Raw genomic sequence first — 53552 nt, 5'->3', positions numbered from 1 at the left:
GCGCTGTTGCTGGCGTTCGCGCAGCGTGCCGGAGAGATCGACGATGCGGTAACTGCGCGGCAGACGGTCCTGCGCCATCAGCGTGTCCAGCACCGCTTCGGCCAGAGCCCCGCTGCCGGCACCGAACTCCCACAACACGTCGGTGCGGGTCAATTCCAGCGCCTGCAGCAGCTGGCAGGCCAGCGCCTGGCCGAACAGCGGGCTGAGTTCCGGCGCGGTGACGAAATCGCTGCCGCCCTGCGGCCCCAGGCCGAAGGTGGGCCGGCCGCTGCTGTAGTAGCCCAGGCCGGGGGCGTAGAGGGCCTCGGCCATGAAGGCGTCGAAGGGCAGCCAGCCACCCGCCTGCTCAATGCGGGCGCGGATGCGGGCTTCCAGTTCGCCCATCAGCCGCCCTCGCGTTGCCGGCACCAGGCTTCGAACTGGGTGACCGAGAGCGGCGGCGCCACCAGCTCGCCCTGCAACTCGTCGCAGCCCCAATCCTGCAGCAGGCTCCACTGCTCGCGCCGGCGCACGCCCTCGGCGCCCACGCGCAGGCCCAGGCCCTGGGCCATCTGCACGATGGCACGGGTCACGGCGCGCGCGCCGTTCTCTTGCGGCAGGCCAGCGATGAAGCTCTGGTCGATCTTGAGCTTGTCCAGCGGCAGCTGGGTGAGGTGTGCGAGTGCCGTGTGGCCGGTGCCGAAGTCGTCCACGGCGATCGTCAGGCCCAGCGCGCGCAGCTGCTGCAGGGTCTCCACCGCGCCGGCCACGTCGTCCATCAGCATGCGCTCGGTCAGTTCCAGCTGCAGCCATTCGCCCGGCACGCCCACCTCGCTCAGCACCGCACGCACGGTGTCGGCAAAGCCCTCCAGGCGGAACTGCACCTGGCTGAGGTTGACGGCGATGCGCGCCTGCGCCACGCCGCGGCGGTGCCAGTCTTGCGCCTGCAGCGCGGCACGGCGCAGCACCCATTGCGAGAGCGGCACCATCAGCGGGTGGCGCTCGGCCACGGCGATGAAGCTCTCGGGCGTCAGCAGGCCGCGCACCGGGTGGCGCCAGCGCAGCAGGGCCTCGGCGCTGACCAGGCGCCCGTGGCGCGGTTCGATCTGCGGCTGGTAGTACAGCTCGAACTCGTCGCGCGCGAGTGCCTCGCGCAGCTGGGTCTCCACCACCAGATCGTTGTAGGCGGTCAGCTCCATCGAGGGTTCGAAGAACTGGTACTGCTTGTCGCCGCGCGCCTTGGCGCCGTACATCGCGGTGTCGGCGTGCTGGATCAGCAGCTCGGGCGTGTCGCCATGCTCGGGGTGCAGGGCGATGCCGATCGAGGGCGTGACGGAGAGCGCGCGGCCCATGGTCTCCACCGGCACCTCGACCACATTGAGCAGGGCCTGCAGCACCTGGTGCACGTCCTCGGGGCCGCGGATGTCTTCGAGCAGCACGACGAACTCGTCGCCGCCGAAGCGGGCCACCTGATCGGTGCTGCGCAGGCAGGTGCGCACGCGCTCGGCCACGGTGACGAGCACGCGGTCGCCCTCCAGATGCCCGAGCGAGTCATTGACGCGCTTGAAGTTGTTCAGGTCGATGAACAGCAGGGCCAGGTGGCCGGCCTTCTGGCGGGCGCGCTGCAGGGCCTGCTGCAGGCGTTCCATGAAGGCGGCACGGTTGAGCATGCCGGTCAGTGCGTCATGGTGCGCCAGGTGATGGATGCGCGCCTGGGCGGCGAGGCGGTCGCGGATGTCGCGCACGATGTTCATGCGCAGGGTCTCGCCGCCGTACTCCATGGTGCGTGCGATCAGCTCCACCGGGATGCGCTCGCCATTGCGGTGCACGATGGCGCTCTCGTAGGCCAGTTCCTGCCGCTCCAGCATCACGCGCGTCACGCGCTCCTGCTCGTCGGGCGCCACGAAGTCCATCACATAGCGGCCCACCAGCTCCTCGCGGCGGTAGCCGATCAGCTCGCACAGCGGCGGGTTGGCGTCGGAGATGGTGCCGCCGCGGTGGAACACGATGCCCTCGACCGTGGCGTGCAGGAACTTGTCGAGCCGGGTCTCGCTCTCGCGCAGCAGGGCCTCGGCGCGGCGGTGCTTGGTGATGTCGTGGATCAGCACGAAGGCGCCGACGACCTGGCCGGCGGTGTCCATGTGCGGCAGCAGGGTGACGTCGATCCACTGCGTCTCGCCGTCGGCGCCGCGCAGCGTGCGCTCGTAGTTGGCCGCCTTGCGCCGCTGCAGCACCTGCACGACGGCGGGCTGGATGGCCTCGTGGGCCGCCGTGCCGATGATGTCGGCCACATGCAGGCCGATGATGCTTTCGGTGGTGAAACCGAAGGTCTCGGCATAGGGCCGGTTGGCGTACAGGCAGCGGTTGGAGCCGGCCTCGTACAGGGCAATCAGCACCGGCACGTTGTCCGCCACCAGGCGCAGGCGCGCCGCTTCCTCGATGGCCGCCTGGGCCTGGGCTTCGAGCTCGCGGCCGTTCAAGGCGCGGCCTCCAGCGTGTCGGCCGCCAGGCACAGGTCTTCCCAGGCGCGCGCCTTCTCCAGCGGGTTGCGCAGCAGGTAGGCCGGGTGGTAGCTCACCACCACCGGCAGATCCAGCGGCCCGCGGTGCACCTGGCCACGCAGCTTGCCCAGCGGCGCCTCGCTGCCCAGCAGCGACTGCACGGCGATGCGCCCCAGTGCCAGGATGACGCGCGGGCGGATCAGCTCGATCTGCCGCAGCAAGTAGGGCCGGCAGGCGGCGATCTCGTCGGGCTCTGGGTTGCGGTTGCCGGGCGGGCGGCACTTCACGGCGTTGGCGATGTAGACCTGTCCGGCCGGCGCGCCGGGCTGGCGGCTGAGCCGTAACGCAGCCAGCATGGCATCCAGCAGCTGGCCCGATGGGCCGACGAAGGGCTCGCCCTGCAAATCCTCCTGCTCGCCCGGGCCTTCGCCCACGATCAACCAATCCGCCGTCTGCAGGCCCACGCCCGGCACGGCCTGGCGGCGCTTCTGGCACAGCCCACAGGCCTGGCAGCTGCGGATGCGCTCTTCCAGCGCCGGCCAGTCGAGACCCGCCACGTCGGAAACGGCGGGCGCCTGCAGCGGCGCCGGTTCACGCAGCGTGTGCAGCAGCTCGGCCACGGGCACGGCGCGGGCGGGTACGGGCGCCACCACGGGCGCGGGTGGCGCGCTGACCGGTGCGATGGCCGGCGCCGCCACGGCAGGCACCGGTGTGGGAGCCGGCGCGGCCCGGCCCGGCTTGCCCGCCGCGCCCGGCCACCAGTTCAGGCCCAGCGCACCCAGCATGGCGCGCTGGCGTTCGTCCCAGCGCGGCGTCATGGCAGGGGCTCCAGGTCCAGGCGCATCACGCGCGCATCCTCGCGTTCGCCTTGCAGGGCCGGGTAGTAGCCCTTGCGCCGGCCCACCTCGCGGTAGCCCAGGTGTTCGTACAGCAGCTGCGCACGCGCGTTGCTCACGCGCACCTCCAGCCACATCTGGCGCGCGCCGCTGCGGCGCTGGTGCTCGTGCAGAGCGCGCAGCAGCTCGCTGGCCAGGCCACGGCCCCAATGGGCGCGTGCCACGGTGATGTTGAGCAGATGCGCCTCGTCCAGCACGCGCTGCAGCACGCAATAGGCCAGCAGCTCGCCGCTCAGCGGTTCGCGCAGACCCCAGAGCAGATGGCCGGCGCTGATGGAGTCGATGAAGTTGCCGCGGCTCCAGGGGTGCGAGTAGGCGGCCTGCTCGATGCCCATGAGCTCGTCCAGATCCTCGACACCGATGTCGATGCGCTCCAGGTGATGACGCAAAACCGCACCCATGGCCGCTCCGGGGCTCAGCGCGCCACGGCGGCCGCAGCCGCCTCGCGCTCGGCGGTGGTCTGGGCCACCTTGTCGCGCACATAGAGCGGCAGGGCCTCGGCGGCGTCCTTCCAGGCCGGTGCGGCCCAGGACTGGCGCGCCAGGGCGGCCAGCGCCGCCGCGCGGCTGCCGCCGGCCTGCCAGCTGGCGGCCGCTTCCGGCGCCAGCAGGGGCTGGGCGCTGCCGGTCCAGGGCGGGGTGGGCGGCCCCCAGGCCTGCTGCAGGTCCTGCGGGTTCCACAGGCCTGGCGCCTGCTCGGCCTGCCAGGCGCTGCCATTCCAGCGGTAGGGAGCGGCGTAGCACTCGCCCATGCGGGCGTCCATCGCCACCCATCCGGCCGTGAAGCCGGAGTTCTGCTGACGCGCGGCCTCGGCCACCAGGGCCAGGCTGTCCAGCTCCAGCACCGGGCGCTCCCAGCCCAGGGCCAGGCCCTGCACCACGGCGCAGACGGCACGCAGGCCGGTGAACGCCCCCGGGCCACGGCCGTAGGCGATGCCGGCCAGCTCGCGGCCTTGCACACCGGCCTCCAGCAGCAGGGCCTGCAGCAGCGGGATCAAGGTGGCCGAGGCCTGGGCGCCGCCGGGCGCGTCGCGCGTCCACGTCTGCCCGTCCGCACGCACCAAGGCCAGGGCGAGCTGGTCGGTGGCGCCATCCAGGGCCAGCAGGGCCTGGGCGGGGGCGGTTTCGGGGGACTGCGGCATAGGGGCGCCAGTGTAGGTTCCCTACTATGGGCGGCATGCGTTGCCTTGCCCCCCTGTTCGCACTGACATTCGCGCTGGCCCTCCCCCCCACCCAGGCGGCCAGCCCACCCCACCTGCCGCCCGCGGTGCAGCAGGCCTTGAAGGCCGCCCAGCTGCCGCCCGAGGCCCTGGCCCTGTGGGTGGCACCGGTGGATTCCACCCGTCCGCGCTGGCGCTGGCGCGAGGCGGCGCCACAGAACCCGGCCTCGCTCACCAAGCTGGCCACCAGCTTCGCCGCGCTGGAGCAGCTGGGCCCGGCCTGGCGCTGGAAGACGCCGGTCTGGCTGGACGGCACGCTGGAGCCCGAGCGCGGCCTCTTGAAGGGCGATCTGGTGATCCAGGGCCGGGGCGACCCCAGCCTGGTGCTGGAGCGCGTGTGGCTGCTGCTGCGCCGCGTGCAGCAGCTGGGCGTGCGCGAAATCCAGGGCGACATCCTGCTCGACAACCGCGCCTTCGCCCCCGACACGCAAGCGGCGGCCGACTTCGATGGCGAACCCTGGCGCGCCGGCAATGTCCGGCCCGACGCCCTGTTGTTCAACTACAAGGCCCACACCCTGCTCGTGCGCCCCGACCCGGCGCGCAGCCAGGCCTGGCTGCAGCTGGACACCGGCCTGCCCCTGGCGCAGGAGCGCGTGCCGCTCAAGCCCGGCCCCTGCCTGGACGGCCGCGGCCAGCTGCGCGCCAGCTGGGTGGAGGAAGCCGGCCGCACCAGCGGCCCGCTGCGCCTGGCCGGCAGCTGGCCCGCCAGCTGTGGCGAAGCCGCCTGGCCGCTGGCCGACCCCGAACCGGCCAGCTACAACGCCCGGCTGATCGAGGCGATGTGGCGCGCCCTGGGCGGCAAGCTCACCGGCTGGGTACGCGCCGGGGCAGCCCCAGCCGAGCGCGCGCCCAGCTTCGAGCTGACTTCGCCACCGCTCGCCGACGTGGTGCAGGACCTCAACAAGCACAGCAACAACCTGATGGCCGAACAGCTCTGGCTGACGCTGGCCCTGCAGGCCGGTCACGAGCCCGCCACGGCCGAGGCCGCCCGCCAGGGCCTGCGCCAGTGGCTGCAGCAGCGCCTGGGCTGGCCCGAGCAGGGCTGGCAACTGGAGAACGGTTCCGGCCTTGCACGCGGCTCGCGCCTCAGCGCCGCGCAGCTGGGCCAATTGCTGCAAGCCGCCTGGGCCAGCCCGGTGATGCCGGAGTTCATGGCTTCGCTGCCCCTCGTGGGCGAGGACGGCACCCTGCGCCGCGAGCCCGAACGCTTCGGCCCGGCTCGCGGCCGCGCCCACTTGAAGACCGGCAGCCTGCGCGATGTGCAGGCCGTAGCCGGCTACCTGCTCACCACGCGCGGCGAGCGCCTGGTCGTCGTGGCCATGATTCAGCACGAGCGCGCCGGCGCTGGCCGACCGGTGCTGGACGCCCTGCTGCGCACCCTCGCCCAGTCCCCCTGAAAGGAAGCCCGATGAACCGCTGGCAGATCCACCCCGAGGTGGCGCGCGCCGAAACCCTGGACAAAGCTTTCTACCTCGACCCCGCCCTGCAGCCCCTGCAGCACGAACGCCTGTTCGCGCGCAGCTGGCAATGGCTGGGTGACCTGGCTGATGTGGCCGAACCGGGCAGTCTGGCGCCGCGCCAGCTGCTGCCCGGTAGCCTGGACGAACCCCTGCTGCTGGCACGCGACGCCGCAGGCACCCTGCGTGCCTTGAGCAACGTCTGCACCCACCGCGGCAACCTGCTGGTGCAGGAACCCTGCCGGGCCGCGAAGCAGATCCGCTGCGGCTACCACTCGCGCCGCTTCGAACTGGACGGCCGCATGGTCTTCATGCCCGCCTTTGAAGAGGCGCTGGACTTCCCCCGCCCCTGCGACGACCTGCCGCGCCTGGACCTGCAAACCTGGGGCGGCCACGGCTATGTGGCGCTGGAAGCACCGCTGGCAGGCTTCGACGCCTTCTTCGGCCCGCTGCAGGAGCGCCTGCACTGGCTGCCGCTGCAGGACTTCCAGAGCGACCCCGCCGCCAGCCGCGACTACGAGTTCGACGCCCACTGGGCGCTCTACGTCGAGAACTACCTGGAAGGCCTGCACATCCCCTTCGTGCACCCGGGCCTGACGCAGACCCTGGACCTGGCCAACTACCGCTACGAGCTGCAGGACTGGGGCAATCTGCAACTGGCCACCGCCCGCGCGGGCGAAACCGCCTTCGAGCTGCCCGCCAGCAGCCCCGAGCACGGCCAGCGCATCGCCGCCTACTACTACTGGGTGTTCCCCAACCTGATGCTGAACTTCTACCCCTGGGGCCTGTCGCTGAACCTGGTGCAACCTGTCGGCCCGGCAAGGACGAGGGTCAGCTTCCGCTCCTATGTGTGGAAGCCCGAACTGCGCGGCCAAGGTGCGGGCGGCGCGCTGGATGAAGTGGAGCTGGAGGACGAAGCCGTCGTCATGACCGTGCAGCGCGGCCTGCGCTCGCGCTTCTACAAGCATGGCCGCTACTCGCCCACGCGCGAGCAGGGCGTGCACCAGTTCCATCGCTTGATTGCCAGGGCAATGGGCGGAGGCTGAACGGCGTCGTCAATTCCGTCGAACCGCGGCGGCGCGCTTCGGGCTCAGACTGGGCCCATGACCACCCGACTCCCGACGTATTTCATTTCCCACGGTGGCGGCCCCTGGCCCTACATGGACGGCCCCTTCCGCCGCCGCTTCGACGTGCTGGAGCGCACCCTGGCCGGCATCCCCGCCGAGCTGCCCGCGCCGCCGCGCGCCGTGCTCGTCGTCACCGCCCATTGGGAGGCGCCGCAATTCCTGCTCAGCGCCCACCCGCAGCCGCCCATGCTGTACGACTACGGCGGCTTCCCACCCCACACCTACGAGGTGCGCTACCCCGCCCCCGGCGACCCCGCCCTGGCCGCCCAGGTGGCCGGCCTGCTGCGCGCCGGCGGACTGCACGCCGCTCTGGATGCCGAACGCGGCTTCGACCACGGCAGCTTCACCACCCTTCAGCCGATCTACCCGCAAGCGAACGTGCCGGTGGTGCAGATGTCCCTGCAGCAAGAGCTGGACCCCGCCCTGCATCTGCACGCCGGCCGGCTGTTGGCGCCGCTGCGTGACGAGGGCGTGCTCATCCTGGCCAGCGGCCTGAGCTTCCACAACCTGCGCAGCTTCGACGCCCGCGGCGCCGCCGCCTCACAGGCCTTCGACAACTGGTTGCGCGAGGCCGTGCTGCAGCCCGACCCTTCAGAGCGCGCCGCGCGGCTGATGCGCTGGGCCGAAGCCCCTGCCGCCCGGCAGGCCCACCCGCGCGAGGACCATCTGCTGCCGCTGATGGTGGCGGCCGGCGCGGCTGGGGCGGATGGGGCGGTGCTGCACTATCACGAGGATGAGTTCTTTGGGGGGTTGGCGGTGTCGGGGTTTCGGTTTGGGGGTGGGTGAGCGCAGTGCTTTGATCGCGGCTCCGAAGTCGTGACCAGCTCGCACTGGCTGGAGGCCAACTACGACCGGCAGGCCGATGCTCTGGCGAGCGACCGCGCTGCAACGATCGCTGCTCGGCAGAAGGCATGCTTGAAGGCCCGCTTTTGTGCCCTGGGCCACTGACTGCGTGTTCAAGTCACGTGCTGAAATGAGAGCGAGGATCGCCAGCGATCGGTAAGCATCGTGTTGAGCCGCGAAATGACTGACCTTGAATGGCGAACCTTTTTCCTCTGCGCGGAGCGAGTCCTCGGTGAAGGCGAATTCCTGCCAGTTCGTAGCCGGTCCTGGTGCTCGTGGACGACCTTTGCACGACTCGGTACCGACGCCGGGTACTGGACCGGTGGCCTGCCTGCGGCCGAGGACGTCTTGGAGACTCACATCGCTGACGCCGGCGTTTGGGGGCAACCGTTCGCGTACTCTGACCTTGCGCACGTAATCGTCCCAAAGCAGTTTTTCTGGGAAACCGAGCCCGGGGCGAACTACCGATGCGGAACCAAGCTTCAGAACATTGGGGCGCTCTCCACCATGCTCTCGGAGATGGCAGTCCCTCATCGGATGGGAAGCCTCGTACTTGAGGTGAAGTGCTACTGACGGTGGGCCCGCGCCGCAAACGCTTCGGAAAGTCTTGCACGCAATGAGGGCGGCGATGGCGAACTGGTCGGTACGCCGGCCAAGGGCGCATTGCGACGACGGCCAGTCGCACGAACAAGCCGATCGGCGCGAATCGGCCTTTGAGCGCGACCGTTCTGCTGCAAGTCTTTTGCGATCTATGACTGGTCGGAGCCATGCGGTAGACCCCGCCGGGGCTTTCGTCCCGGCAGCCGACCTACTTTCTTGCTCGTGCAAGAAAGTAGGCAAAGAACACGCGCCCGCTCCGCTGCCCCCGGCCTGTGGCCGGGGGTTCCCTGCGCTGCTCGGCAGCTACGAAGGGCGAGCAGCCAACAGCCGGACAGCCAACAGCCGGGAAACGGCACCGTGTTTGAAGTCCGGGCTGTTCGGCATTCGACTGTTGGCTGTTGGCTGCTGCCCCTATGCAGGTGCCGAGCAGCACAGAAATGCTGGGCGGCGTGCGGCACGCACGCCCACCCAACTGACTCGGCCCAACTGTCTGAGCGGAGTGCGCGAAGCGAACGCAGCGAGTTTTGGGCCGGCCCAGCATTTCGCGCAGCGCAGGGGACCCGGCCGCAGGCCGGGCGCCGGAATCGGGGCCGTGTTCTTTGCCTACTTTCTTGCACGAGCAAGAAAGTAGGTCGGCTGCCGGGACGACACCCCGGCGGGCTCTCACCCAAAGCGGGCAACACCCTTCGAAGCTCAGACGAAAAATAAGGTTTCTGTCTTGACAGAAATTTCAGATTACCTAGCATCCACCCCATGCAACTCACCGACATCGCCCGCCGCTTCATCGTCCACTGGGGCGAGATGGGCAGCAGCTGGGGCGTGAACCGCAGCGTCGCGCAGATCCATGCCCTGCTCTTCTTCCATGGCCAGCCCTTGCATGCCGAAGAACTGGCCGACACCCTGGGCATCGCGCGCAGCAACGTCAGCACCAGCCTGAAGGAATTGCTGAACTGGAACCTGATCCGCGTCACCCAGGTGCTGGGCGACCGGCGCGATTACTACGAGACCAGCAGCGACGTCTGGGAGCTGTTCCGCACCATCGTGCGCGAGCGCAAGGAGCGCGAATTCGACCCCACGGTGCGCCTGCTGGGCGAACTGGCGCGCGACCCCGCACTGGCCGCCGAGAGCCCCGCCACGCAGGACCGGCTGCGCAGCACCCAGGAGTTCATGCAGACCCTGGGTGCCTGGAGCGAGGAGATGCTGCGGCTCTCGCCCGCCACGCTGGAAAAGATCCTCAAGCTCGGCGCCCAGGTGCAACGCTTCGTGCGCCAGGGCGAGGCCGATGCAAGCAGCCAACCCGTCACCCCCATGCCGCCCCAGCTGCCGCCGTTCTGAACCCAAGCCGGGCGCTCTGCGCCCTTTCTTTGGCCTCTTTATTTCTGTTTTTACTGAAATTTCAGCCATGAACGCCACGCACCCCGAACTCACCGTCTATTACGACGGCAGCTGCCAGCTCTGCCGCGCCGAGATGCACAACCTGATGCTGCGCAACACCGAGGGCCGGATTGCGTTCATCGATGCCGCCGCGCCCGGCTTTGATGCCGCCGCGCTGGGCGTGACGCAGGACGCCCTGATGAACGCCCTGCATGTGCGCCGCCACGCCGATGGGCAGTGGCTGATCGCCGTGCCGGCCTTCGAGGCCCTGTACCGCACGGTGGGCCTGGGCGGGGTGGCCGCCGCCCTGCGCCAGCCCCTGCTGGCCCGCTTGGCCGCGCGCGTCTACCCCTGGGTGGTGCGCAACCGCCACCGCCTGCCGCAGGCCCCGGTGCGCTGGCTGTTCGAGCGTGCGGCCCGCCGCGCGGCGGAGCGTGCCGCCACCCGCCGCTGCAGCTCGAACGGCTGCACCCTCTGAATCCCCCCGAAAGGAAAAGCCATGCAAGTCCTCCATTTCGCAATGACCCTGTTGCTGGCCGTGCTGGGGCCCGTCCTCGCCCTGGGCTACCTCAAACCCATCCTGCTGCGCGTGCTGCGCAGCCAATGCGGCGGCGCGGGCGATGGCGCCGACTTCTGGATCCGCAGCGCCTACGTGCTGGCAATCTGCGGCACCTTGCTGCTCGCGCTGAGCTTCGGCCAGTACCGCCAGGCCGAGACCCTGGACGCGCTGGAACGCGCGCTCTGGCTGGTGGCGGCCGGCACCTTCGGCACCGTGGCCTTCATTGCGCGCCAGGTCTGGCGCCCGGTGCGCGAGACCTTGGCCCGCCGCAGCCTCCCGCCCGCCGCTGCGAAGGAAGCAGCGTGAGAGTCCTGCTGGTGGGCGCCGGTGGCTTCATCGGCCGCCCCACCCAGGCGGCGCTGCAACAGGCCGGCCATGCGGTGCAAACCCTGCAGGGCCGGCTGGACTGGCGGGCCGCCCACCAGCCCGAAGCCTGGCAGCCGCTGCTGGCGGGCGTGGACGCGGTGATCTACCTGCCCGGCACCGTGCGCGACCGACAAGATGGCCAAGAGGGCTGGCTGGAGCGCCTGCACCACCGGGCCCCGGCCGCCTTGGGCCAGGCCTGCGTGGCGTGCGGTGTGCGCCGCTTCGTGCTGGTCTCGGCCCTGTGTGCGGGCGATGCGGCCTACGCCCGCAGCAAGCGCGCGGGCGAGCAGGCCCTGCAAGCACTTGGGGCCGCGCTGGAGCTGCAAATCCTGCAGCCCAGCCTGGTGCTCGGCGCGGGCGGCATCAGCAGCCGGCAGTTTGAATGGCTGAGCCGGCTGCCCTGGCTGCCGCTGCCGCCGCAGCTGCTGCGCTGTCAGGTGCAGCCCCTGCGCGTGGAAGACCTGGCCGAGGCCCTGGTACACGCGCTGCACGCGCCCGCCGCGGCCCGCCCCTGGCAGGCCGTGGGCCCGCGCGCGGCCACCCTGGCGGCGTGGATTGCGCAACGCCGCGCCGCACGCGGCCAGGCGCCAGCCCGCATCCTGCGGCTGCCGCAAGGCCTGGTGCGCGCCAGCGCCCGGCTGGGCGATGCCCTGCCCTTCAGCAGCTGGAGCCGCGAGGCGCTGGCCCTGCTGGAGCAGGACAGCGTGGCCAGCTCGCCGGCAGAAGCCGCGCGCTTTGCCGCGCTGCTGGGCCACGAACCGCGCGAACCGCTGCAAGGAGCCTGGGCATGAGACCGCTGCGCCGCGACGGCCCGCGCCTGGCGCTCGTGCTGGTGTGGCTGGGCACGGCCGCCGCCAGCCTGTGGGATGGCGGCCGCGCCGGCCAGCAGCTGCTGCTCGCCAGCGGCGTGGCCGCGCTGCCGGCGCTGGGCCTGGTGTGGGCCGGCGCACTGTGGGACGCCGCCATCGGCCTGGCCCTGGCACTGCACCCGCGCAAACGGGTCTACGCCCTGGCCCTGGCCGGCATGCTGCTGATGACCCTGCTGGCCACGGCCCTGCAGCCCGCGCTGTGGCTGGACCCGCTGGGCCCGCTGCTGAAGAACCTTGCCATTGCCGCCCTGCTGCTGCAGGGCCTGCACAAGCCATGAACACCTACCTGACGCTCAAGTGGCTGCACATCGTCTCCAGCGTGCTGCTGGTGGGCACGGGCTTCGGCTCGGCGTTCTATTTGTTCTTCGCCAACCGCCAGCCCAGCCTGCAGGCCCGCGCCGTGGTGGCGCGTCTGGTGGTGCGGGCGGACACCTGGTTCACCACGCCCGCGGTCATCGTGCAGCCGCTCAGCGGCGCGGCCCTGGCGCACCTGGCCGGCTGGCCGCTGGACACGCCCTGGCTGCTGCTCTCGCTGGGCCTGTACTTCTTTGCCGGCGCCTGCTGGTTGCCGGTGCTGGGGCTGCAGCTGCGCATGGCGCGCACGCTGGAGCGCTGCGTACAGCAAGGCAGCGCCCTGCCCGCCCAATACGCCCGCGACCAGCGTGCCTGGGAATGGCTCGGCTACCCGGCCTTCACGGCCATGCTGGCGGTGTTCTGGTTGATGGTGAACAAGCCCGTGCTGGGCTGAACTCAGGCGCAGAGCGCCTGCCAGCCGGCGTAATCCGGACGGGGCTGCCAACCTTCGGGCGGCTGGCCCAGCGCGCACCAGCCGCGCAACTGCTCGGCCAGGGCCGAGTAGGCGCCCAGGAAGCTCGCCGGGCCCAGGCTCAGGCGGTGCACGCCGGCGGCGGGCAGGGCCTGGCGCGGGGGCAGGCCGGGCAGCCACATCAGGTTCAGTGCGGCCGGAACCGCTTGCGCCAGCCGGCCGGCCGTGGCCAGGTCGGCGAGCCCCGGCAGGAACACACCGTCGGCTCCGGCGGCGGCGTAGGCCTGCGCACGCGCCAGCGCCAGGCCCTCGCGCGCGCTGGGCTCGCCCACGGCGAGCAGAAAGCTGTCGCAGCGGGCATTGAGGAACAGCGGCCGCTTGCCCAGGCGCTGGCGGATGGCGCGCAGCTTGGCCGCCAGCTGCTCGGCCGGGGCCAGACCGTCCTCGATGTTGATGCCGGCCACGCCCAGCTCGGCCAGTTCCCGCACGCGTGCCGCCACGGCCTCGGGCTCGCTGCCGTAGCCGGCTTCGATGTCCACGCTCAGGGGCACCCGCGCCACGCGCAGCAGGCGCACTACCGCCGCCTTCAGTTCGGCCCAGGGCAGCTGCTGGCCATCGGGCCAGCCGAGCGACCAGGCCAGGCTGGCGCTGGACGTACCCAAAGCCTGTGCACCGGCCTGCTGGGCCAGCAGGGCGCTGGCGCCGTCCCAGACGTTGACGAGCACAAAGGCCTCAGAGCCTTGGTGGAGAAAGCGGAAGCGGTCGACGGGGTGCATGGCGCGACAGGGGTTCGAGAAGCGGCGCACTCTAGGCCTCGCCCGCGCCGCTTTCGGACCTGTTCCTGCTAGCCGTGCCGCACGGCGTAGATGGGGGGCAAATGCGTGGACACGGTCTGCCAGGAGTCGCCGCCATCACCGCTGGCCCACAGGCTGCCGGTGGTGGAGCCCATCAGCAGGCTCTGGCCGTCCGCGCCCACGTCCAGGCCATGGCGGTAGATCAGGTCGTAGCAATGCTGCTGGGGCAACCCGCTGCGCAGGGTCTCGAAGCTCTGGCCGCCATCGCGCGTGCGGGTGACGCACAGGGCGGCATCCACCGGGATGCGGCGCTCGTCCTTCACGGCCGGGGCGAACCAGGCGGTCTGCGGGTCGCTCGGGTGCGCCGCCACCGCGAAGCCGAAGCTGGAGGGCGCGGGTTTGAGCTCCTGCCAGAGCGCGCCGTGGTCCGCGCTGCGCCAGATGCCGCAGTGGTGCTGGGTCCACAGCACATCGGGTGCGGCGGCGCAGCGCTGCACGCGGTGTGGGTCTTGGATGTTGGGATCCTCCGCGCGTTCGGGTGGCATGAAGTCGGCGCGCATGCCCTGGGTGTGCACGCGCCAGCTGGCACCGCCATCGCGCGTGCGCCACACGCCGCCGCAGCTGATGCCGATGAGCAGGTCGTTCGCATCCTGCGGGTGCGGGCAGATGGAGTGGATGCCGGGCTCGGGGTAGCCGCCGCCGAACCACTCCAGCCGCTGCGGCAGGTTCCAAAGCGACTCCACCAACTGCCAGCTCTGGCCCCGGTCGCGCGAGACGAACAGGCCGCCGGGCAGGGTGCCGCACCACAGGCTGCCGTCGACGGCGCGCTCCAGGCACCAGATCAGGTTGAGCTTCCAGGGGAAGGGCTGCTCGGGCTCCGCCGGCTGCTCGGGGTAGGTCGGGCAGGCCACCTCGCGCCAGCTGGCGCCGGCGTCGTCACTGGCATGCAGCTTGACGCCGAAATGCCCGAGGTTCAGCGCCGCCAGCATGAAGCCGCTGGCATCGGGCGGCAGCACCATGCTGACGGGCTCGGCCACGAAGCTCAGGCGCGCGATGCGCCAGGCGCCGCCGGCCTCGCGCTGCAGTTCGAAGAGGCCCTTGCGGGTGGCCACCCAGGCGCGCGAATCGCTCATGCTCAACCTCCGGAAAGTGCCTGCAGCACATGGACCTGGCTGTCGGGCCGCAGGGTTTGGTAGATGTCCTGGCTGCGCCGTCCGTCAACGAACACCGCCACATTGGGGCGCAGCGCGCCCTGATCGTCGAGCACATAGCCGCGCAGGCGCGGGTTCAGTGCAAAGGCGGCGTCCAAGGCTTCGGCCAGCGTGGCTGCGGCGCAGTCCAGCACCGGGGTGTCGGTGAAGCGGCGCAGCTGCGGCGTGAACTGGATGCGGGCCATGAGGGGCACGATGCTGCAGGGTCGGCGCCGCTGCCACAAGTGACCCCGGACAATCCCGCCCATGCCCGACACCGACGCCCGATTGACCGAGCTGGAAATCAAGGCCAGCTTCACCGACGACTTGCTGGAGCAGCTGAACGACGTGATCGCGCGCCAGCAGCAGCAGATCGACGCGCTGCAGCGCGAACTGCTGGCACTGCGCCAGCAGGTGCGCGAAATGCCCAGCGCGCCCGGCAGCGTGCGCGATGAGCGCCCGCCGCATTACTGAAGGGATCAGGGCCGATAGAGGAAGCGCTTGTCCTCGCGGTAGTCCGCCCCCAGCAAGGGGTTGTGCAGCTCGATGACGCGGCGCTGCGCCAGGCGCGCGCGCCGCAGTTCGTCGCCGTGCAGCGCGGTCAGCAGCGCCGTCAGCTCGCCGCGCGCGTGCAGGCGCAACAGGCCCGCCTCCAGCGCCTGCGCCAGGGCGGCGTTGCCGGGCGCCACGAAGAACAGCATCGGCGCGGGGTAGCGCAGCGCCAGCAGGGGCTCGACCTCGAAGCGCGCGGCCTGCTGCCGGGCCTCGCTCCAGATCTCCAGTGCGGAGCGCGGGAACGCATCCACCGAGCCCTGGGCCAGGCGGGCGAACAGGCCCTCGAAGCTGGGCACGGCATCCACCTGCAGGCCATTGGCCTCCAGCACCTGGCGGTCCGGCCAATCGCTGCCCTGCACGAAGCGCAGGCGGCGCAGATCGTCCAGCGTGCGCAGGCCGGCGAAGCGGGCTGCCTCGCCCTTGCGGATGAGCAGCAGGCGCCAGCCGTAGAGCCCGCCGTAGATCGGCACGGGCACGGCGCGCAGGCGCTGCTCGCGCGCCTGGCTGGCCATGCTCCAGACCAGGTCGATGACGCCGCTGTCGCTCTCCAGTTCACGCAGCGCGCGTGCCTGGATGATGGGCTGCGCCGTCAGCTCGATCTGGTGTGGCCGGCCCGAGGCGGCCAGCACCGCCCGCAGCAGGCGCAGGGGGTAGAAGCGCTCCAGATCCACATCGCGTGGCGGGCGTGGAATGCGGGCGCGCAGCACCTGCGCCCGCGCCCGCCCCGGCCAGAGCGCCGCGCCGGCACCGGCGCAGGCCCACAGCAGGCCGCTGCGCCGCGTCGTCAGGGCCGCCACCACAGGCGCTCGTCCGCCAGCGGCGTGGCGCTGGGCAGCAATGGGTTGTGCAAGGCAATGCGCCGCCGCTCCCCCAGATGCAGGGCCTTCAGCGCCGCGCCATGGTGGCGCTGCAGCAGGCGATCCAAGTCGCCCTGCTCCACCATGCGCAGCAGGCCCTGTTCCAGGGCTTCGGCCAGATCGGGCCGCTGCGTGCTGACGAAGAAGTACTCCGCCGCGGGGTAGTGCAGCAGCAGGTGCGGCTCCAGCGCCACGGTCTGACTCTCGCGCGCGAGCTCGTACTCGACCTCGGTCACCCCGCGCGGAAAGGCGTCGGCGCGGCCGCGCGCCAGCATGGCGAAGAGCTGGTCGTAGCGGGCCGTGGTCAGCACCCGCAGGCCGTTCGCGCGCAGGATCTCAGTGTCCGGCCAGTCATGCCCCTGCAGCAGGGTCAGCGCACGCAGGCCCTCCAGGTCCTGCACGGCGCGCAGGGCATCGCGCCGGCTCTGCGGCACCAGCAGCACGCGCCAGCCGAACAGGCCGCGGTAGATGGGAATGCGGATGGGCCGCAGCGCCTGCTCGCGTGCCGCGCTGGTGACGGACCAAGCCACATCCACCGCACCGTCGGGCTCCTGCAGTTCGCGCAGGGCGCGGCTTTGCACCATCACCTGTTCGCTGGGCTGCAGCTCGACCTCCCAGCCGCTGCGCTGCAGCGCCTGCTCCAGCAAGGCCAGCGGGTACCAGCGGCGCAGCTCGAATTGGCGCTGCGGGCGCGGAAAGCGCACGCGCGGCCGCGCCGCACCCGCTCCGGCCCCGGCGGCCGTGGCCGACTGCAGGGACGCCGCGCACAGGCTCAGGCAGTCACGGCGCCGCATCACCGGCTGCTCAGAAGTGGATGCCGCGCATCATCTGCTGCATGGCGATGGCCTCGGGCGAGAGCTGCGGCTTGCCCAGCTTGCCCACTGCATCGCCCTTGGCCGCCTCGCTGTCCGGGAACATGCGGAAGCTGGTGTTCATGACGATCTGCGCCACGCGCGGCGCAAAGGCGTGCAGCAGCTCGCCCGTCTTGCCCAGGCGCGTGGCGATGCGCACCGGCTTGGCGATGCAGGCCTGCGCCACCATGTCGGCCGCTTCCTCGGGGCTGAGCGTGGGCACGTTGTTGTAGATCTTGGTGGGCGCAATCATGGGCGTGCGCACCAGCGGCATGTTGATGGTGGTGAAGGTCACGCCCTGGTCGGCGTACTCGCTCGCGGCGCAGCGCGTCCAGGCATCCAGCGCGGCCTTGCTGGCCACATAGGCCGAGAAGCGCGGCGCGTTGGTGAGCACGCCGATGGAGCTGATGTTGACCACATGGCCCTTGCGCTTCTTCACCATGCCCGGCAGCAAGCCCAGGGTGACGCGCAGGCAGCCGAAGTAGTTCAGCTGCATGGTGCGCTCGAAGTCGTGGAAGCGGTCGTAGCTGTTCTCGATGGCGCGGCGGATCGAGCGGCCGGCGTTGTTGATGAGGAAGTCCACGCCGCCGAACTCGCTCTCCAGCCAGGCCACCAACTCGGCACAGCTCTCCATGTCGGCGATGTCGGCGCTGCGCGCGAACACCTGGGCGTCTGCGCCGGCATGCTCCTTGATCTCGGCCACGGCTTCGTCGAGCTTGACCGGGTCGCGCGCGCAAATCACCGTGATGGCGCCAGCCTCGGCGAACTTCTTGGCCGCCGCCAGGCCAATCCCTGAGCTGCCACCCGTCACCAGCACGACCTTGCCGCCACAGGCGCCGCGCAGGCTGCGGTCGATGTGCAGATCGGGGTCGAGGTGGCGCTCCCAGTAATCCCAGATGCGCCAGGCGTAGTCGTGCAGGTTCGGGCATTCGATGCCGCTGCCCTTCAGCGCGGCCAGGGTCTCGCGACAGTCGAAGCGCGTGGGGTAATTGATGAACTGCAGCATGTCCTCGGGCACGCCAAGGTCCTTCATCACCGCGTTCTTGACACGCCGCACCGGCGCCAACGCCATCATTCCCTTCTTCACGCTCTTGGGAATGAAGCCGAACAGCGCGGCATTGATGAACAGGTTCATCTTGGGCGCATGGGCGGCGCGGCTGAAGATGTCGAGCACATCGCCGACGCGGTACCCCTTGGGGTCCACCAGGTGGTAGCAGCCGCCACCCTCCTCGACCTGGTGGCTGATGTGGTCGAGTGCGTTGACGACAAAGTCCACCGGCACGATGTTGACGCGGCCGCCCTCCAAGCCGACGGCGGGGAACCAGGGCGGCAGGATCTGGCGCAGGCGCTGGATCGGCTTGAAGAAGTAGTAGGGGCCGTCGATCTTGTCCATCTCGCCGGTCTGCGAGTCCCCCACCACCATCGCGGGCCGGTACACGGTCCACGGCTTCTTGCAGGACTTGCGCACGATCTTCTCGGACTCATGCTTGGTCAAGAAGTAAGGATGGTCCAGGCCTTCGGCCTCGTCGAACATGTCCTCGCGGAACACGCCCTCGTAGAGGCCGGCGGCGGCGATCGAGGAGACGTGGTGCACATGGCCGGCATCGATGGCCTGGCAGAGCTCGACGAAGTGGCGCGTGCCGTCGATGTTGACCTTGACCTGCGACTCCTCGTCGGCCTCCATGTCGTAGATGGCGGCCAGGTGGTAGGCGTGATCGATCTGGCCCTTGAGCGCCTTGATCTGATCGGCAGCCACGCCCAGCTTCTTGCTCGTCAAGTCGCCCCACACCGGCACCACGCGCGCCTTGCTCGCGCCCCAGAACTCCTGCAGCTTGGGCAACTTGTCGCGGCTGGCTTCACGCATCAGGACGTAGACCGTGCTGCCCTTGCGCGCCAGCAGCTTCTTGACGAGCCGTTTGCCGATGAAGCCGGTGGCGCCGGTGACGAAATACTGCATGCGGTTCTCCTGACGGGGGCGGTGCTGCGCTGGGGTTCTCGGGATGGGCTTGGTCGATTCTTCTGCAGCCCCACCGGCCCGCAGAGCCGCACTAACCCGAGCCCAAGCGCGGCAAGAGCGCCGCGCGCAAGGGCTCCAAACCCCGCCTTCTCATAGAGGGCACACACTAGGAAAGCTGCTCGCCGCGCAGAGGGGTGCCACCTATAGTGACTCCACCGTCGCAGGGTGCCTGCGGCGTTCTACCCACACCCTGCCAGGAGATACACATGGTCAAGAAACTGCAGAAGATGGCCGGCAAGAAGGCCGCGCCCGCGGCCAATGGCTTCAACCCCGCCCACCTGCTCGACGGTCAGATCGCCCAGAACGTGCGCGACTCCGCCCAGCAGATTTGGGCCGCCGGCCTGGCTGCCTTCAGCAAGACGCAAGGCGAAGGCGGCAAGGTGTTCGATGCCCTGGTGAAGGAAGGCATGAACCTGCAAAAGAAAACCCAGAACCTGGCCGAGCAGAAGTTCGGTGCCGTGGCCAGCAAGATGACCGGCATGGCCAATGAAGTCGGCTCCAAGGCCGGCCAGCAGTGGGACAAGCTGGAGTCGATCTTCGAAGAGCGCGTCGCCCGCGCCCTGAAGAGCCTGGGCGTGCCCAGCGGCAAGGACATCGGCTCGCTGATCGCCCGCATCGACGCGCTGTCGGCCGCCGTCGGCTTTGCCCCGAGCAAGAAGGCCAGCAAGCCGGCCAAGAAGGCCGAGCCGAAGGCAGCCGCCAAGCCGGTGGCCAAGAAAGCCGCTGCCAAGCCGGCCGCCAAGCCGGTGGCCAAGAAGGCCGCTGCCAAGCCGGCCGCCAAGCCTGTGGCCAAGAAGGCTGCTGAGCCCAAGGCCCCGGCCAAGCGCGCCGCCGCGCCCCGCAAGGCTGCCGCCAAGCCCGCCGCGCCCGTGGCCGCTCCGGCCGCTGAAGCCGCTCAGGCCTGATCCCAGCGCGGCGTGATGCCGCGCCTGGACGCCTCAGACGCCGTGAACTCCGTCGCTGCACGCCCGGGTTCACGGCGTTGTCTTTCCGGCCTCGCCCCCCATCTGCCGGGGTAAGCCCGAGCCCGCAGCCCCGCTGCCGCTGCCTACAGTCCGCCCCCGCATGAACGCCAAGCGTCCTACGACCGCCCACAAGCCCCGCATCGGCCTGGCCCTGGCCGGCGGCGGGCCGCTGGGCGCGATCTACGAGGTCGGCGCCCTGTGTGCGCTCGAGGAGTCGATCGAAGGCCTGGACTTCAGCGACTGCACCGGCTTCATCGGCGTCAGCGCCGGCGGCATCATTGCCGCCTGCCTGGCCAATGGCCTGACGCCGCGCGAGTTGTGCGCCGGCTTCATCGAGAACAGCTCGGCCCCACCCGACCATTTCGACCCCGCGGTGCTGCTGCACCCGCACTGGAACGAGTACGCCGAGCGCATCAAGCGCTTGCCGCAGCTGGTGGGCGAAGCCTTCTGGCGCGTGCTGGTGGAGCGCCGCTCGCTGCTGGGCGCGCTGGAGCTGCTGGGCCGCGCCCTGCCCACCGGCTTGCTGAACAGCGACGCGCTGGCCGCCCAGCTCAAAGCCATGTTCAGCCTGCCCGGCCGCAGCGACGACTTCCGCGGGCTGAAGAAGCGCCTGCTGCTGGTGGCCACCGACCTGGACTCGGGCGAGACCATCGCCTTCGGCCGCCCGGGCTGGGACCACGTGCCCATCAGCCGCGCGGTGCAGGCCAGCGCCGCGCTGCCCGGCCTGTACCCGCCGGTGGAGATCGACGGCCGCCACCTGGTGGACGGTGCGCTCAAGAAGACCATGCACGGCAGCCTGCTGCTGGATCAGGGCATCGACCTGATGTTCATGCTCAACCCGCTGGTGCCTTACGAGGTGAGTGCCGACGACCGCCACCTGCGCGCCAAGCCGCGCATCCCCAAGCTGGTGGACGGCGGCATGCCGGTGGTGCTGAGCCAGATGCTGCGCTCGCTCATCCACTCGCGCCTTGAGCTGGGCATGAAGGCCTACTCCAAGAGCCACCCGAACACCGACATCGTGTTCTTCGAGCCCGACCACCGCGACGCCGAGCTCTTCCTGGCCAACACCTTCAGCTACCGCCACCGCCGCGAGTTGGCCGAGCACGCGTACCAGGCCACCCGCGCCGATCTGCTGCGCCGCGCGCCCAAGCTCAAGCCCGTGCTGGCACGCCACCACCTGAGCCTGCGCGAGGACCGCCTGCTCGACCCGACGCGGGTGCTGGTGGACGTCTGGGACACCCCCAGCCACACCCCGACCGAGCGGGCGCTGCTGCACCTGGACGAGATCCTCAGCCTGCTGGAGAGCCGGGTCGATCACTCGGGCTCGCTGAGCGGCACGGCCTGACAGGCACGCGTGCGAGGGAAGGCAATACCTCACGCCGGGCCACTCGGCATGCCACGCGCTACGGGTTTCCCTGCGCCCGCCCGCACTGAAACAAGCTGTGAGCAACCGCTACATTCGCCGCGCAATGGCCCCTTGGTGGGCCCTGGAGATCGATCGCATGCAACGCCTTCCCCATCTGGTCGTCCTTGCCATGCTGGCCGCCGCGAGCCTGGGAGCCCAGGCACAGACTCTCGGCCGCATCGAGCGCAGCAGCACCTTGACGGTGGCCTACCGTGACGGTGCGATGCCCTTCTCCTACGTGCTGCCGGGCCAGAAGGAACCGGTCGGCCTGGCCATCGACCTGTGCAAGGAAATCGCCCAGGGCCTGAAGCGCGACCTGAACCTGCACGACCTGCGCATCCGCTACGTGGCCGTGCCAGCCGCCGAGGCCATCCACGCGATCCAGCAGGGCAAGGCCGACATCGAGTGCAGCAGCACCACCGACACGCGGCAGCGCCGCGAAGAGGTGAGCTTCAGCCACCACCACTTCTATGCCGGCGTGCAACTGATGACGCGCGTGAATGCCGGTGTGAAGGACTGGAAGGACATCGCCAAGCGCAGCGTCACCGTCACCGCCGGCACCAGCGCGCGCGACGTGCTGGCCCGCCACAAGCTCACCAAGGACCTGAAGTTCAACGTCATCGAGGGCGCGGACTTCGCCGAATCCTTCCGCCATCTGAACAACGGCAAGGCCGATGCCTGGGCGCTGGAAAACGTGCTGCTGGTGGGCATGCGCGCCTCCGACCGCAACCCGCGCGCCTGGGAGATCGTGGGCGAGCAGCTCAGCGTCGAGCCTTATGCGCTGATGTTCAAGAAGGGCGACGCCGACTTCCAGCGCGCCGTGAACAAGGAGCTGGAGCGCATCTTCCAGTCGGGCGAGTACCAGAAGATGTACGAGCGCTGGTTCATGCAGCCGATTCCGCCGCGCAACGTGAACCTGAAGCTGGAGCCCGGCGCACTGCTGCGCGCGCAGATGCGACGCCCGAAGTCGGTGATTCCCGACTGGAACTGATCCCGGAAGAAACAAGGGGCGCCGCGGCGCCCCTTGCTCATTCAGCCCAGATACCGTGAGCGCAGATGCGCCTGGAAGTGCGCCGGGTTCAGCACCTCACCGCTGGCGCGCTGCACCAGTTCCGGCGTTTCCCAGCGCGAACCCTGGCTCCAGATCTTGGCCTGCAGCCAGTCGAACACGGGCGTGAGCTCGCCGCGCGCAATGCCGGCATCCAGGCCCGGGATCTCCTTGCGCATGGTGGCGAACCACTGCGCGGCGTACATGGCGCCCAGGGTGTAGCAGGGGAAGTAGCCGATCAGGCCCTCGGGCCAGTGCACGTCCTGCATGCAGCCGTTGGTGTAGTTGCCTTCGGTGGAGAGGCCCAGCAGCTCCTGCATCTTGGCGTTCCACAGCGCGGGGATGTCCTCGCACTCGATCTCGCCCTCCACCAAGGGGCGCTCGATCTCGTAACGCAGGATCACATGGCAGGGGTAGGTCACCTCGTCGGCATCCACGCGGATGAAGCCCGGCTTCACGCGCGTCAGCAGCTTGTGCAGGTTCTCCGGCTCCCACGCGGGCTGCGCGCCCAGGTGCTTCATCAAGAGCGGCGAGAGCTGCTGCGCGAAGCCCGGGTGCGAGCCCAGCTGCATCTCGAAACTGAGCGACTGGCTCTCGTGCAGCCCCATGGAGCGCGCGTTGGCGATCGGCAGGCCCAGCCACTCGCGCGGCAGGTTCTGCTCGTAGCGACCATGGCCGGTCTCGTGGATCACGCCCATCAGCGCGGGCAGCGCGTCGTCTTCCTTGTAGCGCGTGGTCATGCGCACGTCCTCGGGCACGCCGCCGCAGAACGGGTGGGCCGATTCGTCCAGGCGCCCGGCCTCGAAGTCGAAGCCCATCAGCTTCATCGCCGCCAGGCCCAGTTCGCGCTGCGCGGCCTTGTCGAAGGGGCCGGTCGGCTGGATCACGGTCTCACTGGCCTGGCGCGCCTGCACGTCACGGATCAGGCCGGGCAGCCACTGGCGCAGGTCGCCGAACACGCGGTCGATGTCTCTGCTTCGCATGCCGGGCTCGTACTGGTCGAGCAGGGCGTCGTACTTGCTCAGACCGGTGGCCTGGCTGAGGTGGCCGGCAGCCTCGCGCGTCAGCTTCACCACTTCCTTGAGGTTGGGCAGATGGCCCTTCCAGTCGTTGGCCTTGCGCTGTTCGCGCCAAGCGTGGCCGCTGCGCGAGGCGGCCAGGCTCATGGCCTCCACCAGGGCCTGCGGCAGCGCGTTGCTGGCGCGCCAGCTGCGCTTCATCTCGCGCAGCGAGGCGCGCTCGAAGTCCCCCAGGCCCTCGCCCTCGGCCTGTTCCAGCAGGGTCTTCAGCTCGGGCGCGGTGGCCAGCTCGTGCAGCAGGCCACCCATCTCGGCCAGCGCCGCGGCGCGCGCCTCGTTGCCCTTGGGCGGCATGAAGGACTGCTGATCCCAGGAGGCGATGGACTGCAGATGCCCCAGGCGGTGCATGCGATGGTGGCGGCGGACGAGGTCGGCGTAGGCGTTCATGTTTGGATCCAATCTACGGAAGCGTCCATTCTGCGGGCCAGACCCACAGCAGCGCGGAAGTCATCAGGAGGTAGCGCAAAAACTTGCCGATGCCCATGTACAGCAGGCAGGGCCAGAAGGGCAGGCGCAGCCAGCCGGCCACGGCGCACAGCGGGTCGCCCACCACCGGCAGCCAGGAAAGCAGGCAGGCCTTGGGGCCGAAGCGCTGCAGCAGCTGCAGCAGGCGTGGGTGGCGTGGCTGGTGCTGGCGCCAGCGCTCGTAGCCGCGCTCGGCGCCATAGCCCATGCCCCAGCTGATGCCGCCGCCCAGCGTGTTGCCCAGCGTGGCGACCCCGATGGCCGGCCAGAACAGCGCCGGGTCGGCCTGGATGAGCGCGAACACCACCGGCTCCGAACCCATGGGCAGCAACGTGGCCGAGACCAGCGCCACCAGGAACACCGCCGGCAGCCCCACGGCGGGCAGCGCCAGCCAGGCCAGCAGGGCGGCAATGTGGGTGGACAACCAAGCTTCCATGGGGCGCGGATTCTGACCGGGGTCGAAAAACCGCACCCAGTTACACTTCTGCCCCTTTTTTAGGCAGTTCCCCTTGGTCTCCACCCCCCTGCGCATCGGCAATCACGAGCTGCCGAACCGGCTGTTCGTTGCGCCCATGGCGGGGGTGACGGACCGGCCGTTCCGCAAGCTGTGCAAGCGCCTGGGCGCGGGCCATGCGGTAAGCGAGATGGTGACCAGCCAGAAGGCGCTTTGGCACAGCCTGAAGACCAGCCGGCGTGCCGACCACCAGGGTGAGACCGCGCCCATCGCCGTGCAGATCGCCGGCGTGGACCCGGCCGAGATGGCCGAGGCGGCGCGCTACAACATCGAGCGCGGCGCCCAGATCATCGACATCAACATGGGCTGCCCGGCCAAGAAGGTCTGCACCAAATGGGCCGGCTCGGCGCTGATGCAGGACGAGCCGCTGGCGCTGGCGATCGTCGAGGCCGTGGTGCAGGCCGCGGGTGCGGTGCCGGTGACGCTGAAGATGCGCACCGGCTGGTGCCAGTCGCACAAGAACGCGCTCGCCATCGCCCAGGGCGCCGAGGCGCGCGGCATCCAGCTGCTCACCATCCACGGCCGCACGCGCGAGCAGGGCTACGGCGGCGAGGCGGAGTATGAAACCATCGCCGCCGTCAAGCGCGCACTGAAGATCCCGGTGGTGGCCAACGGCGACATCGATTCGCCCGAGAAGGCCGCCGCCGTGCTGGCCGCCACGGGTGCGGACGCGCTGATGATCGGCCGCGCCGCCCAGGGCCGGCCCTGGATCTTTGGCGACATCCTGCACTTCTTCGCTCATGGCACGCACCGCCCCGCGCCGCGCGTGGCCGAGGTGCTGGACTGGCTGCTGGAGCACCTGGACGAGCACTACGGCCTGTACGGTGAATTCACTGGCACTCGCAGCGCGCGCAAGCACATCGGCTGGACGCTCAAGACCCTTCCCGATGGCGAGGCCCTGCGCCAGCAGATGAACCAGCTGGACAGCAGCGCGGCCCAGCAGGCCTGGCTGCGCGACACCTTCACGCGCCTGGGCCAGCAGTTCGAGCGCCTGCCCGCCGCCAACGACAGCCAGGCCCTGTGCGCCTGAACCCGAAGAACGACAAGCAATGGACCTCAAGCCCATCGACGTCTGCGTGCGCGAGAACCTGGAAGCCTACTTCCGCGACCTCGACGGCGAGACCCCGCATTCCCTGCACGACATGGTGATCAAGCTGTGTGAGAAGCCCCTGCTCGAAGTGGTGATGGCACGTTGCGAAGGCAACCAGAGCCGCGCCGCCGAGTGGCTGGGCATCAACCGCAACACCCTGCGTCGCAAGCTGAACGATCACAACCTCCTCTAAGGACAGCCCATGGCCCTCACCGCCCTGCTCTCGGTCTCCGACAAGACCGGCATCCTCGAATTCGCCCAGGGCCTGCACGCCCTCGGCTGCAAGCTGCTCAGCACCGGCGGCACCGCCAAGCTGCTGGCCGACAACGGCCTGCCCGTGACCGAGGTGGCCGAGCACACCGGCTTTCCCGAAATGATGGACGGCCGCGTCAAGACCCTGCACCCGAAGATCCACGGCGGCCTGCTGGCGCGCGGCGACCTGCCCGAGCATGTGGCCGCTCTTGCAGAGCACGGCATCACCCGCATCGACATCCTGGCCGTCAACCTCTATCCGTTTGAAGCCACCGTGGCCAAGCCGGGCTGCACGCTGGAAGACGCGATCGAGAACATCGACATCGGCGGCCCGGCGATGGTGCGCAGCGCGGCCAAGAACTGGAAGGACGTGTCGGTGCTGACCGACGCCGCCCAATACGCCGAGGTGCTGGCCGAGCTCAAGGCCGGCGGCAAGACCAGCGACGCCACCCGCTTCAAGCTCAGCGTGGCCGCCTTCAACCGCATCGCCCAGTACGACGCCGCCATCAGCAACTACCTCAGCAGCGTGCAGGCCGACGGCAGCCGCAGCGAGTACCCGGGCCAGATGAACAGCTGCTTCGTCAAGGTGCAGGACCTGCGCTATGGCGAGAACAGCCACCAGAGCGCCGCGCTCTACCGCGACCTGTTCCCCGCGCCGGGCTCGCTGGTGACGGGCAAGCAGTTGCAGGGCAAGGAGCTGAGCTACAACAACATCGCCGACGCCGACGCCGCCTGGGAATGCGTGAAGAGCTTCAGCGCCCCGGCCTGCGTGATCGTGAAGCACGCCAACCCCTGCGGCGTGGCCGTGGCCGCCAGCCCGGCCGAGGCCTATGCCAAGGCCTTCAAGACCGATCCGACCTCGGCCTTCGGCGGCATCATCGCCTTCAACCGCCCAGTGGACGGCGCGGCGGCCGAAGCGGTGAGCAAGCAGTTCGTCGAGGTGCTGATGGCGCCGGCCTTCACGCCCGAGGCGCTGGCGGTCTTCAAGTCCAAGGTGAACGTGCGCCTGCTGCAGATCGAGCTGCCGCCCGGCGGCGCTACGCCCTGGCTGCAGGGGCGCAATGCCGGTGACAGCAAGCGCGTGGGTTCGGGCCTGCTGCTGCAGAGCGCCGACAACCACTTCCTGAAGCCGGAAGACCTGAAGGTCGTCACCAGCCTGCAGCCCAGCGCCCAGCAGCTGGACGACCTGATGTTTGCCTGGACCGTGGCGCAGTACGTGAAGAGCAATGCCATCGTCTTCTGCGGCGGCGGCATGACCTTGGGCGTGGGCGCCGGCCAGATGAGCCGCGTGGATTCGACCAAGATCGCCGCCATCAAGGCCAGCAACGCTGGCTTGAGCCTGCAGGGCTCGGTGGTGGCCAGCGACGCCTTCTTCCCCTTCCGCGACGGCCTGGACGTGCTGGCCGATGCCGGTGCGAGCTGCGTCATCCAGCCCGGTGGCTCGATGCGCGACGAGGAAGTCATCGCCGCCGCCAACGAACGCGGCATCGCCATGGTCTTCACCGGTGTGCGCCACTTCCGCCATTGAGGCCCTGCCACCGCCCCGTCACGGTCGCGTGCCGGCCGTGACTTCCGACCAAAGGCCCCGTGCCCCGCTTGAACGGCGGCGCCGGGGCTTGGCAGTCGCCAACACCGGGCCTCACACTGCCCGCCGCCTGCTCAGCCAAATCCATCCATGAGGGCCTTTCGCGACACCCACCCTGGCGGCCCGGACACCCAGCCCTTTGACCTGGATCCACCGCCCGCCAGCCGGCCCGAGGCGCCTTCGATGCGCCTGCTGGGCGTGCTGCTAGGCCTGCTGTTCGCGCTGCTGCATGGCTATGCGCTCATCACCCACGGGGCACTGGGTGGGCTGGCCCTGCTGGGGCAGGCCTCCAAGACCTGGCTGCTGCCCTGGCACGGACTGTGGCTCCTGACGGCCGCCTTGGGCTGGCTGGGCCTGCTGGGCATCATTCGGCAGTCCTGGGAGGGCGTGCCCGAGGACCGCGCGCGCGGCCTGCGCCTGCTCGTCATGGCCGGCCTGCTGAGCTGCCTCCTGGCACCCATGCCCTGGCTGCTGGCCCCGGAAGGGACGGCCGCGGATAGCCTGGGCTCGCTGCGCTCACTGATCTGGCTGGTGATCCCGCTGCCCTTCTGGCTGGGCTGGAGTCTGCGCGTGCACCAGCTCGAACGGCTCAACCCGGGCTGAACGGGAAGCGCGCTGCGCTCCAGCGCAGGCGCCGCTGCAGCTGCGGCCAGTCAAAGCCCGGGCCGGGGTCGCGCTTGCGGCCCGGTGCCACATGTTCGTGACCCACCACATGGCGCAGCGGCAGATGGCTGCGCAGGGCCCGCAGCAGCTGCACCAGGGCGCGGTACTGGGCCGGTTCGAACGGCTGGCCCTCCAGGCCTTCCAGTTCGATGCCGACGGAGAAATCGTTGCAGTTCTCGCGGCCCTGGAACTGCGACACCCCGGCATGCCAGGCGCGCCGGTCCACGGCCACGAACTGCAGCAGCTCGCCGTCACGCCGCACCAGGAAGTGCGCCGACACCTGGACGCCGCGCAAGGACTCGAAGCTGGGATGGGCGGCGCAATCCAGGCGGTTCAGGAACAGGTCCTCGACCTGCGGGCCGCCGTACTGACCGGCCGGCAGGCTGATCGAGTGCAGCACCACCAGATCGACCGGCACGCCGGGCGGGCGCGGCCCCTGGTTGGGCGAGGGGCAGGCGCGTGCCGCCGACCACCAGCCGTCGTGCCAACGGCCCTGCCTTCGTGCCTCAGCCGGCATCGCGGGCTTCGCCATCGTCCACCTGGATGCCCAGGCGTGCCATGCGGTAGCGCATCTGGCGCAGCGACAGGCCCAGGCGCGCGCCCGCCGCGGTGCGGTTGAAGCGGTACTCGGCCAGGGCGCGCAGCAGCACGCGGCGTTCCACCTCGTCCAGGTACTGGGTCAGATCCAGCGGCAGCCCGGCCTCTTCTTCCGCTGCCGCCGCGGCCGGCTGGCCCAGCGGCGCCAGGCCCCCGAAGGCGGAGTCCTCGCCGGACACGCAGTCCGGCAGGTCCAGGTCCTCGGCCTGCAGCTCACTGGCGCCCGAGAGCGCCAGCGCGCGGTGCAACACGTTTTCCAGCTCGCGCACATTGCCAGGGAAGGCGTAGGCCGAGAGCCGCGCCAACGCCCCCGGGCTCAGGCGCGGCACCGGGTGCACGCCGGCATCGCGGGCAATGCGCTCCAGCAGGCTGGTGCCGATATCGGGCAGGTCGGCCAGGCGCTCGCGCAGCGGCGGCACGCGGATCTGGATGACGTTGAGCCGGTAGTACAGATCCTGGCGGAAGCGGCCGGCCTGCACCTCGGCGGCCAGGTCCTTGTGCGTGGCGCTGAGCAGGCGCAGGTTGACGGGCGTCTCGCTGACCGCACCGACCGGCCGCACCGAGCGCTCCTGAATGGCGCGCAGCAGCTTGCTCTGCATGGCCAGCGGCAGGTCGCCGATCTCGTCCAGGAACAGGGTGCCGCCCTGCGCGGCCTGGAAAAAGCCCTCGCGGTCTTCACTGGCGCCCGTGAAGGCGCCCTTGCGGTAGCCGAAGAACTCGGCCTCCAGCAATTGCTCCGGTATGGCGCCGCAGTTCACGGCGATGAAGGGCTGGCTGGCCCGGCTGCCCTCGCCATGGATGGCGCGCGCCACCAGTTCCTTGCCGGTGCCCGATTCGCCCTGCAAGAGCACCGGCGCCATCGAGCGCCCGACCTTGCGGATCAGCTCGCGCACCTGCTCCATCGCCGGCGAACGCCCGGCCAGGCGGGCCAGCGCACCGCTGCTGCTGCTCGTGCGGGGCGCGGCCTCCTCGCGCCGCGGCGCCGGGCGGCCGGGCTCGCGCCCCAGCGCGGTGGCCACCACGCTGCGGAACTGGCGCAGGTCCACCGGCTTGGTCAGGTAGTCGAAGGCGCCGGCCTTCAGGGCCTCGACGGCGTTCTCGGCCGAGCCGTGGGCGGTGATGACGATGGCGCGCTCGTTGCGCCCCTGCTGCTCCAGCCAGGCCAGCAGGTCCAGGCCCGAGCCATCGGGCAGGCGCATGTCGGTGATGACGACGGCGAAGCGCTCGGACTGCAGCAGCGCCAGGGCCTCGGCCACCGTCTCGGCGCTGACGAGGCTGTAACCCTCGCGCAGCAGGGTCAGCTCGTAGAGCGTGCGCAGGTCGGGCTCGTCATCGACGACGAGCAGGCGGTCATTGGCGGTCATTGGCTTCATGCTCGCGGGCGGAGGCCCCCTTGGGGCGGGTGGCGAAGGGCAGGCCAGGGGCCGTCACGCGGGATTCTCGGACTGCAGATGGACTTCGAAGGCGTTGCCGGGCACTTCATGCAGGGCCATGGCGCGGTAGTCGATGCGCGCGCGGTAGCGCTCGCAGAGTTCGCGGCAGATGTAAAGGCCCAGGCCCGAGCCGCGGCTGCGGCTGGAATAGAAGGGTTCGAACAAATGGCGTTCAATTTCCGGGCGGATGGCCGGCCCTGGGTTGAAGACGCGCACCAGTGCCCCGCCGGCCTCGGCCTGCACCTGCATGACGATCCAGGGCGAATCGGCCGGCGCATCGGGGGCCTGGGCGGCTTCCTGCGCATGCCGCCAGGCGTTGTCCAGCAAGTTGACCAGCACGCGCCGCCAATGCTCGGCATCAAAGCGCACCGGCAGGGTCTCGTCGGGCAGTTCCAGGCGCAGCGCGCGCCCGGCGAACAGGCCCTGCGTGCGCGACCAGTCCTGCGCGATCTCGCGGCTGCTGGCCACCGCATCCAGGCGCACCAGCGCCATGTCGGGCGCGGCCGCCAGCACCATCACGTCGTCAACGATGCGCTTGAGCCGCGCCACATTCGCCGCCACCAGGTCGGTGAGGCGCTGCGCACCCGGGTCGGGCACATCCTCGGCCAGCAGGGCGTTGGCCTGCGAGATGGCCGCCAGCGGGTTGCGGATCTCGTGCGCGATGCCGGCCGACATGCGACCCATGGCAGCCATGCGCTCCTGGCGCATGCGGGCCATCAGGGTGGCGCGGTCTTCCAGCAGCAGCACGCACAGGTCCTCACCGCCTTCGGGCTCCCCACTGGGCGTGAGGCGGCTGCGCACGCGCAGGGTGCGGGCGGGCGCGGCCGGGAAGCCGAGTGTGACCTCGCGCAGCTCGGCGCCGGGCGAGCCCGCAAAGGCCAGCTCCACCGTGTCCACCAGGCCGGCCCAGGCGGTTTGATCGGGCAGGGCAAAGGGCGGTGGCTCCACGGGCTCGGCCTGCCCCAGCAGCATGCGGGCGGCGGGGTTGGCGGTGCGCACCTGCAGGCGACGATCCACCACGAGCACGCCTTCCTGCATCTCGTCGATGACCAGCTGGTTCAGCGCCGCCTGCTGGCGCGCCAGGGCCTCGCTGCCACGCGCACTGAGCTGCTCGCGCGCCAGGCGCGCGGCCAGCTCGGCCGTCAGCAGGGCCACAACGAAGTAACCGCTGCCCGCCACCCCGGCCTGCATGAAGCGCGGGCTCAGCTCGCTGCCGCTGATGTCCGCCCACAGCAGGCCACCCAGCAGGCCCAGGGTGGCCATGGCCGCCGAGGCCAGCGCGGCACGCCGCGAGGACAGCACCCCCGCCGTCATCACCGGCAGGAAGAACAGCGCCGTGACGGGCAGGCCCGTGCCTCCCTGCAGGGCCTGCAGCGCCGTGAAGGTCGCCAGGTCGACACCGATGCTGGCCCACCAGCGCGGGCTGCTCATCGCCGCCAGGCTGCGGCGGTTGGAAGTCCGGCGCAGGCGCGGCAGCAGGGCGTGCACCAGCGTCAGCCCCGCATAGAGCGCGCACAGCGCCAGGCTCTCGGAAGGCGCCTGCCCGCCCAGCATCCAGCCGCTGGCCTGCACCAGCAGCAGGGCCACGCCCAGCGCGGCACGGGCGGCCAGGAAGGCGGCATACAGACGCGCGAAGCTGCCTTCCAGCAGGCGGGCGGTGCGCAAGGGCGCGGCCGTCGGCTCCATGCCCTCGGGAGGCGGGCTCGGGCGGCTCAAACCGGCTCAGCGCGGCTCGCGCGTCTCGAACTGGTCGCGATGGGCTGCGCTGCAGAAATGCCCACCACGGCCGGGCAGGGCCTGGCTCTCGGGCATGTGCACGCCGCACTCCGCACAGCGGCGCATCACCTCAGGGCCGGGCGCCGGGGGCGCCGGGGGCGCCGGGGGCGGCGCGTCCGCATCGCGCGGCATCAGCTTGCGCCACGCCAGCCAGAGCAGCCCACCGATAAGCAGAAAAAAGACCAGACGCATCAGCATGGTTCAGACCACCCGGCCCAGCAGGACCTGCAACACAAAGCGCGAGCCCACATAGGCCATCAGCAGCAGGGCCGCGCCCACATAGAGCCAACGGGTGGCCTGGGCGCCGCGCCAACCCAGCCAGTGGCGGCCCGCCAGCAGGCCGGCCAACACGCACCAGGCCAGCAGCGAAAACAAGGTCTTGTGGTCCCAGTGCCAGGGCGCGCCCAGGGCCGCGCCGAGCAGCAGGGCCAGGCCCAGCACCAGCACGCTGGCCGCCACGAATTGAAAGGTCAGGCGCTCCAGGCGCAGCAGCGGCAGGCCCACGGGCGCGCCCCCGCTGCTCGGGTGGCGCATCTGGCGCTCGGCCCGGCCCAGCAGCCAGGCATGCAGAACCGCCGTGCCCAACAGTCCGTAGGACACCAGCCCGAGCACCCAGTGCAGCGGCGCCCAGGGCGTGGCGGCCGCATGCAGTTGCCCGGGAAAAGCCCAGGCCAGCGCCACCGCCGCGGCCGCCAGCATCGCCAGCACGCGGCGCATGAACTGCAGGGGCAGGAAGCGGCTTTCGATCAGCACCACCGCCCAGACCAGCCAGAACATCAGCGACAGCGCCGGCGCAAACCCGAAACGCGCCCCCGCCGGCAACTGGCCGATACCGCCCAGATCGAACACCAAGGCCACCGCGTGGGCGGGCCAAGCCAGCCACAGGGCCGGCATCCAGCGTTCACGCTCGGGGCTGGCCCCCCAGGCCGCCAGCGCATAGCCCAGCAAGGCCAGCGCGCTCCATCCAGTCAGCCACATTGAGGAGTTCAGGCTCGCGCCCTCCATAAAATCGTCGTCTTTAGTTTACGGGCGCCCCTTCGCAGGCCCGCGCCCTCACCCCGATGGCTTCCACCCTTGCCGATCGTCTGAGTCGGCTGGTCAAGACGATGCGCGGCCAGGCCCGCATCACCGAAACGAATGTGCAGGAGATGTTGCGCGAGGTGCGCATGGCCCTGCTGGAAGCCGACGTGGCCCTGCCCGTGGTGCGCGACTTCATCAGCCGCGTCAAGGACAAGGCGCTGGGCCAGGAGGTGGTGGGTTCGCTCACGCCCGGCCAGGCCCTGGTGGGCATCGTGCACAAGGAGCTCGCCGCCACCATGGGCGAGCTGGACGACAAGGGCCAGCTCAAGCCGGGCGCCTCGGACATCAATCTGCACACCCAGCCGCCCGCCGTCATCCTGATGGCCGGCCTGCAGGGCGCGGGCAAGACCACCACCACGGCCAAGCTCGCCAAGCACCTGATCGAGAAGCGCAAGAAGAAGGTGCTGACGGTCAGCGGCGACGTCTACCGCCCCGCCGCCATCGAGCAGCTGAAGACGGTGACCAAGCAGGCTGGCGCCGAATGGTTCCCCTCCACGCCGGACCAGAAGCCGCGCGACATCGCGCTGGCCGCGCTGGACCACGCGCGCCGCCATTACTTCGACGTGCTACTGGTCGACACCGCCGGCCGCCTGGCCATCGACGAAGTGCTGATGGCCGAGATCCGCGAGCTGCACGCCACGCTCAAGCCGGTCGAGACCCTGTTCGTCGTCGATGCCATGCAGGGCCAGGACGCCATCAACACCGCCAAGGCCTTCAAGGAGGCCCTGCCGCTGACCGGCGTCGTGCTGACCAAGCTGGACGGCGACTCGCGCGGTGGTGCGGCGCTGTCGGTGCGCGCCATCACCGGCGTGCCGATCAAGTTTGCCGGCGTGAGCGAGAAGATCGACGGCCTGGAGGCCTTCGACGCCGAACGCCACGCCGGTCGCGTGCTCGGCATGGGCGACATCGTGGCCCTCGTCGAGGAGGTGACCAAGGGCGTGGACATGGAGTCGGCCAAGCAATTGGCCGACAAGCTCAAGGCCGGCGACGCCTTCACGCTCGACGACTTCCTGCTGCAGCTGCAGCAGATGAAGAAGATGGGCGGCCTGTCCAGCCTGATGGACAAGCTGCCCACGCAGATCGCCGCCAAGGCCGGTGCGGGCGACATGGAGCGCGCCGAAAAGGACATGCGGCGCATGACCGGCATCATCCATTCGATGACGCCGCTGGAGCGCCGCAAGCCCGAGCTCATCAAGGCCACCCGCAAGAAGCGCATCGCCAAGGGCGCGGGCGTGCAGGTGCAGGAAGTGAACCGCTTGCTCAATCAGTACGAGCAGATGCGCGACATGATGAAGAAGATGAAGGGCGGCGGCCTCTTCAAGATGATGAAGAAGTTCGGTGGCATGAAGGGCATGCCGGGCATGGGGTGAACCCGCTCGGGGCAACCCTTCCCATGCCCGCGGGGGGCGCCGTTCACCATTGGTAGCCCCTGCGGGCCGGGCGGCGCAATAGCCTCGCGGCCCATGACCGAAGTACCTCTGCTGCAAAGACTGAGCAACTGGCTGCCGCTGCAACGCAGCCTTAAGACCCAGAGCGATGACACCGTGGCTGCCTGGCCGCCCGTGCCGGCCCGGCTGCTGAACGCACCCGAACGCCTGGCCCAGGGCCAGCTGCTGCAGGCCCTGCCGGATTGCCAGGTGTTCGTGCACCTGCCGCTGGCCCGCCTGGTGCGCGTGCCGAACCGACGCTCCTACAACGAGTGGCTGTCACGGATCTCCGGCCTGAGCGCCGATTTCGCCGTTTGCGACCGCACCAGCCAGGTCATCGCCTGCGTGCTGCTGTGCCCGCGCGAGGAAAGCCCGCGCGGCAAGCTGCGCCGCGAACGCCTCGCGCGCGTGTTGCGCGCCGCCGGCCTGAACGTGCTGGAGTGGCAGCCCGGCTGGGTGCCGCACCAGACCGAGCTGCGCCAGGCCCTGGGGCTCAGCCCGCTCTGATCAGCTCAGCAGCGCCTGCGCGAACTCGCGCGCACTGAAGGTCTGCAGGTCTTCGAGCCTCTCGCCCACGCCGATGAAGTAGACCGGCACCGGCCGCTCGCGCGCGATGGCGGCCAACACCCCACCCTTGGCCGTGCCGTCGAGCTTGGTGACGATCAGGCCCGTCAGCTGCAGGGCGTCGTCAAAGGCCCTGACCTGGGTGAGCGCGTTCTGGCCGGTATTGCCGTCCACCACCAGCAGCACCTCATGCGGGGCATCGGGCTGCGCCTTGGTGATGACGCGCTTGATCTTCTTCAGCTCCTCCATCAGGTGCAGCTGGGTGGGCAGGCGGCCGGCGGTGTCGGCAATCACCACATCGCAGCCGCGCGCCTTGCCGGCGTTGACGGCATCGAAGGTCACCGCGGCCGGGTCGCCGCCCTGCTGGCTGACGATGTCCACCCATCCCGCGCCCTGCACCTGCACACCGCTACCGTCTGCGCGCTGCGCCCACACGGCCAGCTGCTCGCGCGCGGCCGCGCGGAAGGTGTCGGCGGCCGCCATCAGCACCTTTTGCTCGGCCTCCAGCAGGTGGCGCGTCAGCTTGCCGATGCTGGTGGTCTTGCCGGCGCCATTGACGCCGACCACCATCATCACCGTCGGGTCATGCCGGCCGATTTCGAGCGGACGCTCCAGGGGCTTCAGCAGTTCGCTCAGGGAATCGACCAGCAGTCCCTTGACCGCCTGCGGCTCGGTGGTGCGCGTTTCACGCACACGGCGCTTCAGGTCTTCAAGCAGGAATTCGGTGGCCTTGACGCCGGTATCGGCCAGTAGCAGCGCCTCCTCCAGCTCCTCGTACAGGGCGTCGTCGATCTTGGTGCGGCTGAACACGCCGGCCAGGCTGCTGCCGGTCTTGCGCAGTCCCTCCTTCAGGCGGCTCAACCAGCCGGCGCGGCTGGGTTCGGGCTTGGGCTGCGGCGACTCCACGACCGGCAGCGCGACTGGCGCCAGGGCGGGCGCAGGAGCCACTTGAGGAGCCGGCACGGGCGGCGACACGGGTGCACTGGCTGCGGGCGCCGGTAGCTCCGGCTTGAGCACCGCAGGCACCGGCACGACGGCGGGCGCAGGCGCCATGACGGGCGCAGCGGGTTGGGGCGGCAGCGGCTCCGCCGCGGGTACCGGCAGCAGGGCCGGAGCCACCGGCACTTGCGCCACCGGTGCCGGCACCTCGGGCGCAGGCGTCTTGGCCGGGAACACGTCGGTAAAGCCCACCTCGGTGAAGACGGTGCCGGTTTCGGCGCTGGGGGGCTTTTTCTTGAAGAAGCTGAACATCGGGTATCCGCTGGACCGCTGAGCCACCGAAAAAATTTGACGGGGCTTGCGAACTGAAAAATTTTGCCTATACTAGCGGGCTCTTGGCGCTTTAGCTCAGCCGGTTAGAGCGACGGAATCATAATCCGCAGGTCCGGGGTTCGAATCCCTGAAGCGCCACCAAAATCCCAAAGCCCCGACGGTCTCAGACCGCCGGGGCTTTGTTCCATCACGCAGCCCCTGGATGAACCCCATGAACCGCTGTGCTCTGTTTGCCGCCACCGTTCTGGTGGCGGCCGCGCCCGCGCTGGCGCAAACCCATCGCACCTTCACGGCCGAGGCCCTGCGCGGCGACTTCAAGGTCGTGCTCGCCCCCGAAGCCCGCCTGAACGGCAAGCCCGCCCTGCTCTCGCCCGGCCATCGCATCTGGGGTGCCGATGGGCATCAGTTGCTGCACGGTGCCATCGTGGGCCAGACCTTCCCGGTGCACTACACGCTGTGGCCGGACGGCATGATCAAAGAGGTCTGGATCCTGAACGCCGCCGAGCGTGCCAACAAAGTCTGGCCGACCACGCCCGCGCAGGCCGCGCAGTGGCGCTTCGAGCCCGGCACCCAGACCTGGCAGAAGCCCTAATCCCCCAGTCTCCGGTGCTGCGCACCTCCGCCACCCCCCGAGGGGGCCGCGCTCCGCTCGGGAGCGGCCCTTCGCTGGAGCGACCATGAGCAAAAAAGTATTTATCAAGACCTTCGGCTGCCAGATGAACGAGTACGACTCGGACAAGATGGCCGATGTGATGCGCGAAGCCGAGGGCTACGAGAAGACCGACGACCCGGAAGCCGCCGACCTGATCCTCTTCAACACCTGCTCGGTACGCGAGAAGGCGCAGGAGAAGGTGTTCAGTGATCTGGGCCGCGTGCGCCACCTGAAGGCCAAGGGCGTGAAGATCGCCGTGGGCGGCTGCGTCGCCTCGCAGGAGGGTGCGGCCATCATCGAGCGCGCACCTTATGTGGACGTGGTGTTCGGCCCGCAGACCCTGCACCGCCTGCCCGACCTGCTGGCCCAGCGCGTGGCGGCGGCGCGCCCGCAGGTGGACATCAGCTTCCCCGAGATCGAGAAGTTCGACCACCTGCCGCCGGCCAAGGTCGAGGGCCGCTCGGCCTTCGTCTCCATCATGGAAGGCTGCAGCAAGTACTGCTCCTACTGCGTGGTGCCCTACACGCGCGGCGAGGAAGTCAGCCGCCCCTTCGAGGACGTGCTGGTAGAAGTGGCCGGCCTGGCCGAGCAGGGCGTGATCGAGGTCACTCTGCTGGGTCAAAACGTCAATGCCTACCGCGGCAAGATGGGGGAGAGTGGCGAGATCGCCGACTTCGCCATGCTGCTGGAGTACGTGGCCGAGATCCCCGGCATCCAGCGCATCCGCTACACCACCAGCCACCCCAACGAGTTCAGCCCGCGCCTGATCGAGGCCTACGCCAAGATCCCGCAGCTGGTGAATCACCTGCACCTGCCGGTGCAGCATGGCTCGGACCGCATCCTGGCAGCGATGAAGCGCGGCTACAGCGCCATCCAGTTCAAGAGCATCGTGCGCAAGCTGCGCGCCATCCGCCCGGACATCCGCATCGCCTCCGACTTCATCGTCGGCTTCCCCGGCGAGACCGACGAGGACCATGCCAAGACCATGAAGCTGATCGAGGACGTCGGCTTCGATGCCTCGTTCAGCTTCATCTTCAGCCCGCGTCCCGGAACGCCAGCGGCGAACCTGCCGGACGACACGCCCTATGAAGTGAAGGTCGCGCGCCTGCAGCAGCTGCAGGCGGCCATCGAGGCGCATGCGCTGTCGATCTCCCAGACCCTGGTGGGCACGACGCAGAAGGTGCTGGTGGTCGGCAATGCCAAGAAGGACCCGACCGAGCTGATGGGGCGCACCGAGTGCAACCGCATCGTCAACTTCAAGGGCGCGCCGCGCCTGATGAACGAGCTGATCGAGTTGCGCATCACCGACGCCTACCCGCATTCGCTGCGGGGCGAGGTGCCGGTGCTGGAGGAAGTCCTCGCCTGATCGCACCGATCGGGCCCGTAGGATGCCGCCCCATGCGGCTAGCCGACCTTATGGGCCCGTTTCTGGGCTTTCTCGCGCGGGCGATCACCGGGGCCCAGGGCCACTGGCTTGGTTGCCCGCCCTCCAACGAACAACGCATCTACATCGCCAACCACCAGAGTCACTTTGATCTGGTGCTGATCTGGGCCGCCCTGCCCAGCGAGCTGCGTGCCAAGACGCGCGCCATCGCGGCACGCGATTACTGGACCAAGGGCAAATTCAAGACCTGGCTGACCACCGATGTGTTCAACACGGTGTACGTCAGCCGCACCCGCGCCAACCCCGACGAAGACCCGCTCGAGCCTCTGGTGGAAGCGCTGAAGCAGGGCGACTCCTTGATCATCTTTCCCGAGGGCACGCGCTCCAACAAGGGCGAGCCCATGCCCTTCAAGGCCGGCATCTACCACCTGGCCGAGCAGTTCCCGAACGTGCAAATCATCCCGACCTGGATCGACAACGTGCAGCGCGTGATGCCCAAGGGCGAAGTGGTGCCGGTGCCCATCCTCTGCACGGTCACCTTCGGCACGCCGACCCAGATCCAGCCGGGCGAGGACAAGCGCGCCTTCCTGGAGCGCACGCGCGCCGAGGTCACCGCTCTGAAGCCGGGGGGCTGGAAGCAATGAGCGAACTCAAACACTGGTCCCCCGCCGATCAGATCGCCCTGCTCTTCGCCCTGCTGTTCGGCCTGCTGCTGCTGATCACCGCCGGCGGCGTGCTGTACCGGCTGAAGAACCCGGCGGAAGAACTGGCCATCAACCCGCGCAGCGCCCGCGCACAGTTCCAGCGCGACCTGAACGCCTCCTGGGTGGGTGCGCTGCTGTTCTGGCTGGCCTGGATCAGCGGGCCGGCCGGCTCGACCATCCTGTTCGGCCTGTTCAGCTTTTTCTGCCTGCGCGAGTTCATCACCCTGCAGCACACCACGCGCAGCGACCACCGCACGCTGATCGCGGCCTTCTTCGTCATCCTGCCGCTGCAGTACATCGTGGTGGCGAACCGCCGCTTCGATCTGTTCACGGTGCTGATCCCGGTCTACGCCTTCCTGGCCATCCCGGTCATCAGCGCGCTCTCGGGCGACCCCAAGCGCTTCCTGGAGCGCAACGCCAAGATCCAGTGGGGCATCATGGTCTGCATCTATGGCCTCAGCCATGCACCGGCCCTGCTGCTGCTGGAGTTCCCGCGCTATGCCGGCAAGGGCGCCTTCCTGCTGTTCTTCCTGGTCACCGTGGTGTCGGTGGCGCAGATCGTGCAGGAGGTCGTGAGCCGCTCGGTACGCAGCATCCCGACGGTGCGCGCCATCAGCCGCAGCTTCAGCAAGCGCGCCTGGTGGAGCGGCGCGCTGGCTGGTGCCTTCGTGGGCGCCCTGCTCTACTGGGTCACGCCCTTCAAGGCCGGGCAGGCCTTCGTGATGGCTTTCATCGCCGCCGCCTCGGGCACCCTGGGCGCGCTGGTGATGAAGGCGATGAAGCGCGAGGCCGGCATCCATTACTGGGGCAATCGCAGCGGCATCACGGGCGCCGTGGGCCTGCTGGATCGCGTGGCGGCCCTGTGCTTTGCGGCGCCGATCTTCTTCCACTCGGTGCGCTGGTACTTCAAGCTGTCCGTATGAGGATTCTGGGGATCGACCCCGGCCTGCAATGCACGGGCTTTGACGGCGCGCTCCGTGCGCACGAGCGGCTGCGCCGCTGCTGGAACCCGTCAAGCCCTCGCTGCGCCAACAACGTGGGGGGCTTTACGCCGTGCGCATCCTTGGCATAGACCCCGGCCTGCAATGCACGGGCTTTGGCGTCATCGAGGCCGATGGCCCGCGGCTGGCCTATGTGGCCAGCGGCACCATCAAGACCACGGGCGTGCCCACGGGGGACTTGCCAGCGCGCATCAAGATCCTGTTCGAGGGTGTGCGCGAGGTCGTCGAAACCTACAAGCCCGACTGCGCCGCGCTGGAGATCGTGTTCGTCAACGTGAACCCGCAGTCCACCCTGCTGCTGGGCCAGGCGCGCGGTGCCGCGCTGGCGGCGCTCACCAGCGCCGGCCTGGGCGTCAACGAGTACACCGCGCTGCAGATGAAGAAGGCCGTGGTCGGCCATGGGCATGCCAAGAAGGAGCAGATCCAGGCGATGGTTCAGCACCTGCTGAAGCTGCCGGGCCTACCGGGCAAGGATGCGGCCGATGCGCTGGGCCTGGCGGTGATGCATGCGCATGCCAGCGTCAGCTTCACGGCCATGAGCGCCAAGGGCCAGTTGCAGCGCCGCCAGCACGCGCAATTCAAGGGCGGCAGAACGTATTGATCCCCAGCGCCATGCGCTGGCTTTGAGCAGCCCCTAGCATCGCGGGCCCCGTGCGCCGACTCGCGCCCCTCTCCCTCATGTCCCCCATCCCTCCCAAGACTCTGGGCGGTCTGCTGCGTGCCTTCATCTGGCAGCACCGCCGCGCCTATGCCGCGGCGGCGCTGATGCTCAGCGGCATCACGGTGCTGCTGGTCTGGATCCCGACCCAGGTCGGCCGCATCGTCGATGGCCTCGTCAGCGGCAGGCTGGTGGGCGCCGCCTTCCATGAGCAGCTGGCCCTGCTGGCCGGCGTGGGCCTGCTGGTGTATGCCCTGCGCGTGGGCTGGCGCCTGGCTCTCTTTGGTGCGTCGTACCGGCTCGGCCAGCGCCTGCGCGTGCAGCTGTTCGAGCGCCTGGGCCTGCAGGCGCCGCTGTTCTTCCAGACCCAGCGCGCCGGTGACTTGATGGCGCTGGCCACCAATGATGTGGACGCGGTGGAAACCGCCAGCGGCGACGCCATGCTGGCCGCCTTCGACGGCACGCAGACCTTTGTGCTGGTGATCGCCACCATGCTGCTGGCGATCGATTGGCGCCTGGGCCTGGCCGCCCTGCTGCCCTTCCCCTTCATGGCCTGGGCCTTCTGGCGCATCTCCAACCAGGTGCACCACGCCTGGAGCGCTTCGCTCGATGACTTCGGGCGCATGAGCCGGCAGGCCCAACAGTCGCTCACGGCGCTGCGCACCGTGCGCTCCATGGGCCTCGCCCAGCAGGAGCAAGCCGCCTTCCAGGGCTGGGCGCAGGCCTCGGGCCAGGCCGCCTTTCGCGCGCAGCGCTGGGAAGCCGCCTACGAGCCCGCCGTCGGCATCGCGCTTTCCACCGCCACCGTGGCCGCGCTGGGGGTGGGCAGCTGGCTGATTGCGCGCAACGAGCTGACCGTAGGCCAGCTCACTGCCTTCATCCTGCTGCTGGACCGGCTGATCTGGCCGATGTTCGCGGCCGGCTGGGTGCTTTCGCTGCTGGAGCGTGGCCGCGCCGGTTGGGCGCGCCTGAGCCCTGTGCTGCAGGCCGAGGCCACCCGCAGCGATGCCGGTGCGCGCAGCCCCGTGCAGCGCGCCGAATTGCAGGTGCAGGGCCTGCGCTTCGGCTACGAACCCTCGCAGCCGGTGCTGCAGGGGCTGGACTTCCGCCTGCAGCCGGGCCGCATGCTGGCCGTCGTCGGTCCCACGGGTTCGGGCAAGACCACCTTGCTGCGCCTGCTGCTGCGCCAATGGGAGCCCGATGCCGGGCGCATTGAACTGGACGGCGCGCCGTTACCCGAGTGGACCCGCGCCGCCCTCAGCCAGGCCATCGCCTGGGTGCCGCAGGAGCCCTTTCTGTTTTCTTCCAGCGTGGCCGAGAACATCGCGCTGGCGCGCGCCGACGCCACGCCGGCCGAGGTGGAGGCCGCCGCCCGCGCCGCCGCCCTGCACGAGGACCTGCTGCGCCTGCCGCAGGGCTACGCCACCCTGGTGGGCGAAAAGGGCGTGTCGCTTTCGGGCGGGCAGCGCCAGCGCGTCGCCATCGCCCGCGCGCTGCTCAGCGAAGCCCCGCTGACCCTGCTGGACGACGCGCTCTCGGCGGTGGACACCGGCACCGAGGCCCGCATCCTGCAAGCCCTGCGCGAGCGCCGCCGTGCGCGGCCCGAATGCGCGCTGGTGGTGGTGACGCACCGGCTCTCGGCCGCGCTGGAGGCCGACGAGATCCTGGTGCTGCGCGAGGGCCGCGTGAGTGAGCGCGGCACCCATGCCGAGTTGCTGGCACAGGACGGCTGGTACGCCACGCAATGGCAGACCCAGCAGCTCGAAGCCTCGTTGGAGGACGACGAGGAGAACCCCCATGAGTGAGCAGATGCGTGAGGAAGTCCGCGCGCAGGACGTCGCACGCTCCAGCCTGCGCGACGCCGCGCGCCTGCTCTGGACCATGGCCCGACCGGAGCGGCGCCAGGTCTTCATCGGCACGGCCTGGCTGATCGTCGCCGCCGGCCTCGAAGCACTCGGCCCCATCCTGGCCAAGCGCCTGATCGACGAGCATCTGCTGCCGCGCCAGTTCGAGGCCATCGGCCTGATGGCCGCACTGCTGGCCGCCATCTGGGTCAGCGGCTTGGCTGCCAGCGGCCTGCGCTATCTGCAGCTCACGCGCATGGCCGGCGTGGCACAGAAGGCCGTGCTGCGCCTGCGCGCGCAGGTGTTCCAGCATGTTCTGGCGCTGCCGATGGCCTACTTCGACAAGCAGATCACCGGCGCCCTGGTCAGCCGCGTCACCAACGACACCGAGTCCGTCAACCAGCTCTACCGCCAGGTGCTGTACGTGATGCTGGACTCCAGCATCGTCGTGGCCGGCACCCTGGTGGCCATGGCCTTCCTGGACTGGCGGCTGATGCTCATCATCGCCGCCCTGGTGCCTGCCATGGTCCTGGTGATCTGGGCCTACCAGCGGCTCTCGGCCCCGGCGGTGGCGCAGGCGCGCGCGCTGAAGAGCGACATCAATGCGCAGATCGCCGAGAACCTCGGCGGCCTGGCGGTACTGCAGGCCAGCGGCGCGCTGGGGCGCTTCCAGGCCCGCTTTGCCAACCACAACGACCAGCACTACCGCGCCCGCATGAAGGAAATGCGTGCCAACGCCTGGCTGCTGCGCCCGGCGCTGGACCTGCTGAACGTGCTGCTGATGGTGGCGCTGATCCTGGGCTATGCGCAGCAGCGCGAAGTCAGCGGGCTGGAGGTCGGCCTGCTCTACGCCTTCCTCAGCTATCTGACCCGCGTGGTCGAGCCGCTGATCCAGATCACCCTGCAGTTCGGCCAGCTGCAGCAGGCCCTGGTGGCGGCGGCGCGCGTGGGCGTGCTGCTGCAGGAGGCCCACGCCCCCCTGCCTGCGCCCGGCGGGCCCGGCATCGAGCGGGGCGAGATCCGCATCGAGCAGCTACGCGCCGGCTATGGCGAGGGCGCCGACGTGCTGCACCCCTTCGACCTGACGCTGCCCGCCGGCAGCTTCGTGGGCCTGGTGGGCCACACCGGCAGCGGCAAGAGCACCCTGCTGGCCCTGCTGCTGCGCTTCTATGCACCGCGCGGCGGGCGCATTCTGGTGGACGGCCAGCCGCTGGAGACCCTGGACGAAGCGCGGCTGCGCCACGACCTGGCCCTGGTGCCGCAGGAGCCGCAGCTGCTCTCGGCCAGCGCCTGGGACAACCTGCGCATGGGCCGCACGCACCTGAGCGACGCCACGCTGCAAGAGGCCGCGCGCCAGGCGCGCCTGCACGAGATGCTGCTGGCCCTGCCCCAGGGCTACGACACCCTGCTGGGCGAAGGCGGCGTGCAGCTCTCCACTGGCCAGAAGCAACTGCTGGCCATGGCGCGGGCGCTGGCCGGCTCGCCCAAGATCCTGCTGCTGGACGAAGCCACGGCGAACATCGACAGCGGCACCGAGGCCCTGCTGGGCGAGGCCTTGAGCGCCCTGCGCGGCCGCATCACCGTGATCGCAGTGGCGCACCGGCTCTCCACCATCCGCGCCGCCGACCCCATCCTGGTGCTGCACCACGGCCATCTGGTGGAGCGCGGCACCCATGAAGCGCTGATGGCGATCCCGGGCGGCGTGTACCAGCGCCTGGTGCAGCTGCAGCAGCTGGCCGAATGAGCGTCTGCAAGCTCATCGCCTAAACTCCGCCCCGGCCTGCGCGCAACGCGCGGGCGCTGGGCCGAATGCCGTTGTGGACTTCTGGCTGTCAAAACTCCATTTTTCTGAAAGCCACACCATGGGCAACAAGATCCGTACCGAAGCCGACCGCAAGGCCACCCCGCGCCCCGCCACCCCCGCCGGCGTGACCTTCACCACCGCGCGCGGCCAGAAGCGCAGCCAGGAACGTGGCTCGCACACCCGCAGCAAGAAGAACCCGGGCAAGCGCCCGCACCAAGGCTAAGAGCCCCCTGGCTCCTGAGTCCGAACGGCGCCTCCTGGCGCCGTAGTTTTTTCCGCTTTGCCACCATGCTTCGAATCACCGACCTGCGCCTGCCGCTGAACCACACCGAGGAGCAACTGCAGGCCGCCGTGCTGCAGCGCCTGGGTCTGAAGCCGGGCCAGGCGGCCGAGCTGCTGGGCTTCACCGTCTACAAGCGCGCCCACGACGCGCGCAAGAAGACGGCCATGCAGCTGATCTACACGCTGGATTGCGAGCTGGCCTCGGCCACGCGCGAGGCCCAACTGCTGGCCAGTGGCGACCCGCATCTGCGCCCCAGCCCGGACACGCGCTACCGCGTGGCGGGCAGCGCGCCGGCGGATTTCTACGCCCAGCCCAGCCGGCACCGCCCGGTGGTGGTGGGTTTCGGCCCCTGCGGCCTGTTTGCGGCGCTGATCCTGGCCCAGATGGGCCTGCGCCCGCTCGTGCTGGAACGCGGCCGCGCGGTGCGCGAGCGCACCAAGGACACCTGGGGCCTGTGGCGCCAGGGCGTGCTCAAGCCCGAAAGCAATGTGCAGTTCGGCGAAGGCGGCGCCGGCACCTTCTCGGACGGCAAGCTCTACAGCCAGATCTCCGACCCGCGCTTCCTGACTCGCAAGGTATTGACCGAATTCGTCAAGGCCGGCGCGCCCGAGGAAATCCTGTTCGTCAGCAAGCCCCACATCGGCACCTTCCGCCTGGTGAGCATGATCGAGAAGATGCGCGCCGACATCGAGGCCCTGGGCGGCGAGATCCGCTTCGGCCAGAAGGTGACCGATCTGCTGATCGAGGACGGCGCCGTGCGCGGCCTCACCCTTGAATCGGGCGAGCAGATCCGCACCGATCACGTCGTGCTGGCCCTGGGCCACAGCGCGCGCGACACCTTCACGATGCTGCACGGGCGCGGCGTCTACATGGAGGCCAAGCCCTTCTCGATCGGCTATCGCATCGAGCACCCGCAGAGCCTGATCGACGCCGCCCGTTTCGGGCCGAACGCTGGCAACCCCATCCTGGGCGCGGCCGACTACAAGCTCGTGCACCACGCCAAGAACGGCCGGTCGGTCTACAGCTTCTGCATGTGCCCGGGCGGCACCGTGGTGGCCGCCACCTCGGAACTGGAGCGCGTGGTCACCAATGGCATGAGCCAGTACTCGCGCGCCGAGCGCAATGCCAATGCCGGCATCGTCGTCGGCATCAACCCGCAGGATTACCGCCAGGACGGCAAGACCGAAGGCCCGGTGAATCCGCTCGACGGCATGGCCTTCCAGCGCATCTGGGAATCGCGCGCCTACGAACTGGGCGGCGGCGGCTACCGCGCGCCCGGCGGCCTGGTGGGCGACTTCCTCAAGCGCCAGGCCAGCACCGTGCTCGGCGAGGTCGAGCCCTCGTACAAGCCCGGCATCACGCTGACGAACCTGGCCCAGAAGGGCCGCGGCAGCCTGCCCGACTACGTGCTCGAAGCCATCCGCGAGGCCCTGCCCGCCTTCGGCCGCCAGATCCGCGGCTTCGACCGCCCGGACGCCGTGCTGACCGGGGTCGAGACCCGCACCTCCTCGCCGCTGCGCATCACGCGCGGCAAGGACTACCAGAGCCTGAATGTGCGCGGCCTCTATCCGGCCGGCGAGGGCGCCGGGTACGCCGGCGGCATCATGTCGGCGGGGGTCGATGGCATCGAGGTGGCCGAGGCGCTGGGGCGGGTGATGCTGGGGCTGGACAGCTAGGCATCTGAAGATGGCCCGGGTCGTCGCCTCCATCATGGGCTCAATGGGCGCTGGCGTGGCGGCCGTCTACACACTTCCGCCGCCCTGGCTCGCACCAATAGCAGCGACGGCTGCAGTCCTGGCTGCCATCTTGGCCGTCGTTGTGATGGTGGATACGAAGACGAAACCCAACTCAAATCGCCTCGTAGCGATCCTGCTTTCGGTGGCCAATCTGCCGGAGCAGCCTTTTGCCAGGGTTCGCTACGGTTGGGTTTTGACAGCGTTCTTGGCGTCGGCATCGTTCCTCATCGCACTCGGGCTGGCGGTGCTCGCGCGTGCATACGCCTAGCAGCACGCGCCATTCGACTCGCGTGAGCTTGGTCAGTTTGGCAACACGTGCTGGCGCACGCCGCCCAGTCAAGTTGCGCTGCTCTGCAGCGCATTGAGGTAGCACCTTGAGCAGCCGGGAGACGGCGCGCTGATTGAAGTCCGGGCTGTTCGGCTGCTGGCTGTTTGGAGTTGCCCCTATGCCAAGCCGAGGAGCACAGAAGAGCGGGCCCGCGCGCGCAGCGCGCATCAAGCACTGACTCGGCCCAACTGTCTGAACGGAGTGAGCGCAGCGAACGCAGTGAGTTTTGGGCCGGGGCCCGCTCTTCGCGCACCGCAGGGAACCCCTGGCACGGCCAGGGGCGCTGGCATCGGGGTCGCTTTTCTTTGCCTTCTTTCTTTGGCGAGGCAAAGAAAGAAGGTCGGGTGCAGGGGTGAAGCCCCTGCGGGCTTTCAGGACTCGACACAACACTAGATCAAACCCCGCAGTCCCTCCACCCAACGCGCCTGCCACCCCATCGCCGCCGCCGGGCGCCAGAGCAGCAAGGCCTGTTCCTCGCAGTGGAAGGGCGCGCCGCGCAGGGGCTTGGCCTGCAGGCCTTCCTGCTGGATCAAAAACTCGGGCAGATAGGCCAAGGCGTGGCCGCTGCGCACCAAGGTCAGGAGGCTGTGCAGGTCGTCGACGCGGTAGCGGATGCGGCGCGGCAGGGCCTCGTCGCGCCAGCCGTCCGAGCCCGGGCCGCGGCGCAGGCCGCAGAACAGCGAGCGCGTGGGGCAGACGAAATCGGCTTGCTCCAGTTCAGTGGCGCCCACATTGCGTGCGGCGGCCAGCGGATGCTGCGGCGCCAGGCCCAGGCGCATGGGCAGGGTTTCCAGCGCAAGGCGGGCCAGGCCGGCGGGCGCTGCATCGCCAGCCAGCACAGCGGCGCTGACGAGCGCGAAATCCGCCTCGCCGCGCTGCAGGGCCTGCAGGGCTTCGAGCTCGAACAGATCGAGCAGGCGCAGGCGCGCGGCGCTGCCCAGGCCCTGCAGTGCGGCGGCGGCCGCGGGGGCATAGCGCGCCAGCAGCAGGGCCGGGCCGGCCAGGCGGCAATCCACCGCATGGGCGGCGCCGGCGAACTCGGCGCGCGTCTGCTCAGCCAAATGCAGCAAGGCCAGGGCGCGCTGCTGCAGGCGCGCGCCGGCCTCGTTCAGCAGCAGGCCCTTGCCCTGGCGCTCGAACAGCGGCGTGCGCAGGCTCTGCTCCAGGCGCTTGATGGCCTTGGAGAGGGCCGAGGGCGTCAGGTGCAGCTCCGCAGCCGCCTGCTGCAGGCTGGTATGCCGGGCCGCACAAGCGAACAGGCGCAGATCGTTCAGTTCCATGGCGGCAATGATCGTTGACTATTCGTTGCTTGCCGGGCATGTGTGCACACACGAGGATGCCGGCCATGCTTCATTCCCCCGCACGCCGCCAGCTGCTCGCCCTGGGCACCGCCCTGCCCTGGCTGGGCTCACGTACCGCCCATGCCGAGGCCGACCGTCCCGGCCTGCACGGCATGCTGTTGTTCGGTGGCCTGGAGGGCCTGTATGCCTCGCACCTGCCGATGTTCCACAGCCCCCACGATGTGCAGGTGCTCCTGCGCCTGCGCGCCACCGAAGCCGGGTTGGAGAGCCAAGTGCGCCAGCGCCTGGCGCGCGGCCCGGGCTATCTGACGTTGGAGCCCGAGCGCTTTGACCTGAACCGCCTGCAGCCCGGCCACGCGCAGGCCCTGGGCGGCTTCCAGGCCAATCTGCACGAGAGCCATTTCGAGCGCGGCGGCCCGCTGCTGCGGCCCGGCGCGGCCTGGGCGGTCGACGAGGTCCTGCTCTTCAACCGCCTGGACCCGCGCCCGCACCAGGCGGCGCAGCAACGCTTCTTCTGCTTCGGCCAGGGGCAGGAGCGCTTTCTCGTCAAATGGTTGGAGCAGCGGCCGGACATCGACCTGGTCGGCCGCTTCCAGTCCCGCACTGTGGGCGCCCCGCGCCGCCTGCTCAGCCTGCCCGGCGGCGGCCTGCAGGCACCGCAGCCGCAACGGCTGCAGGCCGCGCTGCAATCTGCCGGCCTCACCCCCAAGACCGCACTGCAATGGCTGTACCAGGAAACAGGGGATCTGACCTGAGCGGGACGCCACGCATCGGCCTGCTGCAGCAGCATGCGGCCGAGGGGCCGGGGCGCTTGGCGAGCTGGGCGAGACGGCGCGGTTTCCAGCTGGAAATCCATCGCGCCGAGGCCTTGTTCGCCGCCGGCCCGCTCGCTCTGCAAGCCCAGGGCTGGCAGGCCCTGATCCTGCTCGGTGGGCCTTGGATGCTGGACCGCGCGCCGGCCTGGCTACGCGCCGAGCAGCAATCCCTGCGCGCCTGGCTGCAAGCAGACCTGCCCTGTCTGGGCATCTGCCTGGGTGCCCAGCTGATGGCCAGCGCGCTCGGCGCGCCCATCCGCGCGCTGCCTGAGCCCGAGCAGGGCTGGACACAGGTGGAACTGGCGGACGGCCAAAGCCTTGCAGCCCTGCAATGGCATGAGGAGGGTTTTGCCGCACCCCCGCCCGGCTGCCACAGCCTGGGCCGCAGCGCGGCCTGGCCCTGCCAGGGCTTTGCGCGTGGCCGCCACCAGCGCGCGCTGCAGTTCCACCCTGAGTGGGATGGCCACAGCCTGCGCGCCCTGCACCGCGGCTTTGGCGCCGACTGCCCGCTGCCGCGCGGGGCCGCTGGGCAGCGCCAGCGCCGAGTGGCGGGCTGGTTCTACCCCTGGTTGGACGACTGGCGCAGCACCTGGCCCTAGGCCGGCTGCGGAGCCAGGCCCTGCCAACTGCGCATCCCTAAGCCGAGCAGCAACAGACCGGCCGCCAACGGCAGCAGCAGACTCAGGCCTTGCAGGGCACTGACCAGCGGCGGCCAATCGAGGGCCGGCAGCCAGCGCCGCGCCGGCAGCGCCAGCAGCAGCGGCGCCAGCCAGGCCACCAGGCGGCGCGCGCGGCCCAGCTCGGCGCGGCCGGCCAGCAGGACCAGGGCCGAGGCCACGAAGACCAGGGTGAAGACCGTGTGGATCAGGGGCTGGGCCTTGCCGAACTGCGGCAGCTGCAGGCTGCAGGGCAGCCAGGCCAGGCAGAGCAGGCCCAGCGCGAGCGCGCAACGGCGTGCTCGGGCTTCGGCGCGGCCGTCGTGCACCAGGCCGGGCTGGGCGCGCAGGGCCGGCAGCAGGGCCAGGCAGAGCAGGCCGGTCAGCGCGTCCAGCAACAGGGTCAGCGGATAGCCGAGCAGTTCGGTGGCCAGGCCCAGCCAGTTGGATGAAAAGGCGATCGCCAAGTTCATCAACGCCATGTAGGCGGTGAACTGGGTGGCGGCCAGGCGCGGGTTGGTCACGTCCATGAAGAGCGCAGCACGGGTGCCGTACATCAGGCCCTGGAAGACCGAGTAGCCCATCGAGGCCACCCACAACGCCAGCTGCAGCGCGGGCTGGGGCGTGGGCGTGCTGCTGGGCCAGATGTAGCCGGCCTGCTGCAGCGCCCAGGCCAGGTAAAGCGTGGGCGGGGCCATGCCGAGGATGTAGACGGCCAGGGTGCCGCGCCGGCCCAGGCGGTCGCCCAAGTGGCCGCCCAACACCATGAAGGCCGCCATCACCACCTGGGTGGCCAGGCTGAGCCAGCCGATCTGGGCGTCGTCCATGCCCAGCTCCACCGCCAGGTTGGACTGCAGGGCCAGGCCCAGGGCCATGGCGCCCACCGGCAGCAGCGCGAAGCCGAGCGCGGCAAAGGCGCCGCGCGTGCCCAGGAAGGCTCGGAAGACATCGCCGGCGAAGCGCTGCATTTCGCGCCCGGCACTGCGCCAGCCGGCGGGCGGCGGTGCATCCAGCAGGCCGGGCGCCTCGCGCAGGGGCCACACCACGCTGGCCGTCACGGCCAGGATCGCGGCGGCGACGAAGACGAAGGTGAAGCTGAAGCCGGTCCAGCCGCTCAGGAACAGCACGCCGCTGCCGCCCAGCGCCGTTCCCAGGGCGGCGCCGGCGAACATCAGGCCGTTGCCCAGGCCGCGTTCCTCGGGCTGCAGCGTGGTGCAGGCCAGGGAGTCGATCGCCACGTCCTGCAGCGCGCCGAAGGCGTTGTGCACCAGCAGGATGGCGGTGAACAGGCCCAGGCCCGTCGGCAAGGGCACGGCCATCAGCGCCAGCAGGGTCAACGCCATCATCAGCTGGGTGCCGAGGATCCAGGCGCGGCGGTGGCCGAAGCGCGTCGAGCGGAACACGTCCACCATCGGCCCGAAGGCCCATTTGAAGGCCCAGGGCAGGTAGAAGGAGGCGACGAAGGCGCCGATCTCGGCCGGGCCCACGCCGTAGCGGCGCAGCTGGGTGGCCACGGCCGTGGCAGCGAAGCCCAGCGGAATGCCTTCGGTGACGTAGAGCAGGAAGAAGGCCAGCAGCCGGCCGTGGCGGCTGGCGAGCAGATTGGGAAGGCGCATGAGCGGGCCCCGAGGAAAGCCGAGCGGGGCGCGATTCTGGGCAGCGCCAGAGTCCCGGGCGGGCGGCTTGGGGCCGCCCCGCTACGCGATCGGACGAGGGATCCTTCCCATTGGATCCAATATGCAGAGATCGGCAGTGGAGGCGCGGAGAACCCTACAGACACCCCCTTGCGGGCGGCTCACTCCTGCCAGAACTGCGCTTCCATGCGCTGGCGCAGCGCCTGCAGCTGGCGCTGGCCTTCCTCATCCAGCCAGGCCTCGTACAGGCCCTGGAGTCGCTCGCGCACGCCCGGCTGCTGCAGCAGCGCGTCGATGGCCCGGGCCGCGCGCTCGCCCGCCGGGTTGCGCGAGCAGGCGGTGTAGGAGAGCTGGGTGTCGTCGAGCTCCTGCAGCGGGCGCCACACCAGCTCGGCGCCCAGCTCGGGCTGCTGCAAGGCGAAGTGGCGCAGCTCGAAGCCGTAGACGAGCACGGCATCGACGCCATGACCGCGCGCCAGCATGGCCAGCACGGCCTGGTTGGACTGGCTGAGGATGAAACGTTGGCGCTGGGCTTCATGGCGCTCCAGCAGGGCATCCACGCGTGGCCCGTAGGCGCGATAGCCCACCACGCCGAAGCGCAGGCCCTGGGCGAGCAGTTGCTGCAGCGCCAGCGGCCCAGGCCCGCTGCGCAGCGCCTGCTCGCGCCGCAGCACCACCCCGGCCGGCAGGAAGCGGAACAGAGGCTGGGTGTAGCGGTAGCGTTCCAGGCGCTGCGGCGCCTTGCTCATGGCCGGGCTGCAGACGGCGATGTCGGTGCGCAGCAGCTCCAATTCCAGGCGGTTGGGCGAGACCTGCATCTGCTCGTGGCGGAACTGCGGCAGACCGGGCTGCAACACTTCGGCAATCATGCGGTCCACATAGCCCTGACCCTTCAGCGGACCCGACGCAATGGCCATCGGCGCATAGGGCGAGCCGGCCCACACCAAGCGCTCGGCGGCCCAGGCCGGCAGCGCGCAGGCCAGCGACAGCAGGGCCAGCACCATCCGGCTGGATCTGCTGCGGCGGCCGGCAGGGCGTGTCTCCATTTGTGCGGCAATGGTGACACGGGCCCTTGGCCGCCCGGCCTCGGGCTCGCCCTAGCCCGGCTTGACGGCGCGCGTGGCGATGCAGATCGGCGCGTGGCGGCTGTAGAGCCAGCTGTCGTCGAACCAGTGGTCCTCGAACAAGCCGGCCAGCAGGAAGCCGGCCTGCAACTGGCCGCCGATCAGGGTGTCGAGCGAGTGGCTGAACTCCAGCGGCTGGCCCTGTGCGCGCCGGCGTGCCTGCTCGGCGGGCAGCTCCAGCTCCGAGTAGGGCAGGCGGTAGGCCACGCGCAGCTCGCCGCTGGCATCGGCCACCTCATGGTCGAACAGGTAGACGGCCGGGTTCATGAAGCCGGCCAGCAGCACGCCCCCCGGGCGCAGCACGCGCCAGCACTCGCGCCAGACCGGCAGTACATCCGGCACGAAACAGTTCGAGGCCGGGTGGAATACGAGGTCGAAGCTGGCGTCGGACAGGGCGCTGAGGTCGCGCATATCGCCCTGCACGCAGCGCAGCGGCAGGCCGGCGCGCCTGCACACCTCGGCGTCCAGGCCGAGCTGGCCTTCGGAGAAATCGAAGCTGGTGACGCGCGCGCCGGCGGCGGCAAAGAGCGGCATCTGCTGGCCGCCGCCCGAGGCCAGCCCGAGCAGGTCGCGGCCGGCGATGTCGCCGAACCACTCGCGCGGCACCGGCAGTTTGGGGGTCAGGTGCACCTGCCAATCGCCGGCGCGGGCGCGCGCCAGCGCGGCCTCGTCCACCGGCGTGGACCAGGGGCCACCCGCGGCGGCATCAGCGTTCCAGGCCTGACGGTTGTGCTGCAGCCAATCCATGCCTCAGCCCCCCAGGGTTCGGTCGGCGATCAGCACGGCGAAGAAGCCCAGCGCGGCGATCAGCGTCCATTTCAGGATCAGCACCCCCAGGCGCTGCCAGCGCGGCTCGCGCTTCACCAGCGCGAGGCCGAAGCAGACCAGGGCCGCCAAGAGCAGCAGGCCGAAGACGATGCGAAAACCGATCATGCGGAGTGCACCGGCTTCACCAGGCCGGCGCCAGCTCGGCAAAGCCGGCCGGGGCCTGGGCCGGGTCCTGGAACTCGACGTAGTCGTAAGCCGTGGGGTCGGCCAGCAGCGCACGCAGCAGCTCGTTGTTCAGCGCGTGACCGCCCTTGAAGCTGGTGTAGGCCGCCAGCAGCGGGTGGCCTGCCACCTGCATGTCGCCGATGGCGTCGAGGATCTTGTGCTTGACGAACTCGTCGTCGTATCGGAGCCCTTCCGCATTCAGCACCTTGTCGTCGTCGACCACGATGGCGTTGTCCATGTTGCCGCCCAACGTCAGGCCGCGCGAGCGCATCAGCTCGATGTCGCTGGTCATGCCGAAGGTGCGGGCACGGGCGATCTCGCGCTTGTAGGCGTGCGAGCCCATGTCGAAGGTGTAGCGGCTGCCGGTGGCGGCCACGGCGGGGTTGTCGAACTCGATCTCGAAGCTGAGCGTGTAGCCGTGCAGGGGCTCCAGCCGCGCCCACATCAGCCGCTTGCCCTCACCGCGGCGCACCTCGACGGGCTTCTTCACGCGCAGGAAGCGCTTGGGAGCGTCCTGCAGCTCGATGCCGGCTGACTGCAGCAGGAACACGAAGCTCGCCGCGGAGCCGTCGAGGATGGGGACTTCGTCGGCACTGATGT

Annotated in this window: 56 protein-coding genes and 1 tRNA gene (2 of these 57 cut by a window edge); 32 read left to right on the top strand and 25 right to left on the bottom strand. The window is 70.0% G+C overall.

The features are described 5' to 3' along the window. The 5 genes in view from I7X39_RS19045 to tsaB are tightly spaced (at most 14 nt apart) and all read right to left on the bottom strand, a layout consistent with a single transcriptional unit that may run on beyond the window. On the bottom strand, positions 1-384 hold the 5' end (the start) of the coding sequence (locus I7X39_RS19045; protein WP_198112758.1) for a class I SAM-dependent methyltransferase. It extends 702 nt beyond the left edge of the window; 384 of the gene's 1086 nt are visible here — the first part of the coding sequence; the start codon lies at positions 382-384; its stop codon lies beyond the left edge, outside the window. After that, a complete protein-coding gene (locus tag I7X39_RS19040) occupies positions 384-2459 on the bottom strand; it encodes a putative bifunctional diguanylate cyclase/phosphodiesterase (RefSeq protein ID WP_198112757.1) in 2076 nt (691 codons plus the stop codon). The genes I7X39_RS19045 and I7X39_RS19040 overlap by 1 nt, the downstream gene beginning before the upstream one ends. Next, positions 2456-3298, bottom strand: coding sequence for a uracil-DNA glycosylase (locus I7X39_RS19035; protein ID WP_198112756.1), 843 nt, complete (start codon positions 3296-3298; stop codon positions 2456-2458). The genes I7X39_RS19040 and I7X39_RS19035 overlap by 4 nt, the downstream gene beginning before the upstream one ends. Next, the gene (rimI, locus tag I7X39_RS19030; protein ID WP_198112755.1) at positions 3295-3777 is read right to left on the bottom strand and encodes a ribosomal protein S18-alanine N-acetyltransferase; all 483 of its coding nucleotides are present in this window, start codon (positions 3775-3777) and stop codon (positions 3295-3297) included. The genes I7X39_RS19035 and rimI overlap by 4 nt, the downstream gene beginning before the upstream one ends. 14 nt (positions 3778-3791) lie before the next feature. Next, positions 3792-4517 carry a tRNA (adenosine(37)-N6)-threonylcarbamoyltransferase complex dimerization subunit type 1 TsaB gene (tsaB, locus tag I7X39_RS19025; protein WP_198112754.1) on the bottom strand — a complete coding sequence of 242 codons (726 nt, stop codon included), beginning with the start codon at positions 4515-4517 and terminating at the stop codon, positions 3792-3794. 35 nt (positions 4518-4552) lie between these two features. On the opposite strand from tsaB, the gene I7X39_RS19020 reads away from it, so the two are divergent. The 9 genes from I7X39_RS19020 to I7X39_RS18980 all read left to right on the top strand — a co-directional run bounded on the left by I7X39_RS19020 (position 4553) and on the right by I7X39_RS18980 (position 12538). Continuing rightward, on the top strand, positions 4553-5992 hold the full coding sequence (locus I7X39_RS19020; protein ID WP_232352059.1) for a D-alanyl-D-alanine carboxypeptidase/D-alanyl-D-alanine-endopeptidase: 1440 nt from the start codon (positions 4553-4555) through the stop codon (positions 5990-5992). An 11-nt stretch (positions 5993-6003) separates the two neighbouring features. After that, complete coding sequence (locus tag I7X39_RS19015) at positions 6004-7098, top strand: aromatic ring-hydroxylating oxygenase subunit alpha (RefSeq protein WP_198112752.1); 1095 nt, start codon at positions 6004-6006, stop codon at positions 7096-7098. Positions 7099-7155: 57 nt separating this feature from the next. Then, positions 7156-7965, top strand: a complete 810-nt coding sequence (locus tag I7X39_RS19010) for a DODA-type extradiol aromatic ring-opening family dioxygenase (protein WP_198112751.1) — start codon at positions 7156-7158, stop codon at positions 7963-7965. Between the two features lie 1410 nt (positions 7966-9375). Then, entirely contained in the window at positions 9376-9957 is a 582-nt protein-coding gene (locus tag I7X39_RS19005; protein WP_198112750.1) for a GbsR/MarR family transcriptional regulator, read from the top strand. Positions 9958-10024: 67 nt separating this feature from the next. After that, positions 10025-10474, top strand: coding sequence for a thiol-disulfide oxidoreductase DCC family protein (locus I7X39_RS19000; RefSeq protein WP_198112749.1), 450 nt, complete (start codon positions 10025-10027; stop codon positions 10472-10474). Positions 10475-10495: 21 nt separating this feature from the next. Continuing rightward, positions 10496-10861, top strand: coding sequence for a hypothetical protein (locus I7X39_RS18995; RefSeq protein ID WP_198112748.1), 366 nt, complete (start codon positions 10496-10498; stop codon positions 10859-10861). Beyond that, the gene (locus I7X39_RS18990; protein ID WP_198112747.1) at positions 10858-11712 is read left to right on the top strand and encodes an NAD-dependent epimerase/dehydratase family protein; all 855 of its coding nucleotides are present in this window, start codon (positions 10858-10860) and stop codon (positions 11710-11712) included. Before I7X39_RS18995 ends, I7X39_RS18990 begins: the two co-directional genes overlap by 4 nt. Further along, entirely contained in the window at positions 11709-12068 is a 360-nt protein-coding gene (locus tag I7X39_RS18985) for a DoxX-like family protein (RefSeq protein ID WP_198112746.1), read from the top strand. The genes I7X39_RS18990 and I7X39_RS18985 overlap by 4 nt, the downstream gene beginning before the upstream one ends. Further along, positions 12065-12538: a DUF2269 family protein gene (locus I7X39_RS18980; protein ID WP_198112745.1), complete on the top strand. Its 474-nt coding sequence runs from the start codon at positions 12065-12067 to the stop codon at positions 12536-12538. The genes I7X39_RS18985 and I7X39_RS18980 overlap by 4 nt, the downstream gene beginning before the upstream one ends. 2 nt (positions 12539-12540) lie before the next feature. Here I7X39_RS18980 and I7X39_RS18975 read toward each other — a convergent pair whose 3' ends face one another. From I7X39_RS18975 to I7X39_RS18965, 3 genes are all read right to left on the bottom strand, one after another. Further along, on the bottom strand, positions 12541-13332 hold the full coding sequence (locus I7X39_RS18975; RefSeq protein WP_198112744.1) for an isocitrate lyase/PEP mutase family protein: 792 nt from the start codon (positions 13330-13332) through the stop codon (positions 12541-12543). A gap of 68 nt (positions 13333-13400) precedes the next feature. Beyond that, positions 13401-14483, bottom strand: a complete 1083-nt coding sequence (locus I7X39_RS18970; protein WP_198112743.1) for a WD40/YVTN/BNR-like repeat-containing protein — start codon at positions 14481-14483, stop codon at positions 13401-13403. A gap of 2 nt (positions 14484-14485) precedes the next feature. Continuing rightward, positions 14486-14746: a MoaD/ThiS family protein gene (locus I7X39_RS18965; RefSeq protein ID WP_198112742.1), complete on the bottom strand. Its 261-nt coding sequence runs from the start codon at positions 14744-14746 to the stop codon at positions 14486-14488. Between the two features lie 61 nt (positions 14747-14807). Between I7X39_RS18965 and I7X39_RS18960 the strand changes: the two genes are divergently transcribed. After that, on the top strand, positions 14808-15014 hold the full coding sequence (locus tag I7X39_RS18960) for a SlyX family protein (protein ID WP_198112741.1): 207 nt from the start codon (positions 14808-14810) through the stop codon (positions 15012-15014). A 5-nt stretch (positions 15015-15019) separates the two neighbouring features. Here I7X39_RS18960 and I7X39_RS18955 read toward each other — a convergent pair whose 3' ends face one another. From I7X39_RS18955 to I7X39_RS18945, 3 genes are read right to left on the bottom strand one after another with little or no spacing between them, the layout of a single operon-like run. Beyond that, complete coding sequence (locus I7X39_RS18955) at positions 15020-15892, bottom strand: substrate-binding periplasmic protein (RefSeq protein ID WP_198112740.1); 873 nt, start codon at positions 15890-15892, stop codon at positions 15020-15022. Further along, on the bottom strand, positions 15880-16746 hold the full coding sequence (locus tag I7X39_RS18950) for a substrate-binding periplasmic protein (protein ID WP_198112739.1): 867 nt from the start codon (positions 16744-16746) through the stop codon (positions 15880-15882). Before I7X39_RS18950 ends, I7X39_RS18955 begins: the two co-directional genes overlap by 13 nt. Before the next feature lie 10 nt (positions 16747-16756). Continuing rightward, on the bottom strand, positions 16757-18760 hold the full coding sequence (locus I7X39_RS18945) for an SDR family oxidoreductase (RefSeq protein WP_198112738.1): 2004 nt from the start codon (positions 18758-18760) through the stop codon (positions 16757-16759). 266 nt (positions 18761-19026) lie between these two features. Here I7X39_RS18945 and I7X39_RS18940 point away from each other — a divergent pair, with 266 nt between their 5' ends. The 3 genes from I7X39_RS18940 (at position 19027) to I7X39_RS18930 (ending at position 22181) form a co-directional block, all read left to right on the top strand. Then, complete coding sequence (locus tag I7X39_RS18940; protein WP_198112737.1) at positions 19027-19725, top strand: phasin family protein; 699 nt, start codon at positions 19027-19029, stop codon at positions 19723-19725. 160 nt (positions 19726-19885) lie between these two features. Beyond that, the gene (locus I7X39_RS18935) at positions 19886-21130 is read left to right on the top strand and encodes a patatin-like phospholipase family protein (protein ID WP_198112736.1); all 1245 of its coding nucleotides are present in this window, start codon (positions 19886-19888) and stop codon (positions 21128-21130) included. Positions 21131-21287: 157 nt separating this feature from the next. Beyond that, positions 21288-22181 carry an amino acid ABC transporter substrate-binding protein gene (locus tag I7X39_RS18930; protein ID WP_198112735.1) on the top strand — a complete coding sequence of 298 codons (894 nt, stop codon included), beginning with the start codon at positions 21288-21290 and terminating at the stop codon, positions 22179-22181. 41 nt (positions 22182-22222) lie between these two features. On the opposite strand, the gene I7X39_RS18925 is transcribed toward I7X39_RS18930, so the two are convergent. Both I7X39_RS18925 and I7X39_RS18920 read right to left on the bottom strand, forming a co-directional pair. Further along, positions 22223-23704: a carboxypeptidase M32 gene (locus I7X39_RS18925; RefSeq protein WP_198112734.1), complete on the bottom strand. Its 1482-nt coding sequence runs from the start codon at positions 23702-23704 to the stop codon at positions 22223-22225. A gap of 13 nt (positions 23705-23717) precedes the next feature. Continuing rightward, the gene (locus I7X39_RS18920; protein ID WP_198112733.1) at positions 23718-24218 is read right to left on the bottom strand and encodes a YqaA family protein; all 501 of its coding nucleotides are present in this window, start codon (positions 24216-24218) and stop codon (positions 23718-23720) included. Between the two features lie 88 nt (positions 24219-24306). On the opposite strand from I7X39_RS18920, the gene dusB reads away from it, so the two are divergent. The 4 genes from dusB (at position 24307) to I7X39_RS18900 (ending at position 27826) form a co-directional block, all read left to right on the top strand. Next, positions 24307-25326: a tRNA dihydrouridine synthase DusB gene (gene dusB, locus I7X39_RS18915; RefSeq protein WP_198112769.1), complete on the top strand. Its 1020-nt coding sequence runs from the start codon at positions 24307-24309 to the stop codon at positions 25324-25326. Between the two features lie 19 nt (positions 25327-25345). Beyond that, positions 25346-25579, top strand: coding sequence for a helix-turn-helix domain-containing protein (locus I7X39_RS18910; RefSeq protein ID WP_198112732.1), 234 nt, complete (start codon positions 25346-25348; stop codon positions 25577-25579). Between the two features lie 9 nt (positions 25580-25588). Next, positions 25589-27166, top strand: coding sequence for a bifunctional phosphoribosylaminoimidazolecarboxamide formyltransferase/IMP cyclohydrolase (purH, locus tag I7X39_RS18905; protein WP_198112731.1), 1578 nt, complete (start codon positions 25589-25591; stop codon positions 27164-27166). A gap of 147 nt (positions 27167-27313) precedes the next feature. After that, positions 27314-27826 carry a hypothetical protein gene (locus I7X39_RS18900; protein WP_198112730.1) on the top strand — a complete coding sequence of 171 codons (513 nt, stop codon included), beginning with the start codon at positions 27314-27316 and terminating at the stop codon, positions 27824-27826. On the opposite strand, the gene ampD is transcribed toward I7X39_RS18900, so the two are convergent. The 5 genes from ampD to I7X39_RS18875 are packed head-to-tail and all read right to left on the bottom strand — an operon-like array spanning position 27813 to position 32670. After that, the gene (gene ampD, locus I7X39_RS18895) at positions 27813-28418 is read right to left on the bottom strand and encodes a 1,6-anhydro-N-acetylmuramyl-L-alanine amidase AmpD (protein ID WP_232352058.1); all 606 of its coding nucleotides are present in this window, start codon (positions 28416-28418) and stop codon (positions 27813-27815) included. The two genes, I7X39_RS18900 and ampD, sit on opposite strands and share 14 nt — an antisense overlap. Further along, positions 28393-29856, bottom strand: coding sequence for a sigma-54-dependent transcriptional regulator (locus tag I7X39_RS18890; protein WP_198112729.1), 1464 nt, complete (start codon positions 29854-29856; stop codon positions 28393-28395). The genes ampD and I7X39_RS18890 overlap by 26 nt, the downstream gene beginning before the upstream one ends. A gap of 54 nt (positions 29857-29910) precedes the next feature. Next, complete coding sequence (locus tag I7X39_RS18885) at positions 29911-31632, bottom strand: sensor histidine kinase (protein ID WP_198112728.1); 1722 nt, start codon at positions 31630-31632, stop codon at positions 29911-29913. 6 nt (positions 31633-31638) lie between these two features. Then, positions 31639-31890 (bottom strand): PP0621 family protein, encoded by a 252-nt coding sequence (locus I7X39_RS18880; RefSeq protein WP_198112727.1) that lies wholly within the window; start codon positions 31888-31890, stop codon positions 31639-31641. A 3-nt stretch (positions 31891-31893) separates the two neighbouring features. Continuing rightward, positions 31894-32670, bottom strand: coding sequence for a cytochrome C assembly family protein (locus I7X39_RS18875; RefSeq protein WP_232352057.1), 777 nt, complete (start codon positions 32668-32670; stop codon positions 31894-31896). Between the two features lie 83 nt (positions 32671-32753). Between I7X39_RS18875 and ffh the strand changes: the two genes are divergently transcribed. Together ffh and I7X39_RS18865 are read left to right on the top strand one after the other, a co-directional pair. Continuing rightward, a complete protein-coding gene (gene ffh / locus I7X39_RS18870) occupies positions 32754-34142 on the top strand; it encodes a signal recognition particle protein (RefSeq protein ID WP_198112725.1) in 1389 nt (462 codons plus the stop codon). Between the two features lie 93 nt (positions 34143-34235). Then, the gene (locus tag I7X39_RS18865; protein WP_198112724.1) at positions 34236-34706 is read left to right on the top strand and encodes a DUF2726 domain-containing protein; all 471 of its coding nucleotides are present in this window, start codon (positions 34236-34238) and stop codon (positions 34704-34706) included. Here the strand turns inward: I7X39_RS18865 and ftsY are convergent, their stop codons facing one another. Further along, the gene (ftsY, locus tag I7X39_RS18860; protein ID WP_198112723.1) at positions 34707-36014 is read right to left on the bottom strand and encodes a signal recognition particle-docking protein FtsY; all 1308 of its coding nucleotides are present in this window, start codon (positions 36012-36014) and stop codon (positions 34707-34709) included. It lies immediately after the preceding gene. 85 nt (positions 36015-36099) lie between these two features. On the opposite strand from ftsY, the gene I7X39_RS18855 reads away from it, so the two are divergent. The 11 genes from I7X39_RS18855 to I7X39_RS18805 all read left to right on the top strand — a co-directional run bounded on the left by I7X39_RS18855 (position 36100) and on the right by I7X39_RS18805 (position 46369). Then, positions 36100-36176 (top strand) — tRNA-Met (locus tag I7X39_RS18855). Between the two features lie 70 nt (positions 36177-36246). Next, the gene (locus tag I7X39_RS18850) at positions 36247-36627 is read left to right on the top strand and encodes a hypothetical protein (protein WP_198112722.1); all 381 of its coding nucleotides are present in this window, start codon (positions 36247-36249) and stop codon (positions 36625-36627) included. A gap of 85 nt (positions 36628-36712) precedes the next feature. Next, positions 36713-38053 (top strand): tRNA (N6-isopentenyl adenosine(37)-C2)-methylthiotransferase MiaB, encoded by a 1341-nt coding sequence (gene miaB, locus I7X39_RS18845; RefSeq protein ID WP_198112721.1) that lies wholly within the window; start codon positions 36713-36715, stop codon positions 38051-38053. 32 nt (positions 38054-38085) lie between these two features. Beyond that, positions 38086-38715 carry a lysophospholipid acyltransferase family protein gene (locus I7X39_RS18840; protein WP_198112720.1) on the top strand — a complete coding sequence of 210 codons (630 nt, stop codon included), beginning with the start codon at positions 38086-38088 and terminating at the stop codon, positions 38713-38715. Further along, positions 38712-39698: a phosphatidate cytidylyltransferase gene (locus I7X39_RS18835; RefSeq protein ID WP_198112719.1), complete on the top strand. Its 987-nt coding sequence runs from the start codon at positions 38712-38714 to the stop codon at positions 39696-39698. Before I7X39_RS18840 ends, I7X39_RS18835 begins: the two co-directional genes overlap by 4 nt. A 130-nt stretch (positions 39699-39828) precedes the next feature. Continuing rightward, on the top strand, positions 39829-40377 hold the full coding sequence (ruvC, locus tag I7X39_RS18830; protein ID WP_198112718.1) for a crossover junction endodeoxyribonuclease RuvC: 549 nt from the start codon (positions 39829-39831) through the stop codon (positions 40375-40377). 77 nt (positions 40378-40454) lie between these two features. Further along, a complete protein-coding gene (locus I7X39_RS18825) occupies positions 40455-42239 on the top strand; it encodes an ABC transporter ATP-binding protein (RefSeq protein ID WP_198112717.1) in 1785 nt (594 codons plus the stop codon). Then, the gene (locus I7X39_RS18820; RefSeq protein ID WP_232352056.1) at positions 42232-44022 is read left to right on the top strand and encodes an ABC transporter ATP-binding protein; all 1791 of its coding nucleotides are present in this window, start codon (positions 42232-42234) and stop codon (positions 44020-44022) included. Before I7X39_RS18825 ends, I7X39_RS18820 begins: the two co-directional genes overlap by 8 nt. A gap of 118 nt (positions 44023-44140) precedes the next feature. Then, a complete protein-coding gene (locus I7X39_RS18815; RefSeq protein WP_198112716.1) occupies positions 44141-44305 on the top strand; it encodes a hypothetical protein in 165 nt (54 codons plus the stop codon). A 65-nt stretch (positions 44306-44370) separates the two neighbouring features. Further along, positions 44371-46041, top strand: coding sequence for an NAD(P)/FAD-dependent oxidoreductase (locus I7X39_RS18810; protein WP_198112715.1), 1671 nt, complete (start codon positions 44371-44373; stop codon positions 46039-46041). A gap of 10 nt (positions 46042-46051) precedes the next feature. Then, on the top strand, positions 46052-46369 hold the full coding sequence (locus tag I7X39_RS18805) for a hypothetical protein (protein ID WP_198112714.1): 318 nt from the start codon (positions 46052-46054) through the stop codon (positions 46367-46369). Between the two features lie 449 nt (positions 46370-46818). Here the strand turns inward: I7X39_RS18805 and I7X39_RS18800 are convergent, their stop codons facing one another. Then, positions 46819-47709: a LysR family transcriptional regulator gene (locus tag I7X39_RS18800; protein WP_198112713.1), complete on the bottom strand. Its 891-nt coding sequence runs from the start codon at positions 47707-47709 to the stop codon at positions 46819-46821. 65 nt (positions 47710-47774) lie between these two features. On the opposite strand from I7X39_RS18800, the gene I7X39_RS18795 reads away from it, so the two are divergent. Both I7X39_RS18795 and I7X39_RS18790 read left to right on the top strand, forming a co-directional pair. Beyond that, a complete protein-coding gene (locus I7X39_RS18795) occupies positions 47775-48485 on the top strand; it encodes a hypothetical protein (RefSeq protein ID WP_198112712.1) in 711 nt (236 codons plus the stop codon). Next, positions 48452-49144 (top strand): type 1 glutamine amidotransferase, encoded by a 693-nt coding sequence (locus I7X39_RS18790; protein WP_198112711.1) that lies wholly within the window; start codon positions 48452-48454, stop codon positions 49142-49144. The genes I7X39_RS18795 and I7X39_RS18790 overlap by 34 nt, the downstream gene beginning before the upstream one ends. Here I7X39_RS18790 and I7X39_RS18785 read toward each other — a convergent pair. From I7X39_RS18785 to lpxC, 5 genes are all read right to left on the bottom strand, one after another. Next, a complete protein-coding gene (locus tag I7X39_RS18785) occupies positions 49141-50817 on the bottom strand; it encodes an MFS transporter (RefSeq protein ID WP_198112710.1) in 1677 nt (558 codons plus the stop codon). The genes I7X39_RS18790 and I7X39_RS18785 overlap by 4 nt on opposite strands. Positions 50818-50996: 179 nt before the next feature. Next, positions 50997-51881: a hypothetical protein gene (locus tag I7X39_RS18780; protein ID WP_198112709.1), complete on the bottom strand. Its 885-nt coding sequence runs from the start codon at positions 51879-51881 to the stop codon at positions 50997-50999. A 51-nt stretch (positions 51882-51932) separates the two neighbouring features. After that, complete coding sequence (locus I7X39_RS18775) at positions 51933-52706, bottom strand: class I SAM-dependent methyltransferase (RefSeq protein WP_198112708.1); 774 nt, start codon at positions 52704-52706, stop codon at positions 51933-51935. Positions 52707-52709: 3 nt separating this feature from the next. Beyond that, complete coding sequence (locus tag I7X39_RS18770) at positions 52710-52892, bottom strand: hypothetical protein (RefSeq protein WP_198112707.1); 183 nt, start codon at positions 52890-52892, stop codon at positions 52710-52712. A 16-nt stretch (positions 52893-52908) separates the two neighbouring features. Then, positions 52909-53552 carry the 3' portion of a UDP-3-O-acyl-N-acetylglucosamine deacetylase gene (lpxC, locus tag I7X39_RS18765; protein WP_198112706.1) on the bottom strand. Its footprint extends 292 nt past the window's final position, so only the last 644 of its 936 coding nucleotides appear in the window; its start codon lies beyond the right edge, outside the window; it ends in the stop codon at positions 52909-52911.

The organism is Inhella proteolytica (genome assembly GCF_016093275.1).
Taxonomy (GTDB): domain Bacteria; phylum Pseudomonadota; class Gammaproteobacteria; order Burkholderiales; family Burkholderiaceae_C; genus Inhella; species Inhella proteolytica.
This window is presented reverse-complemented; position numbering and strand designations above follow the sequence as displayed.

Coding starts and splice junctions, on each gene's coding strand:
- I7X39_RS18910 (WP_198112732.1), top strand. CDS start 25,346: ATGGACCTCAAGCCCATCGACGTCTGCGTGCGCGAGAACCTGGAAGCC.
- I7X39_RS18950 (WP_198112739.1), bottom strand. CDS start 16,746: ATGCGGCGCCGTGACTGCCTGAGCCTGTGCGCGGCGTCCCTGCAGTCG.
- I7X39_RS18985 (WP_198112746.1), top strand. CDS start 11,709: ATGAGACCGCTGCGCCGCGACGGCCCGCGCCTGGCGCTCGTGCTGGTG.
- I7X39_RS18805 (WP_198112714.1), top strand. CDS start 46,052: ATGGCCCGGGTCGTCGCCTCCATCATGGGCTCAATGGGCGCTGGCGTG.
- I7X39_RS18795 (WP_198112712.1), top strand. CDS start 47,775: ATGCTTCATTCCCCCGCACGCCGCCAGCTGCTCGCCCTGGGCACCGCC.
- ffh (WP_198112725.1), top strand. CDS start 32,754: ATGGCTTCCACCCTTGCCGATCGTCTGAGTCGGCTGGTCAAGACGATG.
- I7X39_RS18995 (WP_198112748.1), top strand. CDS start 10,496: ATGCAAGTCCTCCATTTCGCAATGACCCTGTTGCTGGCCGTGCTGGGG.
- I7X39_RS19015 (WP_198112752.1), top strand. CDS start 6,004: ATGAACCGCTGGCAGATCCACCCCGAGGTGGCGCGCGCCGAAACCCTG.
- ftsY (WP_198112723.1), bottom strand. CDS start 36,014: ATGTTCAGCTTCTTCAAGAAAAAGCCCCCCAGCGCCGAAACCGGCACC.
- I7X39_RS19020 (WP_232352059.1), top strand. CDS start 4,553: ATGCGTTGCCTTGCCCCCCTGTTCGCACTGACATTCGCGCTGGCCCTC.
- I7X39_RS18965 (WP_198112742.1), bottom strand. CDS start 14,746: ATGGCCCGCATCCAGTTCACGCCGCAGCTGCGCCGCTTCACCGACACC.
- purH (WP_198112731.1), top strand. CDS start 25,589: ATGGCCCTCACCGCCCTGCTCTCGGTCTCCGACAAGACCGGCATCCTC.
- I7X39_RS18945 (WP_198112738.1), bottom strand. CDS start 18,760: ATGCAGTATTTCGTCACCGGCGCCACCGGCTTCATCGGCAAACGGCTC.
- miaB (WP_198112721.1), top strand. CDS start 36,713: ATGAGCAAAAAAGTATTTATCAAGACCTTCGGCTGCCAGATGAACGAG.
- I7X39_RS18935 (WP_198112736.1), top strand. CDS start 19,886: ATGAACGCCAAGCGTCCTACGACCGCCCACAAGCCCCGCATCGGCCTG.
- I7X39_RS18810 (WP_198112715.1), top strand. CDS start 44,371: ATGCTTCGAATCACCGACCTGCGCCTGCCGCTGAACCACACCGAGGAG.
- I7X39_RS18790 (WP_198112711.1), top strand. CDS start 48,452: ATGGCTGTACCAGGAAACAGGGGATCTGACCTGAGCGGGACGCCACGC.
- I7X39_RS18875 (WP_232352057.1), bottom strand. CDS start 32,670: ATGTGGCTGACTGGATGGAGCGCGCTGGCCTTGCTGGGCTATGCGCTG.
- ampD (WP_232352058.1), bottom strand. CDS start 28,418: ATGGCGAAGCCCGCGATGCCGGCTGAGGCACGAAGGCAGGGCCGTTGG.
- I7X39_RS18840 (WP_198112720.1), top strand. CDS start 38,086: ATGCGGCTAGCCGACCTTATGGGCCCGTTTCTGGGCTTTCTCGCGCGG.
- I7X39_RS18815 (WP_198112716.1), top strand. CDS start 44,141: ATGGGCAACAAGATCCGTACCGAAGCCGACCGCAAGGCCACCCCGCGC.
- I7X39_RS18775 (WP_198112708.1), bottom strand. CDS start 52,706: ATGGATTGGCTGCAGCACAACCGTCAGGCCTGGAACGCTGATGCCGCC.
- I7X39_RS19005 (WP_198112750.1), top strand. CDS start 9,376: ATGCAACTCACCGACATCGCCCGCCGCTTCATCGTCCACTGGGGCGAG.
- I7X39_RS18825 (WP_198112717.1), top strand. CDS start 40,455: ATGTCCCCCATCCCTCCCAAGACTCTGGGCGGTCTGCTGCGTGCCTTC.
- I7X39_RS19010 (WP_198112751.1), top strand. CDS start 7,156: ATGACCACCCGACTCCCGACGTATTTCATTTCCCACGGTGGCGGCCCC.
- rimI (WP_198112755.1), bottom strand. CDS start 3,777: ATGGGTGCGGTTTTGCGTCATCACCTGGAGCGCATCGACATCGGTGTC.
- tsaB (WP_198112754.1), bottom strand. CDS start 4,517: ATGCCGCAGTCCCCCGAAACCGCCCCCGCCCAGGCCCTGCTGGCCCTG.
- I7X39_RS18970 (WP_198112743.1), bottom strand. CDS start 14,483: ATGAGCGATTCGCGCGCCTGGGTGGCCACCCGCAAGGGCCTCTTCGAA.
- I7X39_RS18850 (WP_198112722.1), top strand. CDS start 36,247: ATGAACCGCTGTGCTCTGTTTGCCGCCACCGTTCTGGTGGCGGCCGCG.
- I7X39_RS18890 (WP_198112729.1), bottom strand. CDS start 29,856: ATGAAGCCAATGACCGCCAATGACCGCCTGCTCGTCGTCGATGACGAG.
- I7X39_RS19000 (WP_198112749.1), top strand. CDS start 10,025: ATGAACGCCACGCACCCCGAACTCACCGTCTATTACGACGGCAGCTGC.
- I7X39_RS19035 (WP_198112756.1), bottom strand. CDS start 3,298: ATGACGCCGCGCTGGGACGAACGCCAGCGCGCCATGCTGGGTGCGCTG.
- I7X39_RS18785 (WP_198112710.1), bottom strand. CDS start 50,817: ATGCGCCTTCCCAATCTGCTCGCCAGCCGCCACGGCCGGCTGCTGGCC.
- I7X39_RS18925 (WP_198112734.1), bottom strand. CDS start 23,704: ATGAACGCCTACGCCGACCTCGTCCGCCGCCACCATCGCATGCACCGC.
- I7X39_RS18880 (WP_198112727.1), bottom strand. CDS start 31,890: ATGCTGATGCGTCTGGTCTTTTTTCTGCTTATCGGTGGGCTGCTCTGG.
- I7X39_RS18835 (WP_198112719.1), top strand. CDS start 38,712: ATGAGCGAACTCAAACACTGGTCCCCCGCCGATCAGATCGCCCTGCTC.
- I7X39_RS18975 (WP_198112744.1), bottom strand. CDS start 13,332: ATGCACCCCGTCGACCGCTTCCGCTTTCTCCACCAAGGCTCTGAGGCC.
- I7X39_RS18900 (WP_198112730.1), top strand. CDS start 27,314: ATGAGGGCCTTTCGCGACACCCACCCTGGCGGCCCGGACACCCAGCCC.
- I7X39_RS18930 (WP_198112735.1), top strand. CDS start 21,288: ATGCAACGCCTTCCCCATCTGGTCGTCCTTGCCATGCTGGCCGCCGCG.
- I7X39_RS18820 (WP_232352056.1), top strand. CDS start 42,232: ATGAGTGAGCAGATGCGTGAGGAAGTCCGCGCGCAGGACGTCGCACGC.
- I7X39_RS18940 (WP_198112737.1), top strand. CDS start 19,027: ATGGTCAAGAAACTGCAGAAGATGGCCGGCAAGAAGGCCGCGCCCGCG.
- I7X39_RS18960 (WP_198112741.1), top strand. CDS start 14,808: ATGCCCGACACCGACGCCCGATTGACCGAGCTGGAAATCAAGGCCAGC.
- I7X39_RS18920 (WP_198112733.1), bottom strand. CDS start 24,218: ATGGAAGCTTGGTTGTCCACCCACATTGCCGCCCTGCTGGCCTGGCTG.
- I7X39_RS18865 (WP_198112724.1), top strand. CDS start 34,236: ATGACCGAAGTACCTCTGCTGCAAAGACTGAGCAACTGGCTGCCGCTG.
- I7X39_RS18980 (WP_198112745.1), top strand. CDS start 12,065: ATGAACACCTACCTGACGCTCAAGTGGCTGCACATCGTCTCCAGCGTG.
- I7X39_RS18770 (WP_198112707.1), bottom strand. CDS start 52,892: ATGATCGGTTTTCGCATCGTCTTCGGCCTGCTGCTCTTGGCGGCCCTG.
- I7X39_RS18780 (WP_198112709.1), bottom strand. CDS start 51,881: ATGGAGACACGCCCTGCCGGCCGCCGCAGCAGATCCAGCCGGATGGTG.
- I7X39_RS18800 (WP_198112713.1), bottom strand. CDS start 47,709: ATGGAACTGAACGATCTGCGCCTGTTCGCTTGTGCGGCCCGGCATACC.